The organism is Hydrogenispora ethanolica, from assembly GCF_004340685.1.
GTDB lineage: Bacteria > Bacillota > UBA4882 > UBA8346 > UBA8346 > Hydrogenispora > Hydrogenispora ethanolica.
Window position 1 is genome coordinate 56,692 of the sequence record NZ_SLUN01000013.1, and the last position, 57,671, is coordinate 114,362.

Here is a 57,671-nt window from a genome sequence, read left to right on the forward strand (position 1 = left end):
TGTATGGCCGAGGCTGAGGCACCCGGGCGCCCCGATTGATTGAATCATCCGACGCAAGATTTCCCGTCATCCTTGCGAATTCAGATCCGGAGCCGTCCGGATTTTTTTATTGAGATTCCGTTTTCGCCTCTGGCTTGGCAACGCACTGAATGATGACGTGCTTTTGCCAGTTGCCCCATTGAAAGCGCCGCCAATACGCAGCGCTCCGGATCAGCCAATCCAGGTACATCCCGCTCCAGACCCCCAAAACGCCCCACTGCCACTGGACGCATAGCACATAGCCCAGACTGATCCGGAACAGCCACATGCTGAGGGCCGAAACCAGCAGAGTATAGCCGACGTCGCCGGCTCCTTTCATCCCCGCCGGCAGGATAAAGGAATGGGGCCAGAGGATCAGGAAGAAGGCGGTTATCCGTAACAACTGCGCGGTCAGGCGGACCACCTCGTGATGAGGGTTGAAAAGGGAAGCCAGGAATGGAAACAAGGGAATCATGGCGATATTCAGTCCCACCAGACAGAGCACGGCCAATTTCGTCAGATAGGCCAGGGACTTTTTGGCTTCGGCGCATTCGCCCCGGCCCATGTATTGGCCGACCAGCGTGGTGGCGGCGACGCTCAGGGCGCTGCCGGGAATGACCATCAGCGCGTGCAGCGTGCCCGCCACGTAATTGGCGACGATCGGCACGGTGCCAAGGGGCACGATGAAAGTCTGGGTGATCAGTTTTCCGGCATTGAAGAGCAGCGACTCCAGGCTTGCCGGAACGCCGATATTCAGGATGGAGCGGATCAGGCCCCAATCCGGCTTGTAGCGCCAGAAACGGGTGATCATCAGATTTCCCGAGCCCCGCGCCAAGATGTAGATCAAAAGCAGGGCGCCGCAAAGCCGGGCGAGCCCGATCCCCAGCGCCGCTCCGCGCACGCCGAATCCGGACAGCTGCAGCGGGGGCAGGCCGAAGATCAGCAGATAGCTGGCGACGATATTAATGATATTCATGATAATGACCACTTTGGCGGGGGTGCGGGTATCCCCGGCACCGCGCAAGAGGCCGCAGGCGATGGAGGTCAGAGCGATCAGCGGGTAGACGGGCAACGTGTATTGCAGATAGGTATAGGCCAGCTGAAGCACCTGGCCTTCGGCGCTGCCGTAAAGGACGCCCAAGAGCTCCCGGCGGAACAGGTGAATCAACACCCCAATCAGCGCGGCCAGGATCAATCCGCTGTGCAACGCTTGTTTTGAGGTATTGCCGGCGTTTTTCAATTCGTTTCTTCCGATATAGTGGGCCACCACCACCGTTCCTCCCACGGCCAGAGAGGAAAAGGCGGCGATGAAAATATTGTTGAGGGTATCGATGAGGCCGATGGCGGCGGCGGCTTCTTTGCCGATACGCGCGGCCATCATGGCATTCACGGCTCCCATCAGGGTGATGAAAGCTTGCTCGGTGATGACGGGAAGCGTCAAGCGCCATACTTCGCCGCGGATTTGCCGGTTGTCAGGGGAAGCTTTGAACATCGAAGCGTGTCTTCCTGTATGTTTTCAACAGCTGCCAAACCTAATTGTATTATACCACCTTCCGCCCGGGCCGGATTGAAATATCTTTTTACCCAATCGTAATTTACATATTGTTAAACCCGCCGGATTTGCCGATTATTAAAAAATAAGGTTACATGGAAACGATTTCATCGCCAAGCCCAATTTTCAAACATTCAGGGTGGGAGCGGCGGAAAGGCCTCCGGGGGTTTTGACAATATGGATGACCTGAACAGGACGAAGCAAGATTTGCTGCAAGAACTAGTCGCATTGCGCCAGGAAAACGAGGCGCTACAAAAAGAAAGGTCGCAACTCCGCGATTTGCAGGAACGGTTCCACTTCTTGCAAGTCCTGCTCGATACCATACCCAGCCCCTTTTTTTATAAGGACCGCGCCGGCCGCTATTTGGGGTGCAACGTCGGTCTGGAAAAATATCTGGGCCGCTCCCGCGATCAGATCATCGGCAAAACCTCCGCTGAAATCTATCCCCCGGAAAATGCCGCGCAATACCGCCGCCATGACCTGGAACTGCTTCAAACCGGCGGGACGCGGACCGATGAGGACCGGGTCGGCTTTCTGCCGGACGGCCGCGAACACCACGTCCTGATCAAGAAAGCCTGCTACCGCGGGAAGAATGGCGAGATCGGCGGGGTAGTCGGAGTGATCGCCGAGGTTAACGGCTACCCGAAGGCGACGGACGCCGCAGAAAACCTTGGCCGCGCCGGGAGCCAATTCCTCGCCAATATCAGCCAGGAGATCCGGGCTCCGCTGACTGGGATCGTCAGCCTGACCGATTTGCTGCTGCGGACCGATCTCAGCGGCGCGCAGCGCGAGTATCTGACGCTGATTCAGCAAGCCGCGCTCACCCTGCGCCAGTTGATCCACGATATTCTCGATCTGAACAAGCCGGAGAAAGACGCGGCCGATTTGGAGATCGCGCCGTTTGATCTCTATGTGACCATCATGAATGGGATCAAGATCGCCGATATGGCGGCCGGCAATAAAGGACTGCATCTGCTGTACAGCATCGATTCATCCATCCCGCAACGGGTCCGGGGGGATAAACTCCGTTTGCAACAAATTCTGAGCAATATTCTGAATCACGCCATCCAATGCACCGAGCGGGGTTCGATCTCGGTCACCGTCACCCGCCAGGGCGAGTCGAAGGGAATCACCGCCGTTCGCTTCCGGATCGCCGATACCGGGAGCGGCATTCCCCCGGAGAAGCTGGCGGCGCTCTTTGAATCTTCCCGGCGAGCGGAGGAACCCGACGATGAGGGCACCGGATTGGGCCTGGCCATCGCCAAGCATTTCATCGAACGGATGGGAGGCGACCTTCAGGTCCAAAGCGAGGTCGACAAAGGCAGCTGCTTTGTGTTCACGATTGCCTTTCCCGGGGCCGGCGTTCCGCCGGAAACCGGCGAGCGGGAATCCTCCATAGCTCAGGGAATGGCCAGACCGCGGGAGGCTTTCCGGATCCTCGTGGCTGAAGATTATGAAGCCAACCAGATCGTGATGGGTGAGATTTTAAAGTTCAAAGGCTACCAGTATACGGTGGTCGCGAACGGAATCGAAGCTCTGAAGGAGTTGGAGCGGAACCGCTACGATCTGGTGCTGATGGACGTTCAAATGCCGGGGATGAGCGGTTTGGAAGCCACCGCGCGGCTGCGGCTGGGCGAGCAAGGGACCGGCCGGCGTCTGCCGGTCATCGGCCTGACGGGCTACGCCATGACCGAAGACGAAGAACGCTGTCGGGCCGCAGGGATGGACGGCTATCTGGCTAAGCCCATCTCCGTCAAGGAACTCTACGATCTCCTGGACCATTTTTTAAAATAACTTGAGCCCGCCGAATGGGACGGTTTCCGGAGCGAGTAGCCCCGGGCCTTCTCAATCCGGAAGCGGTCCGGCGGGCGACGTACCGTGAGGTTGGGAAACCCGAGCTGGAACCCAGGAATGCTCTTCCCGGGACCGGGTGGACCTGTCCTTGCCATCGGCTAACGCTGTCAAGCCACGGGGGAGTTGTTCCGGGAGCCGGGCGACTTCGTCCGCGCCACGGGACAACTGTCCCGGATCAGGGGAGAACACGGCCGGGGAGCGGGCGAGTTTTCCCCTGATCCGGCTCACTTGTTCCGGGATGCGGGAGAGTTCTCCCGAAGGCCGGACCACCTCGTCCCAGCCCCGGGATCACCCGGCCGAAGCTGTGGCAGAGTCCGCCGGGGCTCGGGAGAGCATTTCCGGCGCCCGGGAAGGGATATCTCCGCCGCGGGGAGACTCCGCCACCCGGTGGGACGGCCGGAGCGCGACGCGGAGACTCTGCGGCGGGTCGGAACTTTTCCGGCCTGAGCTAGCGCTGTTTCGTCCGGAGGATTCAAAGGTCTCCGGTCGGACGGGAACCTCTTTTAAGGGCGGGAGCGGTGGGTTTATAATGGTGACTTGGATAGGAAAGAAAGACGGAATGCACATGCCGGAGGAGAATTTTTGGCGGAAGGGACGCACGAGCGCGTCCCTTTTTTTATTGAGATTTCCGGCTGGAAATGCGGGCCTAAACGGAGATGGTTTTTCAGAATCAAGATTAACGAAAGCCCCAGCCGAGGACACGAGAGATCCCTCCCGACGCTCCGTTTCCGATGGCATGCCGGAAAAGCGCAGGGCATACAATTAAAATTGACGACCCGATAAGACGAAGGGAATTCGAATCAAGATTCGCATCCGAAAAAAGCCGGGTGCGATGGCAAACCAACGACAAGGAAAATATGCCGCATCTCATCCGGGCGTCAAGGGACGGGTTGCGGCGTACCGATGATGCGCTTTTGGGAGGTCGATCATGTCCTGCTGGTTCAATCGTGAGACTCATGAAACCGTTCAGGCTTTTTCCAGCCATGCCGAGCGGGGGTTAACGACCGGCGAGGCCGGGAAGCGTTTGGCAGAAGCCGGCCCCAACCAACTGGAAGAACACCGGAAGATCGCGCCATTCCGAATCTTCTTGGAGCAATTCTCCGATTTTATGGTACTGGTCCTGATCGGCGCGGCTATCGTCTCGGGCTTGCTCGGCGAAAAGGCCGATGCGATCACGATCGTCGCGATCGTGGTGCTCAATGCGGTGCTCGGCTTTGTGCAGGAGTTCCGGGCCGAAAAATCCCTGGCTGCGCTGCGGGAGCTGACGGCGCCCCTGGCCCATGTGCTGCGGGATTCCAAGGTGCAGCGCATTCCGGCCAAAAATTTGGTCCCCGGGGATATTCTCATTTTGGAAAGCGGCGATAAAGTCGCCGCCGACGGGAGGATCATCGCCGCGGTCGATCTGGAATTGAATGAAGCGACGCTCACCGGAGAATCACTGCCGGTCGTCAAAACCATGGCGGTCTTGCGCCAGGACCGGCTGTCACTGGGCGATCAACGGAATATGGTCTTCGCCGGGACCGTGGTCTGCGGCGGCCGGGGCCGGGCAGTGGTCACCGCCACCGGCATGAAGACGGAGATCGGCAAAATCGCCGGGATGATCGGCTCCGCCCAGGACGACGAGACGCCGCTGCAGAAGCGACTGGAGCAGCTCGGCCGCTGGCTGGTGGTGCTCTGTCTCGGCATCTGCGCCGCGGTCGGAACCATGGGCATAGTCCGGGGCGAACCGCCGCGCCAGATGTTTCTCTCCGCGGTCAGCCTGGCGGTGGCGGCCATTCCGGAAGGGCTGCCGGCCATCGTCACCATCGCGCTGGCCATCGGGGTGCAAAAGATGATCAAGCGCAACGCGATCATCCGCAAGCTCCCGGCCGTGGAGACCCTGGGCTGCGCTACGGTGATTTGTTCCGATAAGACCGGCACCCTGACCCAGAACGAACTGACCGTCACCAAAGTCTGGACGGGGGTCAAAGAATATTCCCTCGAAACCGAGGCGGCTGTCGCTCCGGCCCCCGACCTCCGGCAGGTGCTGGAGATCGGCGCGCTGTGCAATAATGCCCAATTGGAGCAGGCTCCGGGTTCGAAGCGGCCGGTCAGCCTCGGCGATCCTACCGAAGGCGCCTTGCTGGTGGCGGCCCAGCGCTGCGGCATGGAGCCGCTCCGTTTGGCCCGCCAAACCGCGCGCCTCGGCGAATTGGCCTTCTCCTCCGACCGCAAGCGGATGAGTGTCCTGATCCAGGATCCCCAGGGGCAACGGCGGTTATTGACGAAAGGAGCCGCCGACGTGCTCCTGGGGCGTTGCGGGCAGGTGGTGACCAGCGCCGGAATTGTTCCGCTGACGCCGTCCCTGCAAGCGGCGGTCCGCGCCCGGGTCGACCAGTGGAGCGCCGAGGCGCTCCGGGTCCTGGCCTTCGCCTATCGGCCGGCCGACCCCCGGGAACGGCTGGCCAAGGACGGCCCCGATCCCGAAGTGGGCCTGGTCTTTGCCGGGCTGGTGGGGATGAACGATCCGCCCCGGCCGGAGTCGCGGCTGGCGGTGGAACGGTCCAAGCGGGCCGGGATCAAGGTTAAAATGATCACCGGCGATTATCCGCGCACCGCCGCGGCCATCGGCAAACAAATCGGCCTGCTGCGGCCGGCGGGGAAGATCATCACCGGCGCGGAACTCGATGAGTTGTCCGATGCCGCGCTGGCTAAGGTGATCGGGGAGATCGACATCTTCGCCCGGGTCTCGCCCCATCACAAGCTGCGGGTGGTCCGGGCGCTCAAGCAGAACGGCGAGATCGTGGCCATGACCGGCGACGGCGTGAATGACGCCCCGGCGGTCAAAGAGGCCGATATCGGCGTGGCCATGGGGGAGAGTGGCACCGATGTCACCAAGGAAGCGGCGGCGATGGTGATTGCCGATGACAATTTCGCGACGATCGTGGCCGCGGTGGAAGAGGGGCGGACCATCTACGAGAATATCCGCAAGTTCATCCGCTACCTGCTCAGCTGCAATATGGGCGAGATCCTGACGATGTTCGGCGGGATCGCCATGGGGCTCCCGGTCCCGTTATTGCCGATTCAGATCTTGTGGGTGAATCTGGTCACCGACGGGTTGCCAGCCATCGCTCTGGGCTTGGAGCAAGGAGAGCGGGATACGATGTGCCGTCCGCCGCGTTCGCCGCGGGAAGGGATCTTCAGCCGCGGCTTAAGCCGGAAGATCGTCTTCCAGGGGCTGATGATCGGCGCCGCCACGTTGCTGGTCTACATCATGAAGCTCCGGGACGGCGGCGACCTGGCGACCGCGCGGACCATGGCCTTTGCCGCATTGGTCTTTGCCCAGCTGTTTTTCGTATTCCAGTGCCGGTCCGAGGAGCATTCGATGTTGGAGATCGGTTTATGGGAGAACCCATACCTGGTGGGCGCGGCGCTCTTGTCCTTTCTCATGCAGGTCGGAGCCATGACCCTGCCTTGGCTGCAAAGGGTTTTTTACACCACCAGCCTGACCTGGAATGAGTGGTTGTTTGTCCTGGCGGTCACGGCGCTCTCGGCCTACCTGAGCGATCTGCTGTTTCAATTCCGTAATGTCATTAAAAAACATTTGGGCATCTTTCGCTGGAAAACGCATAGGGTTCAAAGTTAAGAGGGAAAATAGCCACAGACTGGAAACCGGGGTGGGTCTGTGGTCGAACTGGTATTGTTTATCGGCAGCATCTGTCTCTTCTTTTTCGTACCGGTCCAATTTCGGGTCTACTACCGGAAAATCGGCCCGGATGATCATCTCCTTTACGAGATGGTGTTTCTCGGCGGATTGCTCAAACGCAGGAAAGAGGTCACGCTGCTCCAGCCCACCCCGGCGGGGATCAAGCAAAAGACCGAGCAATCAGGCCACTGGCTTTGGTTCCGGAGGGCTCAGGTAACAGAAACCATATCGCCATTTCAAGGAAATTCCCGCGGCCTGCGGGAATTTTTACACCGTTACCAGGAATACGGTTTGGGGATTACCTTATTAAGTTACTTCCTGCCCGCCAAGTACCAGCACTGGTTGCTGGTGGCTGAGGATCTGGAGAGAAGGGGGCGTTTTGAAAGGTTCCGCTGGTATACCCGGTTCGGTACCGGCGAAGCGGCCAGCACCGCGATTGTTTATGGCTTATTGTGGGGGCTTAAGGCGACGCTCGCCGGGGTGGTGGGCCAAAGGAGCCGCTTCGCCCGGCCGCCCGAGATCCGGATCATCCCCGACTATCAGGCCCTGCGCCTCGACATGCTTTTTGACTGCATATTCAAGGTAAAACTGGGCTATATTATGATTGCTGCCTTCATCGTTAGAGTGCGTTATCGACTGAAAGGGGGTGTCGGATTTGAACGAGCATCCAATTGAAGGCCTCATGAAAACAGCCATGCAAAACATCAAAGAGATGGTTGATGTCAATACCATCTTGGGCGATCCGGTGGAAACGCCGGATGGCAATGTCATTGTTCCCATCTCCAAGGTGACTTTTGGGTTCGCTGCCGGGGGCAGTGAATTTGATACCAATCAGCCGAAACCCAAGGAGAAAGAGAAAGATCGCGCCACCCAGGAAGCGGAAGCCAATGCTTTCCCATTCGGCGGAGGAAGCGGCGCGGGGATCACCATTCACCCGGTCGCGTTTTTAGTGGTCGGGAAGGACCAGACCAAGCTGCTGCCGGTGGAGAGCAACGTGTTGATCGACCGGCTCTTGGATACCGCCCCGCAGCTGTTGGACAAGATTCAGTCCATGTTGAACAGTTCCAGAAATCAGCCTGAAGTCCATTGAAACCGCGTTCAACGCGGTTTTTTTCTGAAATACCGGCTCGACAGTTGAATTCAACTTATCTATCAAAGGAATTCCTGGAAACGGATTGAATTATTTTTGGAAAAACAGAAACTTGCCGTGTATCCTATACGTTTCAAATTGAAGGAATGGCCATGATGGTTCCGGATGGATTTTACTTTTAATGGATTCTAATCTCGAATTTATTTCCAATAATAACCGGTTTCGAAACGCAGGTTTTCCGTCTCGGCTTTACGAATAGTAGTTGGGATCAATCTGTTGAACAAATCCATGAAGGAGTCCTATCTTTCGTATGAAAAAAGTCCTCTTCCTCCTCTGTCTGGCCTTTTTGCCTTGTTTCAACGCTGCCCCGGCCCTAGCGCTCCGCTCCGGCGATCTGGCCGCATCGGCCGCGGTATTAATGGATTATACCACCGGAGAGATTTTATTCGCCAAAAACTCCGATGAACGCCGTCCGCCCGCGAGCACCACTAAGATTATGACCGCCGTCGTCGCGCTGGAACGGGGCGACTTGCGGCAAAAGATCACGGTCGGCGCCAATGCCGAAGGGACCGAGGGCTCTTCCATTTGGTTGAAGGCGGGGGAAGTTCACGAACTCAATGATTTGTTGTACGGGGTTTTACTGAGTTCCGGCAATGATGCTTCGGTCGCTGTCGCCGAGGCCCTGGCAGGGTCGGAGCAGAAGTTCGCCGCATGGATGACCGCCAAAGCGCATGCCCTGGGGGCAGAGTCGACCCGTTTCGAGAATTGCAACGGCCTGCCGGCGCCGAACCATTACACCACCGCCCGGGATCTGGCGCTGATTACCCGGTACGCCTTGCATAATCCGGTTTTTGACGAAATCGTCAAAACGAAGCGCAAGACCATCTCCTGGCCGGGCCATCCCTATGACCGGCTGATGATTAACCATAATAAGCTGCTGTGGCGCTATCCCCTGGCCGACGGCGTGAAAACCGGGTATACGAGGGAAGCCGGCAACTGTTTGGTCTCTTCCGCCACTAAGGATGGCCACCGCCTGATCAGCGTGGTGCTGAACAGCCGGCAGACCTATGCCGACGCCGAAGCTTTATTCCAATACGGGTTTGCCAATTACCAACTGCTCACGGTGGTCAGTCCCAAGGAAAAAATGGGCGCCGTCCGGGTCCGCGACGGGATCCGGCAGCGTGTTCCGGTGCTGGCGAACCGTCCGGTGACTTTGGTAATTCCCAGAGGCGCCGCTCAGCAAGTCCAGGTCAATGTGGCGCTTCCGCCGGCGGTGAAGGCGCCGGTCGAAAAAATGCAGCAGATCGGGGAATTGCAAGTCCGCTTCGGCGATCGACTGCTGCGCAAGGTGCCATTGGTGAGCGCGGCTCCGGTCCGCAAAGAGGGCCTCTTCCACAGGCTGTTCCGCTGGGTGCGGCTATTCTCCTACCAGACCGTGACCCTGTTGAAGTCCCTTGGGACCAAGGTGTTTTCTTGAAAACGGGTCCGGATTGGCAGTGACTCGCTATTGACGGCCCGGATGCCGGGTGCTATAATCTTTATGCAATCGCGCGAGAGTGGCGGAATGGCAGACGCGCTAGACTTAGGATCTAGTGGGCAACCGTGCGGGTTCAAGTCCCGCCTCTCGCACCAAGTCATGCTTGTTTCCGTTTTCAATTGAAGTTGCGCAACCACGGTGACTAAAAGCGATTTTTAGATCAACCGGGGTTATTTTTATTATCAAAAACGCCAATCCTGATCGTGGGATTTTAACGTTCGGTCTTTTGCCGATAAAACGAAGGCATATTTCAGCCAAAAAAGCCATAAATCAATAGGAATGCCATCGTTTACTAAATAGTTAACCAAATGAAGAGGAGTTTTAGCGGCCATTGTCGAAATGCAGATCGAAAGCAATAAAAGGGGAAACCGGACATATATTATTAGTACAGATTCAGGAGGAGCATAAATGCAGTTTCAACGGGAAATGATAGACAAGAATTTCGTCACTTTGGGAGTCACCGCGGATACCGAGGAGATCAAGGAGGCGCTTGCCGAAAGCTATAAAAAGGTGGTCAACAAGGTCAACCTTCCGGGCTTCCGTAAGGGACACATTCCCCGGTCGGTGCTGGAGGCCCACTTCGGAAAGTCCGTTCTGTATGAAGAAGCCATGGAAATCCTGGTTACCAAAGGCTATTTGCAGGCATTGAATGAGATGGATTTGAATCCGATCGATCAGCCGAAACTGGAGATGACGGAGGCTTTCGTCGAGGATCAACCCTTCCAATTCAAGCTGGTCATGGAAGTGCTGCCTGAGGTCGAACTGGGTCAATATAAAGGTTTGGAGATTGAGAAAGCTCCGGTCGAAATCGGCGACGAACAGGTCGAGGAACGGCTGAAAAGCTTACAGGAGCGCCATGCCGAACTGGTATTGAGCGACAAGACGGTTTTGGAAAACGGACAATTCGCAGTGATCGACTTTGAGGGCTATATTGACGGCAAACCGTTTGCCGGTGGAGCGGCCCAGGCCTACACCCTGGAGATCGGCTCCGAAAGCTTCATCCCCGGTTTTGAGGAGCAATTGGTCGGAATGAAGGTCGGGGAGGAGAAAGAGCTTCAGGTAACATTCCCCAATGATTACCCCCGTGAGGAGTTCGCCGGGAAAGAAGCTACTTTTAAAGTGGTCTTGAAAGAGATCAAGGTCAAGGAAGTTCCGGCGATCGATGATGAATTCGCCAAAAGCATCGGTGACTTTGAGGATGTCGCCGCGTTGAAAGCGGATTTGAAAGCCAAAATGACAACCTCCGCCGAGCAGGAGGCGGAAGTCCGCTTCCAGCAGGCGGCGATCGACAAGGCGGTCGAAAACGCCCAGGTTGAAGTCCCCGAAACCCTGATCAAACGGGAAATGGAAGATCTGTTGCACCGTTTCGAGCATAACTTGACCTACCAGGGTCTGACACTTGAAAAATATCAGGAATACTCCAATAAAGGCAAGGAAGAGATTATGGAGGATTTCCGGCCGGAAGCAGTCAAGCGGGTCAAGACCGATCTGGTTTTAAACAGCGTGGCCAAGGCGGAAAAACTGGAAGTGACCGAGGAGGAGCTCACTGAGAAGCTGCAAGAGCTTGCAACCAGGTATCAGCAGAAAGATGCCGCCAAGTTGCGCAAGGACCTGGAGAAAAACGGCCGGATCGCCGATATCCGCCAGGCCGTCTTGCTGGAAAAAACCTCGGATTTAATTACCAGCGCGGCCACGGCGGCGTCCGCTCAATAAGTCGCTCCAGCGTTTCTTTTAGGATGGCTGGTCTTACTAATCAGAACCGCGACGGAGCGACAAGCGTCGAAGGATTTTCTGAATCGATTGGAGGGTAATCTATCATGAATTTGGTTCCGATTGTCGTTGAACAAACGAACCGCGGTGAACGGTCGTACGATATTTTTTCCCGTTTGCTCAAAGATAGAATCGTATTTATCGGGGGCCCGATCGACGACACCATGGCCAATCTGGTCATTGCTCAGTTGTTGTTTTTGCAGAGCGAAGATCCGGATAAGGACATTTCGGTCTACATCAACAGTCCCGGCGGAGTCGTCTATTCCGGGTTGGCAATCTATGATACAATGCAGTTTATCCGTCCCCAGGTAGCCACCGTATGTATTGGAATCGCCGCTAGCATGGCAGCGCTCCTGTTGGCTGCCGGCGCCAAGGGCAAACGGTTCGCCCTGCCCAATTCGCGGGTGATGATTCATCAACCGCATGGCGGCGCCGAAGGTCAGGCGGTGGACATCGATATTCAGGCCCGGGAAATTTTGCGTTTGAAGGAGATCGGCAACCATATCCTGGTGAACCACACCGGCCAGCCGATGGAGAAGATCGAACGCGACATCGACCGCAATTACTGGATGTCGGCCCACGAAGCCAAAGAGTATGGTATTATCGACGAAATTTATTATAAAAATAAGTAGGGGCCCAATGAGAACCTTCTTTGAGGAACCGCCTAGATTCCGAAACGAGGTGAAGGCATGCTGAAATTTGGAGATGAAAAAGGCCAGTTGAAATGTTCATTTTGTGGTAAGGCCCAAGAGCAAGTCAAGAAATTGATCGCAGGCCCCGGAGTCTATATCTGTGACGAATGCATCGAATTGTGCAATGAGATTATTGATGAGGAATTGAGCGAAGAAGGAAGCTTGGACCTTGTCAACAATCCGAAACCCAAGGAGATCAAGGAGATTTTAGACCAGTACGTGATCGGCCAAGATGATGCCAAAAAAACTTTGGCGGTGGCGGTCTATAATCACTATAAGCGGATTAACTCCGAAGAGCGGTTTGAAGATATCGAATTACAAAAAAGCAATATTTTGCTGCTGGGACCGACGGGTTGCGGCAAAACGCTGTTGGCCCAGACGTTGGCCAAGATTTTGAATGTGCCCTTTGCGATCGCCGACGCGACTTCGTTGACCGAAGCGGGTTATGTCGGAGAAGACGTCGAGAATATTCTGCTGAAGCTGATTCAGGCGGCCGATTACGATGTCGAGCGGGCTGAGAAAGGGATCATCTATATCGACGAGGTCGACAAGATAGCCCGAAAATCCGAAAACCCCTCGATTACCCGGGATGTTTCCGGCGAAGGCGTTCAACAGGCGCTACTGAAGATCCTGGAGGGAACCACCGCCTCCGTCCCGCCTCAGGGTGGCCGGAAGCACCCGCATCAAGAATTTATCCAGATCGATACCACGAACATCTTGTTCATCTGCGGCGGGGCTTTTGACGGCATCGACCGGATCATCGAGACCCGTACCGGTAAAAAGACGCTCGGCTTTGGCGCGGAGATCAAGTCCAAGGTCGAAAAGCCGGTGGGCGAGATTTTGCGCCAGATTCTGCCCGAGGATCTCCTGAAATACGGCTTGATCCCCGAATTCGTGGGCAGGCTGCCGATTGTGGTGGCGCTGGATGCCTTAGACGAAGCGGCTCTGGTGCAGATTCTGACCGAACCCAAGAATGCCCTGGTCAAACAGTTCCAGAAAATCTTCGAGCTCGACAGCATCGAGCTAAGTTTTGAATCCGAGGCGCTGGAGCTCATCGCCAAGCTGGCGATCAAACGGAATACCGGAGCGCGCGGCTTGCGGGCGATTATTGAGAAACTGTTGTTGGAATTGATGTATGAGCTGCCGTCGCGGAGCGACGTTAAACGCTGCGTCATTACCAAGAATATGGTGGAAGAGAAAGGCGAGGCCATTTTGATGATGGCCGAGTCGCGCAAGAAAAAGAAGGAAGAGACAGCCTAGTTTCCCAACCGGCGGCGAACCCGCCGGTTTTTTCGTATCCTTTTCCGATGCCCATTCGGGCCATCCGGGGGTTTGTCACAATCTGGACAGAAAGTTAGCGATTCGGGTTTATTTCGCAGCGATCGAGCAGATACTATGGGTGATTTCCTTAGGAAAGGAGTCATCGCAATGGAAGTTGTGGCAAATGTCATCGGGCTGATTAATCTGTTTTTTGCGATTGTCATCGGGTTATACTTCTGGAATTTGCTCCGTTCGCAGCAGGGCAATAAAACCGCGGTGGACCGGGAGTCCCGGAAAGAGATGGAGAAATTACAGCGATTGCGCAGGATCTCGCTGACCGAACCGCTTTCCGAGAAGACCCGGCCCGCCAGTTTCGAAGAGATCATCGGACAAGACGACGGATTAAAAGCGCTCCGGGCCTCGTTATGCGGGCCCAATCCCCAGCATGTGCTGCTTTACGGACCGCCCGGCATCGGCAAAACCGCCGCCGCCCGGGTCATTTTGGAGGAAGCCAAAAAGCAGCCGCTATCTCCGTTCAAAGAAAACGCTAAATTTGTGGAGATGGATGCGACGACCGCCCGTTTCGACGACCGCGGCATCGCCGATCCGCTCATCGGATCGGTCCATGATCCGATCTATCAAGGCGCCGGACCTTTGGGAATCGCGGGTATTCCGCAGCCCAAGCCGGGCGCGGTCACCAAAGCCCACGGCGGCATCCTTTTTATCGATGAGATCGGAGAGCTGCACCCGATTCAGATGAACAAACTGTTGAAGGTGCTGGAAGACAGAAAGGTGTTTCTGGAGAGCGCCTACTACAGCTCCGAGGACGCCAATATTCCCCATCATATCCATGATATCTTCCAGAATGGCTTGCCGGCGGATTTCCGATTGGTCGGAGCGACCACCCGGACCCCGGAAGAGATTCCTCCGGCCATTCGTTCCCGGTGCGTGGAGATCTTTTTCCAACCCCTCGCTCCGGCGGATGTGGAGCGGATCGCCGGGAACGCCGCCAAGAAGATCAGCTTTGAGCTGGAAGCCGGGGTGATGTCGATCATCACCAAATACGCGACCAATGGCCGGGACGCGGTGAATCTGATTCAGATCACCGCGGGATTGGCCATCACCGAGGGCCGCAAAAAAATCATGGTGAAAGATGTGGAATGGGTCATTCACAGCGGCCAGTATTCGCCGCGGCCCAATATCAAGGTTCCTCCGCAGCCACAGGTCGGATACGTGAATGGGCTGGCCGTTTTCGGTCCGAATATGGGTTCCGTGATCCAGGTGGAGGTTTCGGCCATTCCCGCTCAGCCCGGCCAAGGCAAGGTCACCACCACGGGCGTGGTGGACGAGGAAGAGATGGGGCAGGCCGGCCGGAAGATCCGCCGCAAAAGCATGGCGCTGGGATCGGTGGAGAATGTGCTCACCGTAATCCGCAAGTTTCTGGGAGTCAATCCGGCCGATTTTGACATTCATATCAATTTCCCGGGCGGGGTCCCCATTGACGGGCCGTCGGCCGGGATCACGCTGGCGACTGCCATCTATTCCGCCATCACCGGCCGGGAGATCGACAATGAAGTGGCGATGACCGGGGAGATATCCATCCGCGGCGGAGTCATGCCCATCGGCGGGGTGGTCCCCAAGATCGCCGCCGCCAAGGAAGCCGGAGCCAAACGGGTGATCATTCCCAAAGAAAACTGGCAGGAGATGTTTGAATCCGAAACGGGAATTCAGATCGTCCCGGTGGAGCGGATCGAGGAAGTGATTCAGCTGGCGGTCTATCGTTCCAACCTAGAGGTGCCGCCGGTGCGGATCCTGAATAACGAAAAACTGCTCAACAACGAACAATTGATAACCGCGTAAGACAGGGGGCCGAAGCCCCCATTTTTTTATTGATCTTCGGCGGATGTCCGGAAGGGAATTTGACGAAGGACTCGAAATAACTTAGAACGTCCATACCGTGAGCCGCTTTGATACCAACGTTTTTTCCGGAACCTCCGGTAACAATCCCAAGCCATGGTGTACAATAGAGTCGGGAGAATGTCGCCGCGTTGAAATGATGATCCGGGCTGCCTTTTGATTCGTAGAAAGGAAGGGGTTCACCCGTGAATACGAATTCTGCATATCCCAAAATCGTCCTGGCGTTGGGCGGCGGCGGCGCGCGCGGCTTCGCCCATATCGGAGTTTTGCAGGTGCTAAAGGAATCGGGGATTCGGCTCGCGGGGATCGTGGGGACCAGCATGGGGGCCTTGATCGGCGGCACCTATGCCGTGGGGACGGACCTTTACTATCTCGGTCAGTTGGTCGAGTATCTTGGTTGGGAGGATCTGATTGATCTGCGCCTGCCCAGGCTGGGGCTGATCGATGGCGTCAAAGTGCAGACGCTGATCGATCTGTTGACCAAGAAGAAATGTTTTGGCGATACGTTCTTGCCCTATTGGGCGGTGGCGACCGATCTATTCAGCGGCGAGGCGGTCATCTTCAAGGAGGGCCCGTTGGCTCCGGCCATCCGGGCCAGTATCTCCATACCGGGGGTCTTCAACCCGGTGGAAGTGAACGGCAGAATTCTGGTGGACGGCGGAGTGGTGGCCGGCGTTCCGGTGACGGTGGCCAAGGAGATGGAGGGGGACCTCGTGATCGCGGTGAATGTCGGCTTCGATCATACCCAGCACCAGATCAATTCGGTCTTTGACGTATTGTCCAAAGTATTGGACATCATGGGGAACCGGCTGGACGAGAGCCAGCTGGGCCTGGCGGATCTGACCATCGCTCCGCAACTGGGAAACATCGGGACCCTCCATTTTCAACGGGCCAAGGAATGCATCGGCATCGGCCGGGCGGCCGCGGAACGGGTCATCCCCGAGCTCCAGCAACGGATCCTTGAGTTCCAAAAGAAAGGTTTGGTAAGCTACACATCATGAATACCGAGATTGTTGTCGTTGGAGCGGGAGCGGCCGGGACGATCGCGGCGCTGACCGCCGCCAAAGCCGGCGCCCGGGTCGTCCTGATCGAGCGGAACCGTTCGATCGGCCGGAAGCTGGCGATCACCGGCGGCGGCCGCTGTAATTTGACCAACCAGTCGGAATTGGCCGAGCTGGTGGCGAATACCCCCGGAAACGGCCGCTTTTTATACAGCGCCTTTCAGAACTTCGATGCCCAGGCGGTGATGGATCTCTTCCAGAATGAGCTGGGAGTCCGCCTCAAGGTGGAACGGGGTAAACGGGTCTTTCCCGAATCCGATCAGGCCCGGGAAGTGGTCGACGCCTTGGCCCAGGCGCTGCGCCGCCATGGCGTGACGCTGGTCTGCGAAGCGCAAGTGTCGGAACTGTTGATCGCGGACGGGCAGATCGCCGGGGTGCGTTGTGCCGATGGCCGGGAGTTCGGCGCCCGGGCGGTGATCATCGCCACCGGCGGCGCATCCTATCCGGGCACCGGCAGCACCGGGGACGGGTATCGTCTCGCCGCCCAGGCCGGCCATACGCTGACTCCGATCCGGCCTTCCCTGATCCCCTTGGAGACCCGGGAGGAGTGGGTAAAAGACCTGGAGGGACTGGCCCTGACCAATGTGCGGGTCAGCGGCTATTATCAGGGAAAGGTCCTGGAAGCCGAGTTCGGCGAGATGCTGTTTACCAGTTTTGGAGTATCCGGACCGGTCATCTTGAGCCTCAGCCGCAGCATCGCCGGCCGGGTGTTGGAGCAGCCGCTCTCGGTGGTGTTGGCGATCGATTTGAAACCCGCCTTGAGCGAGGCCGAGCTGGATCAGCGGATTCAGCGCGATTTCGCCAAGTATGTCAATAAGTTCTTCCGGAATGCCCTGGATGACTTATTGCCGCAAAAACTGATTCCGGTAGTGGTCAAGCTGTCGGAGATTCCGCCCGAAAAGCCGGTGCACCAGATCACCCGGGAGGAACGGCTGGAGCTGGTGCGGCTATTGAAAGGATTGCAGCTGACGATCAGCCGGCCGCGGCCGCTGAAAGAGGCGATCGTGACCGCCGGCGGGGTGAATGTGAAAGAGATTCATCCCAAGACCATGGCCTCCAAACGTACCGCCGGCCTGTTCTTCGCCGGGGAGGTCATGGATGTGGACGCCTACACCGGCGGCTTCAATTTGCAGATCGCTTTTTCTTCGGGAGTGGCGGCGGGATTGGCCGCCGCGGAGCGGGCGCATGAAGCGGAGCAAAGCCGGGCAAACTGAGTCCGGAGGTGGGTACGCGTGCCGGGACGGTATCGTTGGTATGAGCGGCTCTTTTATCATTTGGTGTTGCGGGAAAAACTCTGTTTGCGGCTGGTTTTTATCCTGGTTGCGCTGCTAATAGCCGTCCAGGCGTTATTGTTTGATCCGAAGCTGCGCCGGGCCATGGTCCTGGCGGAACGGCTGGAAGGGAGCGAGCCCCGTTACTACCATTCCGGGCGGCGCAGCCAACCCTAGCTAAAGTCAAATTTTAACCCCGGAGTCGCAACAAGTGACTTGTAAGCGCCGCAAAAGTATGGTAGATTTAATTATAAATATTGGAACGATCGAGCACTCCATGGGGTGCTTTTTTACTAGGCGGACCCGGGTTGTTTCAGGCCATGCCGGGGGAGCGACTTCCTATCTATACCGTCCCCGGCGGGGATCCGGGAGCTTCGGCAGCCTGTTGGCTTGATGGATCGCTAAATCTCCGGCCGGGAGTTTTCGAGGAGGCTTTACCATGCTGGAATCGGGCAGCCGTGAAGTGGCGAAGGCGGCTTTGACCATGGCCATGACTTCTTCCCGCGAGGAAGAGAAGTCGATGAAGGAATATTACCGCAACCACGAGATCCGGGCGGCGGCGGTGGATTACGGCGGCGAGGCGATCGCCGCCATGAAGGCCATTGTCGAACGGGCGGTGGTGGCGGCCAAACGGGAGTTATTGATCAAGGACTGCCACGCCGAGGAGGGCGCGATCGCCGGCGCCACCCGCGAAGCAATGTCGCAGATTCTGATCAAGGCGATCGGTCTGAATATCGGCGGCAAGATCGGGATTGCCCGGAAGGGCGACCATGTCAGCGTCGCGGTTTTTTTCAGCATCGGTCTGGTGCATTTGGACGAGATTGCGGTGGGAATGAGCCACCGGGCGGTGGAGTGAACAACATGAGTGCAAGGATATGGGCGGTGCGGGGCGCCACCACGATTGAACGGGATCAGCCGGCGCAGGTGCTGGCGGCGACGCGGGAATTATTGCAGGAACTTTTTACGGCCAATGGGATACGGCCGGCGGATATTATCAGCATTTTCTTTACGGTGACTCCCGACATCCGCAGCGAATTTCCGGCGGTGGCAGCCCGGGAGCTGGGACTGGCGGATACGCCGTTGATGTGCGCCCAAGAGATCGCCAAAGACGGCGCTTTGCCGCTCTGTATCCGGGTGATGCTCCATTTCCATACCGAATTGGACAAGGGCGCTTTACGCCCGGTCTATCTGAATGACGCGGTAAAGCTCCGGCCCGACCTCGTGTCGGGGTAAGGCCGTTTTGGATTTCCAGCATCGCGACGCTGACGACAAGGAGCGATTCCAATGAAACGTAGCGGAATGTTTCGAGAATGTATTGATCGGATCCCCCCCTATGTACCGGGCAAACCCATCGAAGAGGTCGAACGGGAGCTGGGCTTAAACGGAGTCATCAAAATGGCCTCCAATGAAAACCCGCTGGGACCGTCCCAGGAGGTCCGCCAGGCGGTTATTTACGCGCTGGACCGGGTGGCCCAGTATCCGGATGCCAACAACTTCTATCTGCGGGACGCGCTGGTCGCCGAGTTGAAGGTGGATCCCGGCCAACTGCTGATCGGCAACGGCTTGGACGACGTCAACCGGATCCTGGCGGAGGCTCTGTTCAATCCCGATGATGAAGTGATCATTCCGCAGCCGACCTTCAGCCAATATGAGATCGTGACCCGCCTGATGGGGGCGAAGCCGGTCTTTGTCAAGGGCGACGGCTACCGCCACGACCTCGACGCCATGCTGGCCGCGATCACTGACCGCACCAAGATGATCTTCATCTGCAATCCCAATAATCCGACTGGCACGATCATCACCGAAACGGAGCTGGTCCGGTTCTTGCGGCGGGTCCCCGCTTCGGTCCTGGTAGTCGTCGATGAGGCCTATGCCGAATTCGCCGATGACCCGGCGCTCCCCAATGGAATCCGCCTGTTGCAGGAGGGTTTCGCCAACCTCGTGGTCTATCATACCTTCTCCAAGATTCACGGCATGGCCGGTTTGCGGCTGGGCTATGCGGTGGCCGCGCCGGAGTTGATCCGCGAGACCCTGCGGATCAAGGACCCGTTCAATGTGAACCTGATCGCCCAAGCGGCGGGCGTCGCCGCGCTGAACAGCAAGATTCACATGAAGCTCAGCAAAGAACTGGTGCAGTCGGGCAAACGCCAGTTTTACGAGGAACTGGACCGGTTGGGCATCGGCTATCTGCCGACCCAGGCCAATTTCATCCTGATCGACTGCGGCCAGGACAGCCGGGCCATTTACGATTTCTTGCTGCACAACGGGATCATCGTGCGGGCCACGCATTCTTTCGGCCTGCCCCATTGCATCCGGGTTACCTTCGGCACCGCCGAACAGAACGACCGCTTCTTCCGGGCCTTCCGCGAAGGAATGAAACGTTTGGAAATCACCGCTTAGGAAGTCTGTGCGGGTATCGTCACCACCACCACAACGTCGGGTAGCCGGTGCCTTGGCGGTGCGCATTCGCTTGTACTCTATCATCCTCAGAGGAAATAACCGCAGAAGTTTCTGGGCGGAATCATCCGGCTTCGCTAGCATCTATGGCGCAATCTGTGAAATATGGATTGCGCCTTTTTGATGCGGCGTTAATTTCCCAAATTTAGTTTACAATAATTATAATGAACATGAATGATAATAGTTTCTTTTTCAGTATACAATTGACTTAATTTGGATACAGTGATAAAATCGAAATGAAAAAAATTCTCATTTTCGAGAGGGGTGTCCGAATGAAACGTTATCATCTGCTCATTTCCCTGGTCTTGGCCGCACTGTTTGTCATCGGCCCGGGTTGCGGGGTGCTGCAAGGAGCAACGGGAAAATTGAAAGTCGTGACGACGCTGTTTCCCCAGTATGATTTCGTGCAAGAGATCGGGAAGGATAAGGTCGCTGCCACATTGCTGTTGCCGCCGGGAGTGGAACCCCATTCTTTCGAGCCTTCGCCTCAGGATATCGTGGGTATCCGCAAAGCCGATGTCTTCGTTTACACCGGGGAGTATATGGAACCCTGGGCCCACAAAGTCATCGAGGGCGTCAAAGGGAAGAAGATCGTCATTGTCGATACCAGCCGGGGCATTGAGCTGATGAAAGAGGAAGAGGAACATGAAGACCATGACGAGCATGAAGGGGAGGAGGAGCACCATCATCATGGCGGCAAAGATCCGCATATCTGGCTGGATCCGGTCCTCGCCCGGCAAATGGTGAGCAACATCGTCGCCGGCCTGGCCAAGGCAGATCCGCAGCATGCCGCTTTTTATAAGCAAAACGGCGCCGCCTACCAGAAGAGGCTCCAGAAACTGGACCGGGAATTCGCGGCGGCCTTTGCCAAAGCCAGGACCAAAACGATCATTTACGGCGGGCATTTCGCCTTCGGCTATTTCGCCAAGCGTTACGGATTGAAGTACATCTCCCCCTATAGCGGGTTCGCACCGGATGCCGAGCCGACGCCGCAGCGGATCGCGGAACTCATCAAGACCATCAAAAAGACGGGGACCAAAGTGATCTACTACGAAGAACTGATCGACCCTAAAGTCGCCAAGGTCATCGCCGATCAGACCGGCGCCAAGATGCTGCTGCTCCACGGCCTCCACAATATTTCCAAAGCGGAGTTGAAAGCCAAGGTCAGCTATGTTACACTCATGGAAGGCAATCTTGAACGACTCAAACAAGGGTTGGGGTATGGTGGATAGTATATTAGCGGTTCAAAACCTGACCGTGCGCTACGGCAAACACGAGGTTTTGAGCAAGATCAGTTTTACGGTGGAAGCAGGAGATTATATCGGCGTGGTCGGGCCCAACGGTTCGGGAAAGACGACGCTTATGAAGGCCGTTCTCGGCCTGCTGCCGCTCTACGAAGGGAAAATCACCTTCCACCCGCAGTTGGCGGAGGGGCACTTCATCGGCTACCTTCCCCAAAAAGCCGTCTCGAGCGACCGGCTTTTTCCGGCCAAGGTCAAGGAGATCGTATCCATCGGGCTGCTCGCCAACAAAAAGGAGCCCAAATTCTTTTCGGCCCGGGATTACGAGCGGATCGACGCCATCCTGGAACGGCTGAAGATCGCCGACTTGAAAGACAAAAAGATCGGCAATCTCTCCGGCGGCCAGCAGCAGCGGGTGTTGTTGGCCCGGGCGATGGTGAATTCGCCGCAGATGCTGATCCTCGATGAACCGACCAGCGCCCTGGATCCGCAGATCCGGGAGGAGTTTTACGAACTGATCGAGGGGCTGAACCGGGACGACGGCGTGGTGGTGATGGTGGTCTCTCATGACGTGGGCTCGGTCGGAAAGTATACCAAAAAGATGCTCTACTTGGACCGGCGGCTGGTTTTCTACGGCGGCTACGACGAGTTCTGCCATTCCCAAGAGATGACCGAGTATTTCGGTTTCTTGGCGCAACATCAATTTTGCTGGGGGCACGCGGATGGAAAGCACGATCAGCTTGATCGTTGAAGCGTTACAATATGATTTTATCCTAAAGGCGTTGCTGGTGGGCTCGTTGATCGCGGTCTGCTGCTCGTATCTGGGATTGTTTCTGGTGTTAAAGAAATATTCGATGATCGGCGACGGTCTGGCGCACGTCAGTTTCGCCACCATCGCGCTGGCGCTGCTGTTGTCAGCCTCGCCGCTGCTGGTCTCGATCCCGCTGGTCATCCTATCGTCGTTTTTGATCCTGAAGCTGAATGAAAAAGCCGACCTGCACGGCGACGCCGCCATCGGGCTCATCTCTTCCTTCGCGGTGGCCGCCGGGGTGCTCATCTCCAGCGTGGCCGGGGGTTTCAACATCGACCTTTTCAGCTACCTTTTCGGCAGCATTCTGGTCATCAGCAATCTGGACGTCATTCTGTCGCTGGTCCTTTCGGCGGTGGTGATCTTCACGATCTTCTTTTTTTACAACAATTTGTTCGCCATTACCTACGACGAAGAGTTCGCCCGGGTGATCGGCCTCCGGACCCGGACCATGAATTATCTGATCTCCATCCTGACGTCGATCACGATCGTGCTGGGCATCCGGGTGGTGGGGACGATGCTCATCTCCAGCCTGATTGTTTTTCCGACCGTCACCGCCCTGCAGGTTTCGAAAGGTTTCAAGAGCACCATCTTCATTTCGACGCTGATCTCGGTATCCTGCGTGATCCTGGGGGTGTTTCTCTCCTTCATTCTGAACTTCCCCACCGGAGCCACGATTGTATTCCTGAATGCCGTCTGCTTCGTGCTTTGCTTCGGGCTCAAGAAGCTGAACCTGGCCTAGTCCGCGAATGAAATTTGGGCCCTAGGGTGGATTTGACTTCAAAAGCAGAGCGGCTTATAATGAAAAAGTACCTCCCTCTGTTTGGCGGCCTCGGCTGCGCCCGGGGAGGAAGCCGGCGGGGAGTCCGGTTTTGCCGGAGCGAACCGTATCCGCGGCGGAATAAAAGTCAAAAGAGGTTAGACCGATGGATCGCCAATGGGAAAAGCTGAAGGAGAGCGGTTACCGTCTCACCAAAAAGCGGTCTGAGATCCTGGAAGCATTCGAAGAGGGCTCCGCCCTCAGCGCCGACGATATTTATCAGAAAGTGAACCGGCATTGTAAAGTCAACCGCGGCACCGTCTACCGCAATCTCAATTGCCTGCTCAAGATGAACCTGGTGCGCAAGGTCAACAGCCTCGATCAGGCGGACCGTTACGAGCTGGTGAGCCATCATTGCCAGCACGTTTTGGAATGCGTCCAGTGCGGCGCCACCGTCATGTTTTCGGAGTGCATCTTCGACCAGATGGAGGAGGAGATCGCCTCCAAAACCGGTTATGAGATCAAGCAGCACCACATCGAGATGTACGGCATGTGTCCGGCGTGCCGGCACAAGACCTGACACGCGCTCCGGCCCTACGGGGTGACGCTGCGTTGCCGGGAAAGAAAAGTGGGCGGCCATTTTCTTAGTCATTCGCAAAGATGCCAAAGCAGGCATCTTTTTTTTGATGCCCGGCCGGCCGCTCCGGCTTCTCCGGCTAGAACGGAATGAGCATCCCGGGCCGTCGCGAATGCTCCTCGAACAACCGGGCATGCCCGCGCAGTCACCGCGCCAGCCGCCACAGCAATGGGGCATGATCGCCTACCAACTGCGCATCCTCGCACGCCAACCGGGGATCCTTGCACAGTTACTGTGCAAGTTGGCACAGTAGCTACGCATGTTCCCACACAAACCGCGCCAGCCTGCACAGCAACTGGGCCTGCCCACACCGTCACGGAGCAAGCAGCCGCAGCCGCCGGGCGGGCTTCCAGGGCGGCTGCGGCTGCTTATGGGGCGACCGAAACGGTTGACCCGAGACCCCAATCTCCTCATGGACCTGCCAATCTTCGTCATGTGGGATTTACCTCCTCTCTGCCCGTTGTCTTCGATGCCGCCGCCGCAAAGTTCCTGGCGTTGAATATTGCTACTTTTTCATGTTTTTGGATGGCTTGGGAAGGTGTTGGAAGAAATGTAGCGAAATTGATCCATCCGGATTGTACCGCACCCGAAAGCAGGCGGAGCTGCCACAGCCCGGAACATCCCGGCGGGCGCGGCGCGGCGGCGTGGGGGTCTTCGGACGCTGGTTGGCGGGGCGGGTTGGAGCAGGGGGGCAGCCATGTTAACGATGTTGATCGTGGATGACGAGTACTGGGTGCGCATGGGCATTCGGGAGACCATCCACTGGGAGAGCCATGGTTTTCAGATCATCGGCGAGGCCGGCAACGGCAGGGAGGGCTTGGCGGCGGCCGCCGCCCTGACGCCCGATATCATCATTACCGATATCCGGATGCCGTTGATGGACGGCGTGGAATTCATGGCCGAGCTGCGCGCCGTGGGGATCGACTCCAGGATTATCGTCTTGAGCGGGTATGAGGAGTTTGATTACGCCCGGTCGGCGATCCGTTTCGGGGCCTCGGCCTATCTCCTGAAGCCTATTGAGAACCAGCAGCTGGTCGAGACGGTTTTGAGCGTCGGCGGGAGCATCCAGGAGGCCCGGAAGGCAAAACAGCATTATGACGAGCTCAAAGAGGAGCTCCCGGCTATTCAGAAGCAGTTCATCCTCGATCTGCTCGCCGGGTCCGGCGGCGCCGAAACGGCCTTGCGGGCCAAGTGGAACCGCCTGGAATTGCCGCTCTCCTTTGAGAATCCGATGGTGCTGGTCCTGAAGCCGCTTGATCTCCGGCTGTTGACCCGGCAGTTCTCCCGGGAGCAGTTGGAAGCGTTCGGCGCGACGCTGCAGGAACGGTTCGCCGCGGTCTTCTTCGGCCCTTGGGGTTTCCGCGGCATGGTGCTGGACAAGAATAACGAGGAGATCATCGGCATCATCCAGGCGGACCATTACGAGGAAATGCCCATCGCCACGGTCAAAGCCGCCTGCCGGGAGCTGTTGGCCCAACTCTCACAGTCCTTGGGCAGGGAATATCCGCTGACGATCGGCATCGGCGGACCGGCTCCCGCTCTGACCGGCCTGAGCGGGGCCTATCAGGAGGCCCTGACGGCTTGCGAACACCGGGGGCTGCCCGGCCTCAGCCGGGTTTACTGGGCCAAGGACGACGGGGTGGGAGATTGCCATCCGCTGGTCAAGGCGGCCGTGGCCTATCTGCGGCAGCATTTGGAGCGGGAGATCACCGTGGAACTGGTGGCCAGGGAGTTGTTTGTCAGTCCGTCCCACCTGATGCATTTGTTCAAGGCAGAGCTGGGCAAGACCTTCAATGATTGCCTGGTGGAGTACAGGATCGAACGGGCCAAGGAATTGCTGAGGGAGAACAGCTACAAGATCTACGAGGTCTGCGCCAAAGTCGGCTACAACGACACCAAGTACTTCAGTCAGCTCTTTAAGAAAGTCACCGGTTTCAGCCCCAGCGAATACGGAAAAATTACCTCCTGAACGGAGCCCGGATGATGTGGACGCTCTTCAGCGCTTTACGCCAATTCAAGATCCGGAACCGGCTGGTCATCCTGCTGCTGGTGGCGCTGCTCGTCTCCACCGGGTCGGTCATCGTCATCTCCCGGATGGTGGCTCAATCGCTCCTCCAAAACTATCTGGCCGATTATGTGGAGTCGACTCAGAACGAGATCGCCGCCAGTGTGGGAATGATCGTGGACGAGATCCATCTTCTGGCGGCCCGGCTCACGGTGAATAACGGCATTTACCACCTTTTCAACCGGGAGCGTCAGCTCTCCTTCGCCGCCCGGAGCCGGCGGCTGCGGCAGCTCCTCGACGGCTTGCTGGTGCATAAGGAGATCGTCGGCGCCATTTATATCGTCAACCGGGAGAACCGGATCTACGAGTATGTCCCGGCCGGCCCGATGATTCAAAGGCCCGATCTGCTCGATATCCATCAGGTCCGCTCCTCGGCCCTGCCGATCTGGGGCAGCGTCAAGAAAGATACCGCCGGGGACGCCTATATCGTCTTCGGCCGCAAGTTCGATAATTTCTACACCGGCGAGGCCCTGGGCGAGCTGTTCATCTACATCCGGCAGTCCGCCTTCCACGAGATGTACCGCAAGATGGTTCCGGAAGGCGGTTTCTCCTTCATCATCGCCGACGACCAACGGGTGATCTCCCATCCCGATCCGGCCCAGATCGGCAAGGTCTACTTCGACACCTCGCTCTTCCACACCGACCGGCCTTTCAGCTACAAGAACTCCCGCTACCGCGGCGAGCGGGTCATCGTGGCCATCCGCCAGTTTGACGACCATCTGAAACGGCTGGGGATCCATTGGAAGATCGTCAGCGTCATCTCCGAGCGCCGCCTTTTCCGGGCGATCGCCCGGATCAACCGGCTGGTGCTGTTGATCGGCTCGGCCATTCTGCTGGCCGCCATTCTCGCGGCGGTTTATTTCGCCTTCCAGATCACCCGTTCGGTGGCGCGGCTCCGCGACAAGCTGGAGGCCTTCGGCAAGGGCGGCCCGCCGCCCGCCGCCGGTGGTGGCCCGGCCCGGGACGAGATCGCGGTGCTGGAAGAGAGTTACGACAAGATGGTGCTGCGGATTCAGGATTTGATTCACAAAAACAACCTGGAGAAGGAGAAACAGCGGGAACTGGAGCTGACCGCGCTGCAAGCCCAGATCAATCCCCACTTCATCTACAACACGCTGGATGCGATCGGCTGGATCGCCAAGCTGAAGCGGCAGCCGGAGATCGAGAAGCTGGTGATCGCGCTGGCCACCTTTTTCCGGATTAGCCTCCACAAAGGCGACAAATTCATCACGGTGGAGGAAGAGATCCAGCTGGTGCAGAGCTTTGTCACCATCGAGCAGATGCGTTTCCCCGGGAAGCTGGCCGCGGATTACCGGATCGACCCGGCCATTCGCTCCCTGCCGATCCTGAAGATCATTCTGCAGCCGCTGGTGGAAAATGCGATCAAGCACGGCATCCATCCCAAAGACGGCCCGGGGCGGATCGAGGTCAAAGGCTACCGGGACGGGGACGCGATCGTTTTCGAGGTGACCGATGACGGCGTGGGTTTCACCGCGGACTTCCATTCCCGGTCGGCGGCGGCCCGGAATAAGTACGGCGGTTATGGGCTGCGCAATGTCAACGAGCGGATCAGGCTGGAGTACGGGCCGGGGTACGGAGTGTCGCTTCAGAGCGAGCCGGGCCGGGGCACGACCGTTACCGTGAGAGTCGGCGCGCCGCAAGATCCGGCGCGGGAGGAAGAAACCGCCGGATCATAGCGGCGCGGTTTTCTGCATCTTCAGCAGCAATTCGTTCAAAGGGCGGGTGATGCTGGCGGAGATGATGCGGCTGACCCAGACGGAGCCGCCGATGAAGGCCAGGTTGGACAGGAGCAGCAGCAGGAGGAAGCCGAACAACTGCCGCCGGACGCCGGCCAGGGGCAGCACTTTGACGATGGTATCGGAGGAGTAGGAGATGGGAAAGCCGATATAGAGGAAGCGTCCGAAACGGTCCATGAAGAATTTGGCGGGGCCGTTTTTCTTTGGCCGGCTGCGGAGGGGTTCAACGGGCAGGCCGCGATGGTAGGGGGCCCGGAACAACTCCCGGGAACCGGCCATGATATAGGCGCCGCTCCCCTTCCTGGGGTCGGCGAAGAACTGAAAGAAGGACGGGGTGCGCATATCCAGAAGCACATAACCGAGGCGTTTCCCGGCGGGATTGACGATCTTCAGCGCCAGCGTCAGAATGGCGTTCTGCCCGGAGCGGCCCCGCGCCTCCGGAGCATGAGTCCACCACAAGCGTTGTTGAGCGGAGGTTGCAAAGCAACGGAACGCGCTGTTTTGCATCAGCTGTTCCAGCGTGGGCCGGTGGTTCGGCGCCAGATCGATCGAGTCCGACGAGTAATAGGCGCGGTTGAGACCGTAGATCGTCATTCCGGTCAAGGATACGCTCGAGGTCTGGATGCCGTTCAGCTTGTCAATGGCTTTGTTCACGATCGAGCTGTTGAAGTTGGGGTTTTGCAACGCCCGGATGATGTCTTCGTCATTGAGCAGCAGTTTGGCGGTCTCTTCCATCAGCGACAAGAAGAGCTGGGCGTTCCGGTTCTGTTGCTCGGCGTACTGGACGGCCAGCCGGACCGAATGGCCGATGATATTCTGGCGCAAGGCGCAGTATAGAAAGACGCTGGTGATCAAAGCGCTGGTGGAGATGACCGTCACGATCAGGGCCCGGATCTTGAATTCAAGCCGGTTAAACAAAGAGACCACCTCGCCGGTCGGGCTGGATTGGGTGATTCCGGGTTGCGGAGCTTACATCAAAGCGGATTTGATCCTATTGTAACACTGATTTTACCAAAATTGTAGCGGGCCGTCGCCCCCGGATGGGGGCGACATCGCAGTTTTCCCGACCATTTTTGCAGGTTTACTGCCTTAAAATTTCCAGGAGCTTCGTTTACAATAGATTTACGATACCGTGAGGAGAGATGCGGATGTCGCGCAAAATCGGGCTGTTCGGTTGTGGCGTGATCCTGTTGGCATGCGTTGCGCTGCTTGTCGCGGGCTACCGGGATAAGGAACCGCCGTCCCAACCGGTGACCATTACCGTGGGCGACTGGCCCAGGGAGGATGACCCGCGCCGGAGCGCCTGGAACAAGTATGTCAAAATCATGCGCGATCAGTATCGGGTCACCGTGGTGCCGGATGAATGGTCCTATTCGACCACCTCGTTTCTGCCGCGCGCCGCCGCCGGAAAACTGCCGACCATCTTCAACACCTGGTTCACCGAGCCTCAAAAGATCATCGAAGCCGGATACGCGGCCGATATCACGCCGGTGTTGCAAAAACGCGGCTGGGACCGGGAGTTTGAGCCGGAGATTCTGCGGCTGGTCCAAAAGGACGGCAGAATATACGGGGTGCCGAAAGAAAGCTATCTGATGGGACTGATGTGCAACCTCAAGCTGTTCCGGGCCGCGGGCCTGGTCGGTCCGGACGGCCTGCCGCAGATCCCCCGGACCTATGAGGAACTGGCGCAGACCGCCCGGCGGATCAGGGAGAAGACCGGCCGGCCCGGATTTCTCCTCGAAACCAGCGGCAAGGGCGGCGGCTGGCATTTCATGAATATCGCCTGGAGCTATGGCGCGGAATTTGAGCGAAAAGTGGCCGGCAAATGGCGGGCGGTCTTCAACTCTCCCGCAGCGACGGCGGCCCTGCAATATGTGAAGGATCTCAAGTGGCGCTACGACGTGCTGCCGGATCAGACCTTCATCGACTGGTCCAAGGGCCAGGAGCTGATCGCCACCGGCCAGTGCGCGATGAAGTTCGATGTCGGCTTTGATCATGACGGCTTTTACTATGTCATCGACAATTACGGGATGAAAAAAGCGGATATCGCCATGGGCGCCATCCCCGCCGGACCCCGGGGCCGGGTGGGGCTGCAGGGCGGGGACATGTACATGTTCGCGCCGGACGCCAGCCCCGAGCAGATCGACGCGGCGCTGCAATGGCTGCAGCTGTTGGGCTTCGGGCCCACGCTGTCGAAGCGGGATCTGCGGTACAAGGCCCTGGCCTACCGGCGGGACAATGCCTCCGGCTATGTGGTCGGCAATTCGGGCGTCCCGGTCTGGCTGCGCCAGCAGGCGACCAACCGCCGGATCCGTTCTAAGTACGTCAATGTGAATCTGGCGCTTTTTCAGGAGTATCTGAATTTTGACCGGGTGCGGATGCATCCCGAGGAACCCATCAATTGCCAGGAATTGTACAAAATTCTGGATCGCGTCATTCAGACGGTGCTGACGGATCCCCGGGCCGACCCGGGAGCGCTGCTCGATCGGGCGGCGGCCGAATTTCAAACGGAGTATCTGGACAAATCCAAGCGCTGACCCCATCCCCGGATGACGGCGGCGCGACAACGGAGCTGAGGGAGTCAACCGATGCCGAAAGTAGCGAACCGTTATCTGGAAGTCGATCCCTGGCGGATCATTGAAAAATCGTTCCACCCGGAACAGAGCCTGGTCTCAGAGTCCATCTTCGCACTGGCCAATGAATACCTGGGCGTCCGGGGTTATTTTGAGGAAGGTTACAGCGGCCAACGGCTGGTGGGCAGCTATTGCAATGGTTTTTACGAAGAAGCTCCCGTGGCGCAGGCGGCCTCGTATAAAGGGTTCATCCATAAAACCCGGTTTATGGTCAATACCGTCGATTGGCTGTGGCTCAAGATCCGGCTGGCCGGAGAAACGCTCGATCTGGCGCGGAGCGCGGTCAGCGATTTCCAGCGGGTGCTCGATCTGCGGACCGGCCTCCTGGAGCGGGAATTCATCTGGCGGGCCCGGAACGGCCAGGCGCTCCGGATCTCCTTGCAGCGTTTGGTCAGCATGACCCATCCCCACTTGGGCTGGCAGCGGATCCGCCTGACGCCGCTGAACTTTTCCGGTCCGGTGGAGCTGGAGGCGGGATTAGACTTCGCTCCGGTTCACGAGGAAAAGGGCGAGAATTTCTGGAGCTGCCCGCGCCGGGAGTTGCGCGACGACGGTGTAGCCGTGCTCGGCCAGACGATCCACCTGGGGCGGCGGCTCTTCGCCGCCTTCAAGCTGCACCTGCCGCCCGCCGTGACGACCCAGCCGGTGGAACGGGAGAAATATAGCGGCCTGGGGTTCGCGCTGCAGCTGCGCCTGGGCGAAACCTCGACCGTGGATAAGGCGGTCACTTATTTTGCAGCCAAGGAGCCCGGCGGCGATCCGGACGCGGTCTGGCGGGCCGGCATAGCCGTGGCCGAGGTTCATTCGCGCTTGACCTTTGATGAAGTCTTCGCCCAACAGCAAGCCTACTGGGCCGGGGTGTGGGAGCGCTCCGACATCGCCATCGAAGGCGATCCCCAGAACCAGCAGGGGATCCGTTTTTGCATCTTTCAGCTGTATCAGACGCTGCGCGGGGCCGATCCGGGCGCCAATATCGGGGCCAAGGGATTGACGGGCGAGGCTTATAATGGGCACACCTTCTGGGACACCGAAACGTATTGCTTGCCGTTCTATCTGTTCAACAACCCGGCGGCCGCCAGGAGCCTGCTGGAGTTCCGCCACCGCACGCTGCCGCAGGCGCTGGAACGCGCCAAGGAACTGGACTGCGACGGCGCCTTTTATCCCATCGCCACCATCGACGGCACGGAGAGCTGCGGGCTGTGGCAGCACGCCAGCCTGCAACTGCAGGTCGGTTCGGCGGTCGCCTACGGCATCCGCCATTACGTGAAGATCAGCGAAGACCGGGAATTCCTCTACCGGCAAGGCGTTGAGATGCTGATCCAGATCAGCCGTTGTTACGCCAGCCGGGGACAGTGGAGCCCCCGTAGCGGCGAGTTCGGCTTTTACGGCGTGATGGGGCCCGATGAATTTCAGCTGATGGTCAACCATAACTGTTACCTGAATTTCATGGCCCGAAAGACCTTCGAGTATACCCTGGCGACGTTGCAAACGATGCAAAGCGCCTGCCCGGACCGGCTGGCCGATGTCGCGGCCAGGACGGGATTGCGCCCGGAGGAGCTGGCCGACTGGGAAGCGAAAGCCGCCAGGATGCGGTTGCCGCAGGACCGGGAGAGCGGCATTTATGAAGAGCACGACGGCTTTTTCGATCTGCCGCATCTGGACATCCGGGAGATTCCGGTGACGGATTTCCCCCTCTACCATCATTGGTCCTATGACCGGCTCTACCGCTACGATATGATCAAACAGCCCGATGTGCTGATGTTCATCTTCCTTTACAATCAAGAATTCAGCCCGGCCGTCAAGCGCGCCAATTACGATTATTACGAGCCGCGTTGCATTCACGAGTCGTCCCTCTCGCCGTCGATCCACTCGATCCTTGCCACCGAGCTCGGCTACCACGGCCAGGCGTTTGAGCTCTGCCGTTTCGCCACCCGCCTGGATCTGGACAATTATAACCGCAACACCGGCCAGGGATTGCATACCACTTCGCTGGCGGCGGCCTGGATGAATATTGTCTATGGTTTCGGCGGGATGCGCTCCGACGGAGAGCGGCTGCTCTTCCGACCGGTGCTGCCGCGGCCGTGGCAAGCCTATCGTTTCCGGATCCGCTACCGTGGTTCGACCATCGCGGTCGCCGTCGGGAAAGAGAACGCCGAATTCCAAGTGGTCGACGGTCCCCCGGTCCGGATCGGCATCTACGATGAAGAATATTCCATCGACGCCGCCGGACGGACTGTCGCCATCCCCGAGACCCACCGGGTCTAGCCCAAACCGGCAAGTCCCGTCATTCTTGCTGACAGCGGGAAGAAAATAGTTTTTTAACAAGAGCGCGAAAGGGGGAATCGAGAGCGAACTGCAGTTGGGTCCCGACGTTAGTGAAAAAATGGAGGAGGTAGATGATTTTGCGGTCTGGAAGGAAAATTACAGTGTTTTTGCTCATCGCGTCTTTGCTGGCGTTCACCTTTGCCACAATCGTCACGGTCAGCGCGGCGGAGAACACCATCGAGCTAAAAGTGGTGATCGACCCGGATACCCCCGACAATAAGGCCCGGATCGAGGCGACGCTGGAGCGGATCAAACGCTTTGAAGCAGCTAATCCCGGTATCAAGTGCAAAACCATTCCGTACACCTACACGACCCGCCAGAATTTCTTTGTGATGCAAGCGGCGCATAATGCTCCCGACGTCATCGACGTCTGGGCCACCGAATGCCCGATGCTGGTCGCCAAGGGCTGGGCCGTTCCGCTGGACAATTACCTGAAGAAATGGGACAAATACAGCTGGTACAGCCCGAATTCCTTTGACCCCTTCCGCCTGAACGGTAAAATCTGGGGAGTTCCCTGGACCGGATATGTCAAGCATGTGATTTACAATAAACGGATGTTCAAAGAGAAGGGCGTCCCCGAGCCCAACCTCCGCTGGACCTGGAAAGATTTTGTCGCGGCTGCCGTGAAGCTGACCGACAAGGAAAAAGGGATCGCCGGTTTCGCGCCGATGACGCGCGGCAGTGAAGCGGGCTGGGCGCTGAGCGATCTCATTTACCAGGCCGGCGGGGAGATCGAGACCTACCGGAACGGCAAGTATACCGCCGCCTTCGGCTCGCCCGAAGCCATCCGGGCGCTGCAATTCCTGAAAGATCTGAAGTGGAAATATGACGTGCTCCCCGCCAACTGGAGCAACGGCTGGACCGACGTATTCAACGTCTTTGGCTCCGGCAAAGCGGCCATCGTCTGGGACGGCGACTGGGGCCGCAACGTGGCCATCAACGGCCAGAAGATGAATCCCAGGGACGTCGGCGTGGCGCTGATGCCCAAGGGCGACGGACCCAAAGGCCGCCAAGCCGGCGTGCAGGGCGGACGCTTCTTTGTCATCAATGCCTTGTGCCCGCCCAGGAACCGGGACGCCGCCTGGAAATGGCTGACCTTCGAACTGTGGGGCGAAGGGAACATCACCCGCCTGGAGAGCGAAGCGACCGAAGCCCGGCAGAACAAGCAATACCGCGCCCAGTTTGAGTATTTCCCGCTCAAACCCACCAGCCCCTTTTATAAGCAATGGGAAGCGACCTTCGCCAAGCATTCCGATGTTCTGTTATCCTGGGGCGACGAAGCTTTCTTGAACGCCCTGCCGAAGACCGCCCACACCGAACCGCCGATCGAGGCGCAAGTGGTCTACGGCCAGGTATTGGCGCCCATCGTTCAGGCGGTATTGAGCGATAAAAACGCCGCTCCGGCCAAACTCCTGAAAGAGGCCGCCGCCAAGTTCCAGAAGGAATATCTGGATAACGTGAAGGAATAACGTTCCGGGCCGGCGCCCGGGTCCGTGCCTATTCATCCGGTGGTTAAAACGGAGAAATCACAATTTTGGAAAACGCGTTCAAGCATCGTGATTTTCCAAAATTTCTTTCGATGTATTTACCCACCGGAGTAGCGCCATGAAACCATCGCTGCCTAGGCCTGCTCAGGCCATTAGGCGGCGATGTGTTATGAAAGTGAGTTGACTGCTTTTGAATCCGACAATGATCAAGCCGGCCGGGGAACGGCCGGAGAGTCTGCCGCAGGGCTCGAGGCTCCGCCAGTTTTTCCGGGTCAACGGGATCGGGCTGGCGTTTCTCCTCCCGGCGCTCTGCTTTTATACGCTGTTTCAATGGGGCCCGATCCTCTACAATTTTTTGCTGGCGTTTCAGAACTATACGCCGGGCCTGCCGCCGGTATGGGTGGGCCTCCAGAACTTCCAGCGGGTCTTGAGCGACTCGGTGCTGCCCCAAGCGATCGCCAACACTTTCGCCTTCGCCGGTTGGGCGCTGCTCATCGGCTATGCGGTGCCGATCGTCGCCGCCATCGTCATCACCGAGCTCCGCCGGGGACGGGCCTTTTTCCGGCTGGCGATCTATCTTCCCAATATCATCCCGGCCATTGCCCTGTATATCATGTGGATTTATATGTTCCATCCCACGGTGGGGCTGCTCAATCAGATATTGCAATTTTTCGGGCTGCCGGGTCTCGAATGGCTGCTCGCGCCGAAGCTGGCGCTGGTGTCCCTGGTGATCATGAGCACCTGGGCCAATTTCGGCAGCACCGCCGTGCTCTATATGGCCAGCATCACCGCGATCCAGGCCGAATTGTACGAGGCGGCCGAGATCGACGGCGCCGGAATCGGGGCGCGGATCCGCCATATCACCCTGCCCGCGCTGCAGCCGACCATGGTCTTGCTGCTGTTGCTGCAGCTCCTGGCGACCTTGCAGGTCTTGCAGGAACCTTTTGTGATGACCGGGGGCGGCCCCAACAACGCCACCATGACGCTGATGTATCTGGCCTACAATTACGCGTTTGTCAACGCGGAGTTCGGCAAGGCCGGCGCCTTGGGCATGCTGCTTTTCCTGCTGCTGATGGTGTTATCCCTGATCTATGTGAAACTCACCAAAGTGGTGGGCCAAAAGTAAAAGGAGGCTTGCGCGATGAAGGGCACGAATCGCAGTGTCATCTCGGTTTTCGATCTGAAAAAACCTGGCGTGAAGCTGGGCTATAGCTGTTGTTATGCGCTGGCGGCCGGTCTGGCGGTGCTGATGATCTATCCGCTGTTGTGGGTCCTCTTCGGTTCGCTGAAAGAAGCGAACGAGATCTTTTTGGTTCCGCCGACCTTGCTGCCGAAGACTTTTTTATTCCAAAACTATCGGGAAGCGTGGCAGATCTATGAGATTCCCAAGGTGGTCGCCAACACCTTCATCGCCTTCGGCGGGTTTCTGTTGGTGCGGTTCGTGGTGATCAGCGCCGCCGCCTATGCGCTGTCCCACCTGAAGATCCCCTTCCGGACCGGGTTTTATATGATCTTCCTGGCCACCTTGATGCTGCCGTTCTTCGCCTATATCATCCCGGCCTATCTGGTGGTGTTCCAGTTGGGGCTGCTGAATACCTTCTGGGCGGTCTGGCTGCCGGCCGGGGCCGACTCCTTCACCTTATTGCTGTTGAAGGGGTTCTTCGACGGCATCCCCGGCGAGCTGTTCGAGGCGGCCCGGATCGACGGCGCCTCGGAATTGAAGATCCTGCGGGTGATCGTGCTGCCCCTGGCCAAACCGATCCTGGCGGCGCTGACCATCTTCGCCTTCATGGCGGTCTGGAACAACTTTCTCTGGCAGCAGATCGTGCTCTCCTCCGGCGACAAGTGGACCATCTCGGTGGCGCTCTGGTTCCGGTCGCTGGGCAATGTCGGCGCCACGGTGGCCCAGAACATTCAGCTGGCGGCGATGCTGATCAGCACCATTCCGCCGATGATCGTCTTCCTGTTCTTCCAGAAGTACATCATCGAGGGGGTCACCTTCTCGGGGATCAAGGGGTGAGGAATCTCGGGAGCTGCCCGTAAAGCCCACGATCTGGGGAGCGTTTTTTGATTGCCTCGAGGGAGCCTCCATTTCTCCTCCGGGTCAAAGGAGAACTACCGGAGGAATATTCTGCGTAATTTTCGAATAAGGAGCGACAGCATGAGCACGATGCAAGCGGCGATTTTCGATCTTGACGGCGTGATCGTCGATACCGCCAAATATCATTACCTGGCCTGGAAGCGGCTGGCCGGGGAGTTGGGCTTTGATTTCGCGCCGGAGGACAACGAGCGGCTGAAAGGGGTCAGCCGGATGCGGTCGCTGGCGATCATTCTGGAGATCGGCGGGATCCGGCTCTCCGAGGCGGAGCAGGCGGAGTGGGCCGCCCGGAAAAACGCATGGTACCTGGAGTATATCGGGGCCATGACGCCGGCGGAGATCCTGCCGGGGGTGGTGCCTTTTCTGAACAGGCTGCGGCAGCGGGGGATCAAGACCGCGCTGGCCTCGGCCAGCAAGAATGCCGGGCTGATCCTGGAGAAGCTGGGGATCGGCCCGCTCTTCGACGCGGTGGTCGACGGCAATGCGGTGGCCAAGGCCAAGCCGGACCCGGAGGTTTTCGTGACCGCCGCCGCGCGGCTGGGAGTGCCGGCCGGGGAGTGCGTGGTATTCGAGGATGCGGTGGCCGGGATCGCGGCGGCCCGCGGCGCCGGAATGGCGGTGATCGGCATCGGCGATCCGCGGATCCTGACCGAGGCCGATCTGGTCATCGCCGACTTCACCCGGCTCAACGAAGCGTTGCTCACCGGCGAGCCCAGCGACGCCGCGCTGCTGATCCGGGAGGAGGGCTTCCGGCCGGAGCGGATCGAGCTCAATGGGAGCAAGTTCGTGTTGGGCAACGGTTATGCCGGCTACCGGGGAACGCTGGAGGAGGACGGTGCCGCCGAACAGGCGGCCTGCACGCTGGCGGGGCTCTACGACCGCCGGGGCGAGGCGTGGCGGGAACCGGTCAACGCGCCCAACGGCTTTTACACCGTCCTGCATTACGAGGGCCAAAGGCTGGCGGCGACGGCCCTGCCGCCGCGCGAACATTGCCAGGAGATGGATATGCGCCGCGGGTTGCACCGGCGGGCGACGCGTTTCGCGGTGGAAGATGCCACAGTGACGATCGCGGCGGAGCGTTTCCTGAGTCTGGCCGATCCCCATCTCTTGGCCCTAGAGTACCGCTTCCGGGCCGATCGCAGCGGCCAGGTCCTGCTGGAGACGGGGATCGACGCCGCGGTCTGGGACATCAACGGTCCGCACCTGGCGCAGCTGGCGTTGGACCAGCGCGACGGGCAACTGCTGGCGGAGGCCGTGACCAACGAAGGCGAGGGGCTGGCGGTGGCCGAGGCCTGGGATTGGGACGGACCCTGCACGGAGGTGGAAGGGGAGCGGAATATCCTGCGCCGGGTGGCGCTGACGGTCGAAGCGGGCCGGGAATACTGTTTCCACAAGTATGTCTCGATCTTCACCGCCAAGGACGGGGTCCCGGACCCGGCCGGAGCGGCGCTGGCCCACAACCGGGAGGCGCGCGGCCTGGGTTATCAGCGTTTGCGACTGCGCCACGCCCAGCTTTGGCATGAGCGCTGGCTCCGGGCGGATGTGCGGATCGACGGTGATCCCGTCGCCCAACTGGCGTTACGCTACAGTATCTATCTGCTGCTTTCGGCCGCGCCGGCGCATAGCGGGCAGGTCTCTATTCCGGGGCGGGGGCTCTCGGGCCAGACTTATAAGGGGGCCATCTTCTGGGACACCGAGCTGTTCATGCTGCCCTTCTTCGATTACACCCATCCGGAATTGGCGCGCAATCTGGTGCTGTACCGCTGCCATACCCTGGCGGGAGCCCGGCGCAAGGCTGCGGAGTACGGTTATGAGGGCGCGTTTTACGCCTGGGAGAGCCAGGAGCGCGGCGACGACGCCTGCACCTTGTTTAATGTGACCGATGTCTTCACCGGCCGGCCCATGCGCACTTATTTCCGGGATAAACAGATCCACATCAGCGCCGCGGTGGCCCACGCCATCTGGCAGTACTGCCGGATCAGCGGCGACCGGACCGTGCTCTTGGCGGGCGGGGCCGAGGCCATCCTGGAATGCGCCCGGTTCTTCCATTCGCACGCCTATTTCAAGCCGGCCCAAAACCGTTATGAGCTGCTGGAGGTGACCGGGCCGGACGAGTACCACGAGCGGGTGGCGAATAACGCCTATACCAACGCCATGGCCCGCCGGACGTTCCGGATCGCGCGGGAACTCCTGGAGTGGCTGCAAACGGAGGAGGAGGAATACGGCCGGGCGCTCCTGGCCAAGCTGAGGATCGCGGACGGAGCCGCCTTCATCGCGGATATGGCCGAGCGGCTGTACGTCCCGGCGCCGGACCCCGGGACGCTGCTCATCGAGCAGTTCGACGGCTACTTTCGCCTGGAGGATGTGACGCTGGCCGAGCTGAAGGGCAGGATGAAGCATCCCCACGAGTACTTGGGCGGCGGTAACGGGTTGGCCACGACCACCCGGATCCTGAAACAAGCCGACGTGGTGGCGCTGCTGAACCTCTTCAAGGAGGAATATTCGCAGGATGTCAAGCGCGCCAACTGGGAGTACTATGAGCCCCGGACCGAGCACGGCTCCAGCCTGAGCCCCTGCGTCTATGCGATGCTGGCGGCGGACATCGGCAAGCCCGATTGGGCTTATCCCTATTTCATGAAGACCGCCACGCTCGACCTGAACGGCGATTATAAACGGTTCGTCGGAACGCTGTACATCGGCGGCACTCATCCGGCGGCCAACGGCGGCGCCTGGATGGCGGCGGTCCTGGGTTTCGGCGGGCTGCATTGCGACGGGGAAACCATCCGCTTCAAGCCGGCGCTGCCTTCACACTGGCAGGGGTTGAGTTTCCATTTTCAGATGAAGGGAGACTGGTTCGCGGCGGAAATCACGCCGCAAGCGGTGCAAGTCACCGCCGCTGCCGCCAACCGCGCCACTGTCCGCGTAACCATCGCCGGGCAGACGCTGGATTGCGCGCCGGGACAGACGGTTACCGTCCATGGAGAATTCGGCCGCGGCGGTGCTGAACCCGGAGGAGAAGCGGCGGCCGGATAAGAAACAGCAGCCGGACGGAGCGGGATGAAGTGATATTTTTTTGAAAGACGAGCATGTTCGGTGACGGAGGGGATAACCCGCGTGACGGAACATGCTTTTTTATTGGCCGGATCAGTGGCGCGAGCGGTTCGCGGAAGGCATTCAGTTACTGAATGAGCATGCGCGGTAACTGTGAAAGCATATTCAGTTAGTGAACGAGGATGATCAGTAACTGAACAACCATATTCCGTAACTGAACGAACATGTTTAGTAACAGAATGAACATCTTCAGTTACTGAATGAGCATGTTCAGTAACTGAATGAGCTTGCACAGTTACTGAGTAAGGATATTCCGTAACGGAACGAAAATGTTTCGTAACAAAATGAAAATCTTCCGTAAGGGAACGGCAATGTTTGGCAACTGAATGAAGACGCGCAGTAACTTTGGGAACTGATTTCGTAACAAGAAAACCCCTAAAGACCGCTCTACTGGCAAAGGATTTTTTCTACTATTTTTTGGCAAGCTTTCAGGATATAATAAAGTAGATTAATTTAGCACCAATGGAGGAACGGAAACAAAAAAATCGAAACTTAAATTGGTAAGGGTTATAGGGCCAATCAGAGAGATACGAGAGTCCTGGAAACTTGTGTTAATAAGCTTTCATAGAGAAAAGAATGGGTAGTGTTGACTTAACTCTTAAGAAGACAAACGTTTCGATAGGGGTGATCGAATGATCTATATTCAGGATTTAACCATTAAAGTTTTTCGGGGCATAAATGAATTAAAATTGAAAAATTTGGCTGAGATCAACATCATTACTGGGATCAATAACTCGGGTAAAACTTCAATTTTAGAAGCGATTCGTTTAATAGAAAATCCGTTGGATATCATTAATGCAGTCAGAATATCTCGACAAAGGGAAAACTTATTTCCACCATTGATGGGGAGAGGAAGACTTGGAAGTTTTGATTCGTTCATAAACATGTTTGGCAGGGATGGTAATATAAACCGAATAGTGCTCTCTGGAAATTTTAATAGCATAACATTTGATTTAAAGATTGAAGGTACTATAGAAAAAAGATTGCTTGATATTGATGAGTTTAAGAAAAATTCAAAGAATCGATATGGAGTAGTCGATCAGGATATAATTAATGGAGAAATTGATTGTTTTGTCGGAATAATTGGTTATACGAAAAATGGAAAACACACTGAGGAGAATGTGCTACTTTCACGCTATGATAAGTTTATATCCAATAACAGAAACGCGACAATCAATATAGAGTATCTATCCCCGATTGACCATATTATTAAAAATACTCACATCAATCAATTGATTAAAAGTGGCCTTAAGAGTGAGGTTATTGATGTTTTAAGAATTTTTGATCCTCAAATCAAAGGACTGGAGATGATTGGTGAGGGTTTTAATATTGTGCCTTATATTGATCATGAAAACCTTGGCCTTATGCCATTATCTACATATGGTGATGGTTTAAAAAAGGTTTTATTATTAGCATCTTCTATTGTAAAGGCCAAAAATGGTATTTTACTAATTGATGAGATCGAAACAGCCATCCATGTTAGCGCACTAGAAGAGATCTTTAAATGGTTTGTTGTGGCTTGTCAAAAGTTTCAGGTTCAAGTTTTTGCAACCACTCATAGCCTCGAAGTGATCGATGCAATTTTAAAAGGTGTTGCAGTTAGTTATGAGAAAAATAATATAAATGCGGAAAATGATCCACTCCGAGTAATTACTTTGAAAAAGCAAAACCAAAAAACTTTAGCGCGCTCACTTCCAGGTAAAGAAGCATTGAATTCCAGAGAAGAATTTGACATGGAGTTGAGACAATGAACAGCATTATATTTTGCGAAGGAAGAGTGGACGCTGTTTTGATTGGACAGTATTTGGTTGCTAATAGGGAATGGGCATATTCAAGAGAGTTCAAAGAAAATTTAAAATTAAATCCAGAAGATAAAAAACAGCTAATAAATGCATATAAAAGAGACAATGACTGGGTTTATATTTGGGCGGTCGGTGGGAGAAACAGGTTCCAAACCCCTATACAAAAAGTTTTGACCTTGAATCAAAAGGCAGATAATGAATCAGGTTTTAGAAATTACATTATTTTGGTTGATAATGACGGTGGAGAACAATCTGAAATTCAAACGGAATTTTGTAATTGTTTTCATATCACCCGACTTAGAAATAATGAATGGGAAGATTTTCATTATGTAAATGGTTTCGGAGAGGATAGTACAGCAAGAATATTACTAACGATTATTCCGTTTGATGAACCAGGTGCTCTAGAAACGGTTATGATCAATTCATTGGCTGAAAAGGATGATGAGAATATTGTACCTAGGTGTCTAGAGTTCGTTGATGGTATACAAACAAGAAAATATTTGCTTAATCGACGTGAAAAATTGAAGGCAAAGCTATCAACGATTGTTTCAATTATATCTCCAGATCGGGCTGTAGATAGTCTAGTGGAAATCATCGAGGGTATTGAATGGAACAAGTATAACTCAGTTAACCGCGCGTTCAACAAATTATTGGAATTATAGACCGAATGGTGTTATTTAAGTAATGAATTATGAATCAGGAAATCTATAGCCCTTGAGATTCAAAAAGGACCAAATCAGATCATTAAGAATTCTTCTAATGTTTTTTATTGAGTGTCCGGCTCATAAACCATCAAATCTCCCGGCTGGCAATGGAGAGCATTACATATGCGGTTGATTACTGATAAATCCACCCTGGTGCAGGTATTGTTATAGATTGCATACAAGGTGTTTTTATTGACCCCGCTTTTTTCTTGGAGTTCGGGGACTTTCATCCGATTGTTTTCAAACATCAATCTGTCGAGCGTGAACCGAATCATTGTAAAACCTCTCTTTGGCTAATTAACTATGTATATTATACCTTTTTCTAGTGAAAGCAGCAAATTAAGTAGTGAAAAAATCCAATGATTGATTGACAAAGAATGTTGTCTGTTATAAAATGAATAATGTACAAATTGCATATTAACGGGCAATAATTACAATGAAGTATGTACAAAATTTTTATTGAATCAGTACGTTATGCAAAGCTTTATATGTGCTTTTGTTACGCAGGAAAACTGCAAAAGATTCTTTACCTCCAGGAGGTCCTCCCATGCTTACCAGCGACAGCAAAGGCATTTACGAATTCATCTTCGACCGGATTTATAAGATCAACGAGGAACTCCTGCCGCACGATGCGGAATACCGGGAATGGGGCCGGAAACAGCGGGAGGTTCTGGATCGACTCTGGGCCGGGCTTGCGCCGGAAGAACGGAAAATGCTCGATGATTTTGACGTCAACCGGACCATGCAGATGAACCGGAGGGATGAATTGTTTTACAGCCGGGGGTTAATGGATGGGATTATCCTCGCCGCTTGGATCGAGCGGATAAAACGGGGCGGAGAGCTTTCAGTCCCGTGAACCATGGCAATCAGTTCTGAAGAAAGCGTTGCCATAGAACGAGTGTTCGTGGTATCCTTTAGAATAAGGTGCAAGTTTGGATAGCATCCCTCGAATGACTTTACTGGATAGTCATTGTGAGCAGCAGAAGAAAAGTCTGGGCATAGAGCAACACAAATTAATAGTGACAGGCACTTCAAATTATGACGGTTGTTTATTTTTAGAAATGGAAATAATATTTTCCTGTAAAGACGATAATAGCCTCTTTGATGCTGACTTGAATATTAGACACTGCTTTATCGATAATTGGGTCGTAAACGATGTTTAAATTCTTAAAAAAGGTTTTTTTAGTTGATTTGGATGATTCGTTGACTTATCCGTCTGCCCAGACAATCTGTAACGCCATTGAAAAATATTGCAGGAGTTCCAAAGAAAAGTGCCAGTTCGTCAGCACCAAAAAACCGGTTACATTCTATTTGGAAGACAAATTATTTGCTGCGGAAATCACTATGGCTCGGGGCGGATATATCATTAAGTGCATTGAAAAATAATAAACAGGGTGATGAGCATAGGTCATGATTGTTGTTTTTTGCCATACTTGTGTAAAATATAATTTTTGACCTCGTCGAACTCTTTCAGAGCTTCCTCCGGCAAACCATTGCCAATGTTGAACCTGGTCAGTATTATTTCCGCTGATTCACGTACCTCGGAACGCCCAAGTAAAAAATCGGCCGAAACATGAAAGAAATCGGCCAATTTATTAATAGTATCGGGAGAGGGAGTCCGTTCTCCGCTTTCATACTTGCCAATGGAGGAAACGGATACACTCAACAAATCGCCAATTTCTTTTTGACCGAAGTTTTGTTCTTCACGCAATAAGCGAAGTCGTTCTCCAAACGATACCATTTTAAACACCTCACAGCGATTCTTTTTCATTCATTTTCCCTACTGCAAGACTATTTGTCTATATTGTTTGAAAACATTATACATATAGTATAAATTTCGATTGACATCAACACATAAAGTCTATAAAATGGATGTTGATGATACAAATAGTGTTAATGTTCTCACCGAAAGGCAATTCCACAAGCCCACACTGAAAGCATTTTTGAACATCTTGAGTAACATTTTATAGTTATTCTCGGAGGAATGATTATGCTTACCAGCGACAGCAAAGGCATTTACGAATTCATCTTCGACCGGATTTATAAGATCAACGAGGAACTCCTGCCGCACGATGCGGAATACCGGGAATGGGGCCGGAAACAGCGGGAGGTTCTGGATTAACTCTGGGCCGGGCTCGCGCCAGAAGAACGGAAAATGCTTGATGATTTTGACATCAACCGGACCATGCAGATGAACCGGAGGGATGAATTGTTTTACAGCCGGGGGTTAATGGATGGGATTATCCTCGCCGCTTGGATCGAGCGGATAAAACGGGGCGGAGAGCTTTCCATCCCGTGAACCATGGCAATCAGTTCTGAAGAAAGCGTTGCCATAGAACGAGTGTTCGTGGTATCCTTTAGAATAAGGTGCAAGTTTGGATAGCATCCCTCGAATGACTTTACTGGATAGTCATTGTGAGCAGCAGAAGAAAAGTCTAGGCATAGAGCAACACAAATTAATAGTGACAGGCACTTCAAATTATGACGGTTGTTTATTTTTAGAAATGGAAATAATATTTTCCTGTAAAGACGATAATAGCCTCTTTGATGCTGACTTGAATATTAGACACTGCTTTATCGATAATTGGGTCGTAAACGATGTTTAAATTCTTAAAAAAGGTTTTTTTCGTTGATTTGGATGATTCGTTGACTTATCCGTCTACCCAGACAATCTGTAACGCCATTGAAAAATATTGCGTGAGTTCCAAAGAAAAGTGCCAGTTCGTCAGCACCAAAAAACCGGTTACATTCTATTTGGAAGACAAATTATTTACTGCTGAAATCACTATGGCTCGGGGCGGATATATCATTAAGTGCATTGAAAAATAATAAACAGGGTTTATGAGCATAGGACATTGTTGAACCTGGCTAGTATTTTTTCCGCTGATTCACGTACCTCGGAGCGCCCAAGCAAATAGATACCCTAAAGTTGACCATTGTAAAATCTTTTGTTATACTAACGCTATCAATCGATAGGATAAATCGTTTTATAGGGTTCCGCAGTTCCTTTCGGAACTGGCCTGGTCCGAGATAAAACGTACAGTTGACTGTGTACACGGAAGGATAAAAGCCTGGGAGATATTTGAGATATCGCCCCAGGCTTTTTTATTTTTTGATTTTAAAGGAGGTGTAACATTTGGATATAAAGGAATTTTGGACCATAATCAAATTTGAATATTAACCTGGATAGGAGTGAAAGTTATGCAATGGCTTTTTTTAGTGATAGCGGGAGTCTTTGAAGTGTGGTGGGCTGTCGGTTTAAAGTATTCGCATGGCTTTACTAAATTCATGCCGAGCGTGTTTACAATCTTTGGGATGATCGCGAGCTTTTATTTTCTGTCATTCGCCTTAAAAAGTCTTCCATTGGGGACTGCATACGCCATTTGGACCGGAATTGGTACAGTCGGTACGGTCATTTTGGGAATCGTTTTATTTAAAGAACCCATCGACATCATTCGATTGATTTGCATTGGATTGATCGTCGTTGGAATCATTGGATTGAAATTAGGATCAGTTCATTAAAAGCCATGTGATAAAGTCTTTCGAAATGGAGATCAGCATGCAAAAAGGTTAAAAACGACTTTATCACTTGCTTCTCTGAGCTTTTGTGTTCAACCTGACCTGCGGCCAGGGTTTATCACAACGCTTTTAAGTGAAGTTTTGTATGATACAGCTGCGGATAAAACAGGGCGGAGAGCTTTCAGTCCCGTAAGCAATGGCGATCCGTTTCGAAGAAAACGTTGCCACAGAACGAATGTTCGTGGTATTATTTGGAATATAAGAGCAAGTTAGGGTACTACCCTCGAATGACTTTACTGGATAGCATCGGATACAGAATTGCCCCGGGAGGAGATATTAGCTAATGTCACAGCAAAGAAACAGCGCGGTCTGTGACCGTCTCAGGGAAGAAGCTGCGGACGGGGAGCTTTTTGAACAGGCCAAGGAATACGCAGTGAGCTATATGTGCCAGATTCTCGATCAGCCCGTTTTTCCGGGTCCGGGTGCAATCGATGGTCTGGATGTTTTCAGAGAGCCGCTGCCGGTCCATTCCGGGGATCCTTACGAAATCCTCGGAAGGCTGCATCATTATGGCTCACCGGCAACGGTGGCGCAAACCGGCGGACGTTACTTCGGATTTGTCAATGGCGGCATCATCCCGGTTTCCCTGGCTGCCAAATGGTTATCGGATGCGTGGGATCAAAATGCCGCGCTGTCCATCATGTCTCCGGTGGTTTCCGTGCTGGAGGAAGTCTGTGAAAACTGGCTGGTCGATTTGTTCCATTTGCCGAAAGGGACAGCCGCGGGCTTTGTGGGAGGGAGTTCGACTGCAATGCTCTGCGGTCTGACTGCGGGAAGAAACCATCTGCTCGAACAATTAGGCTATGACGTCAGTAAAAAGGGACTCTTCGGCGCACCTGAAATCCGGGTCATAGTCGGAGCAGGCGCGCATTCATCCGTGTTCAAAGCGCTGGCAATTCTGGGTCTTGGCAGCGAGCGGATTGTGAAGATTCCGGAGGACGATCAGGGGAGAATGGTCGCCGCTGCCCTTCCGGAGCTGGATAGCAGGACTTTGCTGATTGTGCAGGCCGGGAATGTGAATACCGGTTCATTTGATGATTTTCAGACGATCTGCCCCAAAGCCCGCGCCGCCGGGGCCTGGGTCCATGTGGATGGCGCCTTCGGGTTATGGGCGGCCGCCTCCGCCCGATTAAACTGCTTGACGAAAGGGGTGGAGAGTGCCAGCTCGTGGTCTTTGGACGCGCATAAAACCCTGAATGCTCCGTATGACAATGGAATTATCATGTGCTCCAACCGGGAGACACTGACCAAGGCTTTGCATATGGCAGGTTCCTACATCATTTACAGCGACCACCGTGATGGCATGCTCTACACTCCGGATATGTCCAGGCGCGCCAGAGCGGTTGAGCTTTGGGCGGCATTGAAATCGCTCGGAAGAAACGGCGTTTCGGAGCTGGTCGATGATTTGCATGACAAAGCGGTTTACTTCGGGGAACAACTGAAACAGCATCATTTTGTGATCCATAATGAGATCGCATTCAATCAGGTCCTTGTTTCAACAGGAAACCCCGATATCACCGCAAAGACGCTAAAGAATATTCAAGCCTCCGGCATCTGCTGGGGTGGCGGCGCGACATGGCGAAACGACCCGGTCATCCGCATCAGCGTCTGTTCCTATCGAACAACCTATGAAGACATCGACCGCTCCGTGGCAGCATTCGTCCTGGCGAGAAAAATCGCAACGGACCGCCGGTGAAGTTACGTGGATGAAAAGTCATGGGGGGAGGCGTTTTCGGTGAGTTATTATTTCGTGGCCCAGATCCAAATCCGGGATGAGGCGGAATATCAAAAGTATTTGAACGAGGTGGATGAGGTATTCAGCAAGTTTGAAGGAGAATATCTTGCGGTCGATCCCAATCCCGCAGTCATCGAGGGAGAATGGAAGTACAGCCGGTTCGTCATGATACAGTTCCCCGATGAAACGGCATTTCAACGTTGGTATCAATCGCCGGAATATCAAGCAATCCTGCGCCACCGTCTGCGAGCCGCCCAATGTGATACCGTTCTGGTGAAAGGGTTGTAATCTAATTTTGATTGCTTTTTTTGTTGGCGCGAATGAGTCCCTTCATTACAATTCATCTTATAGTCCGCCAATGTTTTTCAGAAATTCACCTGGAGTCATCACGGCGCAAAAGCGTTTTAATGGCTCCAAATCGGCGATGTTTGAGCTAACAACCACATCAGGGCGGCACTGAACTGCGGCTAAGAGCAGATGGAAGTCTCCGAGATCGGTTTGGTGGAGCGGTATCTTTAGCATATCGGATAATTCGGCATCGATGGGCCACCAATCCGCAAATTTGGATAAAACCACCCAAAGGGGTGTATCTTCAGGAAAAGTCGAAACAAATCGATAGGTCTGGCGAATGGACAGCGCCGCGCCAGGATCGAGTATTGCGGCAAAACCATTTAAAAGCCATGTGATAAAGTCTTTCGAACCGGAAATTGCCTTGCAAAAAGATATCAAACGACTTTATCACTTGCTTTTCTGAGCTTTTATGAACACCCCGACCTTCGGACGGGGTTTATCACAACGCTTTTAAAAACAGCGCGATTTCTTCCGGCATATAAATACGGCGGGCCGCTCTTTTACCGATCCCATCCGAACAAGCCTTATGAATGAATTCAGCAATCACCGCCTGAGAAATAACGGGCTGGTATAGCGGAGTAGCCCCCAACTTTAATAGCCGCATGTTCCATCCGTCCGGCTTAACCAAAGCCCCGCAAAAAACGGTGGTATCCAAAAGAGCGGTGGGCCGAGGGCTCATCGCTCAAACTCGTCGATGCCGGGTGAGTTCGAAAAACGTGAATTAATTTGCTCCGTTGTTTCTTGAAACGCCCGGACTTTGGAGAGATCGCCAAATTGTGCCGCCGGGATGCGCCAAGCGCCGCCCGGAGTTTGGATGGCTTGAATTTTGCCTTGTTCACACCATTTTCTGACCATTCGGTCGGATACTTGAAAGGCTGTCGCGATCTCGGCGGTCTTGTAGTAGGCTTTCGCCGTTACCGGATAGATATCGATCTGAAGTTCTTCAGCGGCAGAAACAGTTAGTTCATCGGCATATTGGAGGAACCGGGCAGCGATTTTTTTCCTGGTTTCGGCTTTTTGAAGATCCTTTTTGACGACAATCATACTCATTTTTCCCACCGTCCCATCTCCATTCTACAGCGATTCCGGAAATTCCGCAAGTTCCGCTATATAGTATGGCCGATTCATGGGAATATTTCCAAATTCGCCGGAGAAAAGGCGGGCATAGAATCGGGGGCGAAAAAAATTTCGCTTGAAAATGAAGTTTAAAAGCATTTCATCGAAGATCGAGGGAAAGTCAGCTCCTTGTCACACCCGTTTCTTATACTGCCCCGGCGCGATGCCGGTGGTTTTCTTGAACATCCGGATGAAGTTGGAATAGTCGCGGAATCCCGACATCTGGCAGGCCTCGGTCACATTATGCCCCTCCGCCAGCAGCTTTTTGGCCCGGGCGATCCGCTTGTAGATGATATACTCGTGGAGCGTGCTGCCGGCGTATTGCTTGAATAACCGGCTGAGATGAAAGCGGTTGACGTAGAGGCGGCGTTCCAGGGCTTCCAGGGAGAGATCCTCCTCCAGATTGGCCTCGATATAATCGAGCACCGGCATCAGCTGTTCCGGCGGATCGAAGCGCTCGGCGACGGGCCGGATATCCAGGAAGAGCTGTTCGATATAGACCAGGAGTTCGATGAGATAGGTCAGGCGCAATAGCGCCGCGCCATCCCCCGCCCGGTCGCAAACCTCCTCGATCTGCGCGAACAGCCGCCGCGCCGTCAGGATCTGCTCCGGCCCCAGGTTCAGCTTATTTCCCTCGCCTTTGGGCCGGTCCGTAAAGCACTGCAGCATGTCGAAGCCGGGACCGCTAAAGAGTCCCAGCAGTTCGGGGCTGAAATGAACCGTAATCCGTTCGTAAACAGCGGGCGTCACGAAGGTCGGCCGGTGAATCTCATGATTATTGATCAACAATAAATCGCCCGGCTTCAACTGGTAGATCTGCTTCTCGATGAAATAGCGGACATCGCCGGAGATGAAGAAGTAAATCTCGAAAAAGTTGTGCAGGTGGAAGTCGAACGTCTCCGGGTAGCGGTCCTTTTTGTGACTGTAGCTGATAAAGCTTTCGCGATCCTGGTAATAACGCTCCAGCAACATCCGAACCTCCTTCGCAATATGTCAAGAAAAGCAATATTGAACGCAAAATTAGCCAAGAATATGGGTTTAATCAATATTATACTATATCCATCAGCATTACAGGGAGGAGTTTCAATGAAATTCGCAGTATTTACCGTCAGTACGCCGGAGTATGACCCGCGCCAGACCGTCCGGCGGTTGCGGGAGATCGGCTACGACGGCGTGGAGTGGCGGATCGCCGCGGCGCCGCCGGCGGAGAAACCGGCCGATTATACCTATGAGCGGCGTTACTGGTGTTATAATCAGAGCACGTTGGATCTGGAGACGCTGCCGGAGCGGGCGGCGGAGGTCCGGGCTTTTACCAGCGAGGCCGGGCTGGAGATCTGTTCGCTCACCACCTATCTGCTGCCGGACCAGCTTGCGGCGGTGGAGCGGGTGCTGCAGGCCGCCCGCCAAATGGACTGTCCGAATATTCGGGTCAACGCCCCGAATTTCAAGGACGGCGATCATTACCCGACGCTCTTTGAGCGGACCGTCGGCCAACTGCGACAGCTCGAACCGCTGGCTGCCCGGTACGGCGTGCGGATCAATCTCGAGATCCACATGGGCAACATCATTCCCAGCGCCAGCGCCGCCTATCGCCTGGTCTCCGGCTTCGACCCCCGGCACATCGGGATCATCTTCGACCCCGGCAATATGGTTTATGAAGGCTTCGAAAACTACCGGCTCGGCGTGGAACTGCTCGGGCCGTACCTGGCCCACGTCCATGTGAAGAATGCCATTTGGCAACAGACCGAAACCACGCCCGACGGGGTCCAGGTCTGGCAGCCAACCTGGGCGCCGGTGAAATCCGGTTTCGCCGACCTGCGCCGCCTGGCCCGGGTGCTCAAGGAAGCGGGCTATCAAGGCTACCTGTCGCTGGAGGATTTCTCCAATGAAGAGGATACCGAGAGCAAACTCCGGAACAACCTGGCTTTCATGAAGGAGATCACCGCTTAAGCTCCCGGACCCTGAGGAGGGGAGAAGGGGCGCGCCCAGAATTGCGCCGTCCCGGTGAGGGCACGGCCGGCCCTGCTCCGGCAAGGCACGGCCTCCCAAGAGATGATGAAGAACGGAGAGAAACTACTGATGAGTCAATTTATCCTAAGCGCCTTTGCGGATGAGATCGCCGACGACCTTCAGACCCAGATGGACGTCCTGGAGGAGCATGACATTCATTTCATCGAGATGCGCGGCGTGAACGGCAGGCCCTTGGTCCAGCACAGCCTGGACGAGGTCCGGGCGATCAAGGCGCAACTGGACGCCCGGGGTTTCCGGATCTCCGCCGTCGGCTCGCCCATCGGCAAGATCAAGATCAGCGACCCTTTTGAACCCCATCTGGAGCTCTTCCGGCATACGCTGGAGATCGCCAAGATCCTGGAGACCGGGTACATCCGGATGTTCAGCTTCTTCCTGCCGCCGGGCGAGGACCCCCGGCATTACCGAGCAGAGGTCCTGCGCCGCTGGGAAGCGCTGCTTCAGGCCGCCGACGGCACGGGATTGGTGCTGCTCCATGAGAATGAGAAGGAAATATACGGCGATACGCCCGAACGCTGCCTCGATCTGCTGACGTCGTTTCCCGGCGATGGGCTGAGGGCGGTCTTCGATCCGGCCAATTTCGTCCAGTGCGATGTCGAAACCTTCCCCGGGGCCTACCGGCTCCTGGAGGATTACGTGGTCTATATGCATATCAAGGACGCGGTCGCCAGCGACCATCATGTCGTCCCCGCCGGATACGGCGACGGGAAGGTCCCGGCGATCCTCGCCGCGCTGCAGCGCCGGGGTTATGAGGGTTTCCTGTCGCTCGAGCCCCACCTCGGCAGCTTCAAAGGCTTCGCCGCTCTGGAGCCCAACTCGCCAGCCAACCAGCTGCCCGAGGGCGGTCCGAAGCAATTCGCCATCGCCGTGGCGGCCTTGAAAAAGATCCTGGCGGAGCTCCCGCAATAAGTCTCCGGGACGCCCGGAGCGCTTGCGGAGGCGAATCACTGAATAGAGGAGGAGACTATGGACAAGGTACGAATCGGAATCATCGGCATCGGCAACATGGGCAGCGCCCATGCCCGGTACCTCTTTCAAGGCGATATTCCCGGAGCGGAACTCACCGCGGTGTGCGATACTAATCCCGCCCGGCTGCAATGGGCGTCGGAGACCTTTGGCGATAAAGTATTGACCTTCGCCGGCGCCGAGCAGCTGTTCGCCGCGGGGGTGGTCGATGCGGTAATGGTGGCCACGCCGCACTACGACCATCCGCCCCTGGCCATTCAGGCTTTCAACCACGGCTGCCATGTGCTCTGCGAGAAGCCGGCCGGGGTCTACACTAAGCAAGTGCGGGAGATGAACGAGGCCGCCGCCAAGAGCGGCAAAGTCTTCAGCATGATGTACAACCAGCGGACCAATCCTCTCTACCAGAAACTGCGGGATCTGGTCCAATCGGGCGAGCTGGGTCCGATCAAGCGGACCAATTGGATCATCACTTCCTGGTACCGCTCGCAGAGCTATTACGATTCCGGCGGCTGGCGGGCCACCTGGGCGGGAGAAGGCGGCGGGGTGCTCCTGAATCAAGACCCGCACCAGTTGGATCTCTGGCAATGGATCTGCGGCATGCCGGTGCGGGTCCGGGCTTTCTGCCAGTTCGGCAAGTTCCATGAGATCGAGGTGGAGGATGACGTCACCGCCTACGTGGAGTATGAGAACGGCGCCACCGGCCTTTTCGTCACCTCCACCGGCGAGTCGCCCGGCACCAACCGTTTCGAGATCAGCGCCGACCGCGGCAAGGTCGTGGTCGAAGACGGCAAGCTCACCTTCTGGCGGCTGCGGGTTCCGGAGCGCCAGTTCAACCGGGAGTATAAGGGCGGATTCGGCCAGCCGGAATGTTGGGAATGCCAGATTCCGATCACCGGCAAAGCCACCGACCATCCCGGAATCACCGCCAACTGGGTCGAGGCCATCCTCAAAGGAGCGCCGCTGTTGGCGCCGGGCCCCGAAGGAATCCGCGGCCTGGAACTCTCCAACGCGATGCACTTGTCGGCCTGGCTCGACAATTGGGTGGATCTGCCCATCGACGAGGAATTGTTCCATCAGAAATTGCAAGAGCGGATCGCCACCTCGACCGCAAAGAAGCAGAGCGGTCCCGACCGCGTGCTGAGCGTCGGCGGAACGCATTGAGCGGTGTCATCGGTACTTTATCCCATGGCTAAACAGCCGGAGAATTCATTCCATGCTTTGGGCGTCAACGCCCAAAGCATGGAATTTTTTATGCGGAAGTCGTTTTTCGGGAGCGTAACCATAGGTTCGGCAAAATCATGTGCCGGATGGATAGTTGGCTTTTAACGAAGCCGGTAGGTTGAACCTGCCGCCGTAGGATGCTTCGGGCTATTTTTTGATCGAGAGCTCCTGTACCTAAACGCTTGGGTAAAGGCAAAGGGACACATTGCCTGGGGAAAGCCCTCGGCCTAACGAATACCCGTTACGGATTAAGGTCCTATTTTGGCGCTTATCTCCCAGGTTGGGCCGCTAGCGCCCCCCGGATAATGGCCTGCTCCAGTACTACCGCTGCGGCTGTGCCCACAATCGTAACGACGGCGTCTCTCGACATGTCACTGGTGTGTGAACCCAAGGCGAGGCAGAAGACCGTGTCACCATCCCACTGAGTGTGATTGGGGGAGATGGCCCGGGCCATTCCATCGTCGGCGAGTTTGGCCACCCGGTTGGCCTCCGCCTTGCTCAGCCGCTCTGTGGTCGCCACTACGGCGATCGTGGTGCTCTGGTAGTACAGTGGTGACGGCACACCGTCCAGCATCGCCCGGGTCTGATCGACGAAGGTTCCGTCGGGATTTAGCGCTCCGACGACGATCCGCCCCCGATCCCACACGTCTCCGAGGGCATTGACCACCGCCAGGGCCGCCACCACAGGGCCGCCGGGAATGTGAATGGAGGCGGTGCCCAGTCCGCCTTTCATCGGTATCCCGTAGATCTTCCCCACCGTCGCTCCCGCCCCGGCGCCTACATTTCCTTCGGCTACGGGACCTGAATTTGCAGCCTGGCAGGCAGCGTAGGCCAGGGCCGCATCAGGCGGAGGTGAGCCCATGGCGAAGGGAAGGTCAAAGATAACCGCCGCGGGTACGAGCGGTACCTCGGCGATCCTTTGTTCAACAAGCCAGCGCATTACCCCTCCCGTCGCCGGCAACCCGAAGAAACTGCCGCCGGTGAGAAGGAGGCCGTATACAGGATACTCCGCAGCGCCAGGGCGGATGATATCGGTATTTTGGGTACCGGGGCTACCTCCGCTTACGTCTACACCTGGAACTGCCCCATCCGGGCAGAGAATCACCGTGCATCCCGTGCGTCCGCTTTCTTCCTCGGCGTTTCCCACCAGGATGCCGGGAACATCAGTGAGTCCTCCCGGGGGTTTTGTTTTATTCATTGATCTCACCCTTATCTGAAAGATTTAACTTTTTCCAATGTCGCATGCGTATTGATGCTCTTTCAAGCAGGCGGAATGCTCTGCGGGAACCGGAAGACGTTTTCCGGGTCGTATTTGGCCTTCACCCGGGTCAACCGGCCAAAGTTGCCGCCGTAGTATGCCTCGGGCCAATTCTTGATTGAGAGGTCCGGGGTATTAACGTAAACGCCCCGAGTAAAGGGGAGCATCGCCCGACGGAAGTCCTCTACCCAACGAATCCCTGGAGCAATTCCTTCCTGGGCGCTCCAGGTGGCAAAGAGGGACATGTTCGATAGCGCCTCACGGTAGAAGTATGCCGTGGCCGTATTCGGAACTCTGGCTACCGCCCCGCCTAGACCGTGGAAAAAGACGGTAACTGTGGAAGCCTGAGGTGGTTCGTTGATGAAGCGCCGGATCGTGGCAATACCCTCCTCCGGCAGCAGGTGATCGACGAAGGGACCTACACTTTTGAAAGGCAAGGGAGACGTAGGCTGGGTGGCTGCTATCAGGGATACAGCCTTAAGCCAGGGTATCTCTTCAATGGTTACTTGCTGCGGCGAGCCGGCCCGAAGCAAAGGTTCCAGCAGGCGACGCAGTTTTTCAGCCGAACCGAGAAAAACTCCTTGCATAAGCAGCAAGGACTGTTCTCCCGAAGTTATCGTGAGGAGTGGAGTGAGCCGCTCGTCGGCGTCAGGAGTGGTATAGTTCTGCCAGGTTCGCAATACCGGCTCTAGATCCTGAAGCTTCCAATTAATGCTGGCATAGGCAACCGTGTCAATTTGATGCGTGCGGAAGCGGAAAGAGGTACAGATACCAAAATTACCGCCACCGCCACCGCGCGAAGCCCAGAATAGATCGGGATGTTGATCGGCATTGGCGTAAAGCACATTGCCGTTGGCGTCGACCATCTCCAATTCAAGTAGGTTATCAATTATCAGACCCCACGGCCGAGATAGACTGCTCTGACCGCCGCCCAGGGTAAACCCGGCGATACCCGTGGTGGGGCAGAGACCGGCCGGCACCACCAATCCCTCGGCCCCCAGTGTCTCGTATAATTCGATGTCCCGCAGGCCGGTCTGTACCGTAACGGTACCACGCTGGTGGTCCACCTTCACCTGTTTCATCTCACTGACGTCAATCACAATGCCGGCATCAACGACCGATAAGCCTTCATAGTTGTGACGGCCGGAGCGCATACGGAGCGGCACGGCCCGATAATGCGCCCAGCGTATGGCGTTGACTACGTCCTGAGTCTCCTGGGCAAATACAATGACCAACGGGAATCGATTAAAGAAGGTGTTGAACTCCAGGCGGGCCGCATGATATTGCGGATCTCCCGGTAAGACGATGCGCCCGGTGAGGTCGGGCTCCTTATTATGGGACATTCAAACATCACTCCCTATCATAAATTAGCGGATTGGATATTCAATAATATGTCACTCATTACACAAACTGTATCAATCAAAGAAAAAATGTACGATTAGAACAGAATTTACAGTTGCTCCAGGTCATTATATCAATCCAACGATTCGCCTTATAGACGGGATGAGCGGGAACGCCAATATCGGTGAATCGGCAGGGGTCGACTAACTTCGGGGCCGCTGGATTCCAAGCTTCTGGAGAGGTTTCCGTGTTTCGGCGGTCGTTCGATTAGCCCGTGCTAACAGTCTGATTGGACAAAATGGATGTCGGTGAAGTTGATGTGGGGAGATGCTGCGCAAGGTGTAGTCCATGCTGGAAATCAACTGAAGAGATTTGGAAAGGACAGGTTATCATTGTCACCAAGTTACCAAAGACGATGGGGTATCTGAATGCAGCATTATATGAATATGCAAAAAGTCAAGAGTCTATGCTGGGAAAAGGATATTTGGACCAAGACAAAAGGTGCGGAGGATGGTCGGATGGGATTGGGGTAAAGAATCGTAGTATGGAAATGGCAGAATCCCGGTAATTTAAGTTGCTAAAAAGTGGTCGCCGTCGGATCCGATAAGGGGAAGCGCTTCACGATTCGGGAACGGTCTGGCTCCGGGGCTGGAATTGGCGGCGGTAGTCATAGGGCGTATAGCCGTAACGCGCTTTAAACTGCTTGATGAAATAAGCGGCCGCGTTGTAGCCGGCTTGAAAGCCGACCTCCTGCACGGACAGGGCCGTCTGGAGCAACAGGCCGCGCGCTTTCTCCAGCCGCTGGTCATTGATGTACGTTATAAAAGCGACCCCGGTGACCTCTTTGAATATTTTACTGAAATAGCCGGGGCTCAAGCGAATATGTTCGGCCACCGAATCCAGGGACAAATCGGCCGCGCTCAGATGTTCCGCGATATAGGCAAGGGCTTCGGCGACGATCTGATAGTTCCGGTTGGAGATGCGGGTTTGATTCCATTGAAAAACCCGCTCGGCGCAGCCGGTGATCCAGAAGGCAAAGCCGGCGATGTTGTTATTTTCCGAGAATAAGTCCTGCAAGCCGGAGATCTCTTTTTCCGACAGTTTATACTGCATTTCTTTGATATAGATCGAGAAGATCCGCGTGATCTCCAGCAATTTCTGCCGGCAGTGATCGGCGGAGTAATGGCCTTGCCGGATCCGTTCCACCAATCCCGCTAAAACCGCGTCCACCTGCTTCAGATTGCCCGTTTTCAGGTTCGCCGCGAATTCCTGGATGAATGAGTCGGGGAGCGACTCCGGGCTGGCCTCTTTTGGGAGGAACGCTTCGCCCGTCAAAACCGGAATATCGGGATAAAAATAACAATACTTGAAGAGGACGGCCGCTTCCTGGAAAGACCGGTGGATCCCAAGCAAAGAGTCGGTCCAGGTTCCGGCGGTAATGCTGACGGGCAAGCGGTAATCGGCCCAAAGGAAATCGGTAATCTTCCCGGCCAGGTTTTCGAGGTGCTCGGGATCCGGCCGGGTGGACCCGATGATGAGCGCGATCCTTTGGTCGGCCAGGCCGACTCCCACATGATAAAGCGCCGGGGAGTTGTTCGCTTCGCTCGCCCGGATCAGTCGCTCTTTGATGGTTTGACTCTCTTCGAAGGTGAAATTCTTGAAGACTTGATGATCCACTTGGATGAGGACCACGCAGAAATAGGGATAATCCAGATTGGCATGGAATAGATCGAGCTCCTTGGCGAATTCTTGCGCGGTCAAGAAACGGTTATATAGCAGCCCGGTGATGAAATGGTTCCGGATCACCGGCTCGTTGGCCTGGAGGGAAGTTACTTTCACCGCCATCTCATCGATAAAATGGTTGATGAAGCCGTACTCGTTTTCCGCCGCCAGGTTCGGATCCTTGCTGCCGGTCAGCGCGCGCACCTTTTGGATGATCACCGCCAGGGGGTTGTAAATCCGGCGGGTCAGGATGAACGAAGCCGCCAGGCCGATGCCGATGGCCAGCAGACAGATGACCATCAATAATTGCTGAACGAAAATGGTGCTTTGATAAAAGCGGTGAATGGGCGTGATGTTGACGATCTTCCAGTCGGAATACGGCAGCGAGGCAAAGGCGATCATCGAAGCGACCCGGCCCACTTTGCCGCCGAAGCTGTCATAGTTCCGGCGCGAAGCCAGGATCCGCCGCACGTATTTTTCCTGGTTCAATGACTGATAGAGTAGCTTTTTCCGGGGGTGGGAAATAATCTGGCCGCGCTGGTTGATGATGAAGGTATGCTGATATTCGGCGGGAATGATCTTCTGAATGATCCGGCTGACGGTGCTTTCGGCAACGTCGATGGCGATGACGCCCTGATAATCGGTTCCGGAGGAGATCATCGGAAAGGTTCTGACAAAGGTAAAATAATTGGTTTTTCGGTCCATGGTTTCCGGAGCGATATCGCGCAGCACCTTCCGGGATTCGATCCAGCGGAAGCTGTC

General features: G+C 55.7%; 51 protein-coding genes, 1 tRNA gene and 1 riboswitch (1 of these 53 running past the window's edge). Of the genes, 41 read left to right on the forward strand and 11 right to left on the reverse strand.

Going from position 1 to position 57,671, the window contains the following annotated elements; genetic code table 11:
• Positions 1 to 106: 106 nt before the first annotated feature.
• Entirely contained in the window at positions 107 to 1,510 is a 1,404-nt protein-coding gene (locus tag EDC14_RS11820) for an MATE family efflux transporter (RefSeq protein ID WP_132014506.1), read from the reverse strand.
• Between the two features lie 237 nt (positions 1,511 to 1,747).
• Between EDC14_RS11820 and EDC14_RS11825 the strand changes: the two genes are divergently transcribed.
• From EDC14_RS11825 to EDC14_RS11930, 22 genes are all read left to right on the forward strand, one after another.
• Positions 1,748 to 3,364: an ATP-binding protein gene (locus tag EDC14_RS11825; protein WP_132014507.1), complete on the forward strand. Its 1,617-nt coding sequence runs from the start codon at positions 1,748 to 1,750 to the stop codon at positions 3,362 to 3,364.
• A 988-nt stretch (positions 3,365 to 4,352) separates the two neighbouring features.
• The gene (locus tag EDC14_RS11830; RefSeq protein ID WP_132014508.1) at positions 4,353 to 7,049 is read left to right on the forward strand and encodes a calcium-translocating P-type ATPase, SERCA-type; all 2,697 of its coding nucleotides are present in this window, start codon (positions 4,353 to 4,355) and stop codon (positions 7,047 to 7,049) included.
• A gap of 39 nt (positions 7,050 to 7,088) precedes the next feature.
• Positions 7,089 to 7,784: a DUF2953 domain-containing protein gene (locus tag EDC14_RS11835; protein ID WP_132014509.1), complete on the forward strand. Its 696-nt coding sequence runs from the start codon at positions 7,089 to 7,091 to the stop codon at positions 7,782 to 7,784.
• Positions 7,765 to 8,199: a GerW family sporulation protein gene (ytfJ, locus tag EDC14_RS11840; RefSeq protein ID WP_132014510.1), complete on the forward strand. Its 435-nt coding sequence runs from the start codon at positions 7,765 to 7,767 to the stop codon at positions 8,197 to 8,199. Before EDC14_RS11835 ends, ytfJ begins: the two co-directional genes overlap by 20 nt.
• A gap of 310 nt (positions 8,200 to 8,509) precedes the next feature.
• Entirely contained in the window at positions 8,510 to 9,676 is a 1,167-nt protein-coding gene (locus tag EDC14_RS11845; protein WP_132014511.1) for a D-alanyl-D-alanine carboxypeptidase family protein, read from the forward strand.
• A gap of 73 nt (positions 9,677 to 9,749) precedes the next feature.
• A tRNA-Leu gene (locus EDC14_RS11850) sits at positions 9,750 to 9,831 on the forward strand.
• A 313-nt stretch (positions 9,832 to 10,144) separates the two neighbouring features.
• Positions 10,145 to 11,449 (forward strand): trigger factor, encoded by a 1,305-nt coding sequence (gene tig, locus EDC14_RS11855; RefSeq protein WP_132014512.1) that lies wholly within the window; start codon positions 10,145 to 10,147, stop codon positions 11,447 to 11,449.
• A 104-nt stretch (positions 11,450 to 11,553) separates the two neighbouring features.
• A complete protein-coding gene (gene clpP, locus EDC14_RS11860) occupies positions 11,554 to 12,138 on the forward strand; it encodes an ATP-dependent Clp endopeptidase proteolytic subunit ClpP (RefSeq protein ID WP_132014513.1) in 585 nt (194 codons plus the stop codon).
• A 57-nt stretch (positions 12,139 to 12,195) separates the two neighbouring features.
• Positions 12,196 to 13,458: an ATP-dependent Clp protease ATP-binding subunit ClpX gene (gene clpX, locus EDC14_RS11865; RefSeq protein WP_132014514.1), complete on the forward strand. Its 1,263-nt coding sequence runs from the start codon at positions 12,196 to 12,198 to the stop codon at positions 13,456 to 13,458.
• A 168-nt stretch (positions 13,459 to 13,626) separates the two neighbouring features.
• A complete protein-coding gene (gene lonB, locus EDC14_RS11870; protein ID WP_132014515.1) occupies positions 13,627 to 15,318 on the forward strand; it encodes an ATP-dependent protease LonB in 1,692 nt (563 codons plus the stop codon).
• Positions 15,319 to 15,560: 242 nt separating this feature from the next.
• Positions 15,561 to 16,376: a patatin-like phospholipase family protein gene (locus EDC14_RS11875; protein WP_132014516.1), complete on the forward strand. Its 816-nt coding sequence runs from the start codon at positions 15,561 to 15,563 to the stop codon at positions 16,374 to 16,376.
• On the forward strand, positions 16,373 to 17,650 hold the full coding sequence (locus EDC14_RS11880; RefSeq protein ID WP_132014517.1) for a BaiN/RdsA family NAD(P)/FAD-dependent oxidoreductase: 1,278 nt from the start codon (positions 16,373 to 16,375) through the stop codon (positions 17,648 to 17,650). The genes EDC14_RS11875 and EDC14_RS11880 overlap by 4 nt, the downstream gene beginning before the upstream one ends.
• Before the next feature lie 18 nt (positions 17,651 to 17,668).
• Positions 17,669 to 17,884 carry a hypothetical protein gene (locus EDC14_RS11885; RefSeq protein WP_132014518.1) on the forward strand — a complete coding sequence of 72 codons (216 nt, stop codon included), beginning with the start codon at positions 17,669 to 17,671 and terminating at the stop codon, positions 17,882 to 17,884.
• A gap of 262 nt (positions 17,885 to 18,146) precedes the next feature.
• Positions 18,147 to 18,563 (forward strand): HutP family protein, encoded by a 417-nt coding sequence (locus EDC14_RS11890; RefSeq protein ID WP_132014519.1) that lies wholly within the window; start codon positions 18,147 to 18,149, stop codon positions 18,561 to 18,563.
• Positions 18,564 to 18,568: 5 nt separating this feature from the next.
• The gene (aroH, locus tag EDC14_RS11895) at positions 18,569 to 18,940 is read left to right on the forward strand and encodes a chorismate mutase (protein WP_132014520.1); all 372 of its coding nucleotides are present in this window, start codon (positions 18,569 to 18,571) and stop codon (positions 18,938 to 18,940) included.
• Between the two features lie 51 nt (positions 18,941 to 18,991).
• Positions 18,992 to 20,107, forward strand: coding sequence for a histidinol-phosphate transaminase (gene hisC, locus EDC14_RS11900; RefSeq protein ID WP_132014521.1), 1,116 nt, complete (start codon positions 18,992 to 18,994; stop codon positions 20,105 to 20,107).
• Between the two features lie 329 nt (positions 20,108 to 20,436).
• A complete protein-coding gene (locus EDC14_RS11905; RefSeq protein ID WP_132014522.1) occupies positions 20,437 to 21,396 on the forward strand; it encodes a metal ABC transporter substrate-binding protein in 960 nt (319 codons plus the stop codon).
• A complete protein-coding gene (locus tag EDC14_RS11910; protein ID WP_165907975.1) occupies positions 21,386 to 22,156 on the forward strand; it encodes a metal ABC transporter ATP-binding protein in 771 nt (256 codons plus the stop codon). Before EDC14_RS11905 ends, EDC14_RS11910 begins: the two co-directional genes overlap by 11 nt.
• A complete protein-coding gene (locus EDC14_RS11915; protein WP_132014524.1) occupies positions 22,128 to 22,955 on the forward strand; it encodes a metal ABC transporter permease in 828 nt (275 codons plus the stop codon). Before EDC14_RS11910 ends, EDC14_RS11915 begins: the two co-directional genes overlap by 29 nt.
• Positions 22,956 to 23,139: 184 nt before the next feature.
• Positions 23,140 to 23,553: a Fur family transcriptional regulator gene (locus EDC14_RS11920; RefSeq protein ID WP_132014525.1), complete on the forward strand. Its 414-nt coding sequence runs from the start codon at positions 23,140 to 23,142 to the stop codon at positions 23,551 to 23,553.
• Positions 23,554 to 24,307: 754 nt separating this feature from the next.
• Positions 24,308 to 25,579, forward strand: a complete 1,272-nt coding sequence (locus EDC14_RS11925) for a response regulator (RefSeq protein WP_132014526.1) — start codon at positions 24,308 to 24,310, stop codon at positions 25,577 to 25,579.
• Between the two features lie 14 nt (positions 25,580 to 25,593).
• Positions 25,594 to 27,372 (forward strand): cache domain-containing sensor histidine kinase, encoded by a 1,779-nt coding sequence (locus EDC14_RS11930; protein ID WP_207930743.1) that lies wholly within the window; start codon positions 25,594 to 25,596, stop codon positions 27,370 to 27,372.
• Here EDC14_RS11930 and EDC14_RS11935 read toward each other — a convergent pair.
• Positions 27,367 to 28,350 (reverse strand): cache domain-containing protein, encoded by a 984-nt coding sequence (locus EDC14_RS11935; RefSeq protein ID WP_132014528.1) that lies wholly within the window; start codon positions 28,348 to 28,350, stop codon positions 27,367 to 27,369. The two genes, EDC14_RS11930 and EDC14_RS11935, sit on opposite strands and share 6 nt — an antisense overlap.
• A gap of 230 nt (positions 28,351 to 28,580) precedes the next feature.
• On the opposite strand from EDC14_RS11935, the gene EDC14_RS11940 reads away from it, so the two are divergent.
• The 8 genes from EDC14_RS11940 (at position 28,581) to EDC14_RS11975 (ending at position 41,550) form a co-directional block, all read left to right on the forward strand.
• A complete protein-coding gene (locus EDC14_RS11940; RefSeq protein ID WP_165907976.1) occupies positions 28,581 to 29,969 on the forward strand; it encodes an ABC transporter substrate-binding protein in 1,389 nt (462 codons plus the stop codon).
• Positions 29,970 to 30,020: 51 nt separating this feature from the next.
• Positions 30,021 to 32,330 carry a glycoside hydrolase family 65 protein gene (locus tag EDC14_RS11945; protein WP_132014530.1) on the forward strand — a complete coding sequence of 770 codons (2,310 nt, stop codon included), beginning with the start codon at positions 30,021 to 30,023 and terminating at the stop codon, positions 32,328 to 32,330.
• Positions 32,331 to 32,461: 131 nt separating this feature from the next.
• On the forward strand, positions 32,462 to 33,859 hold the full coding sequence (locus EDC14_RS11950; RefSeq protein WP_132014531.1) for an ABC transporter substrate-binding protein: 1,398 nt from the start codon (positions 32,462 to 32,464) through the stop codon (positions 33,857 to 33,859).
• A 208-nt stretch (positions 33,860 to 34,067) separates the two neighbouring features.
• Positions 34,068 to 35,003, forward strand: a complete 936-nt coding sequence (locus EDC14_RS11955) for a carbohydrate ABC transporter permease (RefSeq protein ID WP_132014532.1) — start codon at positions 34,068 to 34,070, stop codon at positions 35,001 to 35,003.
• 15 nt (positions 35,004 to 35,018) lie between these two features.
• Positions 35,019 to 35,897 carry a carbohydrate ABC transporter permease gene (locus EDC14_RS11960; protein ID WP_132014533.1) on the forward strand — a complete coding sequence of 293 codons (879 nt, stop codon included), beginning with the start codon at positions 35,019 to 35,021 and terminating at the stop codon, positions 35,895 to 35,897.
• A gap of 141 nt (positions 35,898 to 36,038) precedes the next feature.
• On the forward strand, positions 36,039 to 39,008 hold the full coding sequence (gene pgmB / locus EDC14_RS11965) for a beta-phosphoglucomutase (protein WP_132014534.1): 2,970 nt from the start codon (positions 36,039 to 36,041) through the stop codon (positions 39,006 to 39,008).
• Between the two features lie 710 nt (positions 39,009 to 39,718).
• Positions 39,719 to 40,837, forward strand: a complete 1,119-nt coding sequence (locus EDC14_RS11970; RefSeq protein WP_132014535.1) for an AAA family ATPase — start codon at positions 39,719 to 39,721, stop codon at positions 40,835 to 40,837.
• Complete coding sequence (locus EDC14_RS11975) at positions 40,834 to 41,550, forward strand: DUF3226 domain-containing protein (RefSeq protein ID WP_132014536.1); 717 nt, start codon at positions 40,834 to 40,836, stop codon at positions 41,548 to 41,550. Before EDC14_RS11970 ends, EDC14_RS11975 begins: the two co-directional genes overlap by 4 nt.
• Positions 41,551 to 41,654: 104 nt before the next feature.
• Here the strand turns inward: EDC14_RS11975 and EDC14_RS11980 are convergent, their stop codons facing one another.
• Positions 41,655 to 41,867, reverse strand: coding sequence for a helix-turn-helix domain-containing protein (locus tag EDC14_RS11980; RefSeq protein WP_132014537.1), 213 nt, complete (start codon positions 41,865 to 41,867; stop codon positions 41,655 to 41,657).
• A gap of 272 nt (positions 41,868 to 42,139) precedes the next feature.
• Between EDC14_RS11980 and EDC14_RS11985 the strand changes: the two genes are divergently transcribed.
• Both EDC14_RS11985 and EDC14_RS11990 read left to right on the forward strand, forming a co-directional pair.
• The gene (locus EDC14_RS11985) at positions 42,140 to 42,448 is read left to right on the forward strand and encodes a hypothetical protein (protein WP_132014538.1); all 309 of its coding nucleotides are present in this window, start codon (positions 42,140 to 42,142) and stop codon (positions 42,446 to 42,448) included.
• A 299-nt stretch (positions 42,449 to 42,747) separates the two neighbouring features.
• Entirely contained in the window at positions 42,748 to 42,978 is a 231-nt protein-coding gene (locus tag EDC14_RS11990) for a DUF4318 domain-containing protein (RefSeq protein WP_132014539.1), read from the forward strand.
• Between the two features lie 22 nt (positions 42,979 to 43,000).
• On the opposite strand, the gene EDC14_RS11995 is transcribed toward EDC14_RS11990, so the two are convergent.
• Positions 43,001 to 43,363, reverse strand: coding sequence for a helix-turn-helix domain-containing protein (locus tag EDC14_RS11995; protein WP_132014540.1), 363 nt, complete (start codon positions 43,361 to 43,363; stop codon positions 43,001 to 43,003).
• Positions 43,364 to 43,582: 219 nt separating this feature from the next.
• Here EDC14_RS11995 and EDC14_RS27555 point away from each other — a divergent pair, with 219 nt between their 5' ends.
• From EDC14_RS27555 to EDC14_RS12015, 6 genes are all read left to right on the forward strand, one after another.
• Positions 43,583 to 43,714 carry a hypothetical protein gene (locus tag EDC14_RS27555; RefSeq protein WP_279388752.1) on the forward strand — a complete coding sequence of 44 codons (132 nt, stop codon included), beginning with the start codon at positions 43,583 to 43,585 and terminating at the stop codon, positions 43,712 to 43,714.
• Positions 43,715 to 43,747: 33 nt separating this feature from the next.
• Positions 43,748 to 43,891, forward strand: coding sequence for a hypothetical protein (locus tag EDC14_RS26795; protein WP_165907977.1), 144 nt, complete (start codon positions 43,748 to 43,750; stop codon positions 43,889 to 43,891).
• A gap of 299 nt (positions 43,892 to 44,190) precedes the next feature.
• On the forward strand, positions 44,191 to 44,421 hold the full coding sequence (locus tag EDC14_RS12000) for a DUF4318 domain-containing protein (RefSeq protein WP_132014541.1): 231 nt from the start codon (positions 44,191 to 44,193) through the stop codon (positions 44,419 to 44,421).
• A 149-nt stretch (positions 44,422 to 44,570) separates the two neighbouring features.
• Positions 44,571 to 44,672, forward strand: a riboswitch (guanidine-I (ykkC/yxkD leader).
• Between the two features lie 121 nt (positions 44,673 to 44,793).
• Positions 44,794 to 45,114: a quaternary ammonium compound efflux SMR transporter SugE gene (gene sugE / locus EDC14_RS12005; RefSeq protein ID WP_132014542.1), complete on the forward strand. Its 321-nt coding sequence runs from the start codon at positions 44,794 to 44,796 to the stop codon at positions 45,112 to 45,114.
• A 340-nt stretch (positions 45,115 to 45,454) separates the two neighbouring features.
• Positions 45,455 to 46,867 (forward strand): pyridoxal phosphate-dependent decarboxylase family protein, encoded by a 1,413-nt coding sequence (locus EDC14_RS12010; RefSeq protein WP_132014543.1) that lies wholly within the window; start codon positions 45,455 to 45,457, stop codon positions 46,865 to 46,867.
• 39 nt (positions 46,868 to 46,906) lie between these two features.
• On the forward strand, positions 46,907 to 47,194 hold the full coding sequence (locus EDC14_RS12015; RefSeq protein WP_165907978.1) for a DUF1330 domain-containing protein: 288 nt from the start codon (positions 46,907 to 46,909) through the stop codon (positions 47,192 to 47,194).
• A gap of 57 nt (positions 47,195 to 47,251) precedes the next feature.
• Here EDC14_RS12015 and EDC14_RS12020 read toward each other — a convergent pair whose 3' ends face one another.
• From EDC14_RS12020 to EDC14_RS12035, 4 genes are all read right to left on the reverse strand, one after another.
• Complete coding sequence (locus EDC14_RS12020) at positions 47,252 to 47,635, reverse strand: hypothetical protein (protein ID WP_132014545.1); 384 nt, start codon at positions 47,633 to 47,635, stop codon at positions 47,252 to 47,254.
• Positions 47,636 to 47,696: 61 nt separating this feature from the next.
• Positions 47,697 to 47,912, reverse strand: coding sequence for a hypothetical protein (locus tag EDC14_RS27070; RefSeq protein ID WP_132014546.1), 216 nt, complete (start codon positions 47,910 to 47,912; stop codon positions 47,697 to 47,699).
• A 20-nt stretch (positions 47,913 to 47,932) separates the two neighbouring features.
• Positions 47,933 to 48,301: a helix-turn-helix domain-containing protein gene (locus EDC14_RS12030; protein ID WP_165907979.1), complete on the reverse strand. Its 369-nt coding sequence runs from the start codon at positions 48,299 to 48,301 to the stop codon at positions 47,933 to 47,935.
• A gap of 204 nt (positions 48,302 to 48,505) precedes the next feature.
• Positions 48,506 to 49,345: an AraC family transcriptional regulator gene (locus EDC14_RS12035; protein ID WP_132014548.1), complete on the reverse strand. Its 840-nt coding sequence runs from the start codon at positions 49,343 to 49,345 to the stop codon at positions 48,506 to 48,508.
• A 114-nt stretch (positions 49,346 to 49,459) separates the two neighbouring features.
• On the opposite strand from EDC14_RS12035, the gene EDC14_RS12040 reads away from it, so the two are divergent.
• The 3 genes from EDC14_RS12040 to EDC14_RS12050 all read left to right on the forward strand — a co-directional run bounded on the left by EDC14_RS12040 (position 49,460) and on the right by EDC14_RS12050 (position 52,528).
• Complete coding sequence (locus tag EDC14_RS12040) at positions 49,460 to 50,323, forward strand: sugar phosphate isomerase/epimerase family protein (protein ID WP_165907980.1); 864 nt, start codon at positions 49,460 to 49,462, stop codon at positions 50,321 to 50,323.
• A gap of 129 nt (positions 50,324 to 50,452) precedes the next feature.
• Positions 50,453 to 51,310: a sugar phosphate isomerase/epimerase family protein gene (locus EDC14_RS12045; RefSeq protein ID WP_132014550.1), complete on the forward strand. Its 858-nt coding sequence runs from the start codon at positions 50,453 to 50,455 to the stop codon at positions 51,308 to 51,310.
• A gap of 57 nt (positions 51,311 to 51,367) precedes the next feature.
• On the forward strand, positions 51,368 to 52,528 hold the full coding sequence (locus tag EDC14_RS12050; RefSeq protein ID WP_132014551.1) for a Gfo/Idh/MocA family protein: 1,161 nt from the start codon (positions 51,368 to 51,370) through the stop codon (positions 52,526 to 52,528).
• Between the two features lie 328 nt (positions 52,529 to 52,856).
• Here EDC14_RS12050 and EDC14_RS12055 read toward each other — a convergent pair whose 3' ends face one another.
• From EDC14_RS12055 to EDC14_RS12065, 3 genes are all read right to left on the reverse strand, one after another.
• On the reverse strand, positions 52,857 to 53,786 hold the full coding sequence (locus EDC14_RS12055) for a P1 family peptidase (RefSeq protein ID WP_132014575.1): 930 nt from the start codon (positions 53,784 to 53,786) through the stop codon (positions 52,857 to 52,859).
• Between the two features lie 62 nt (positions 53,787 to 53,848).
• Complete coding sequence (locus EDC14_RS12060) at positions 53,849 to 55,189, reverse strand: FAD-binding oxidoreductase (protein WP_132014552.1); 1,341 nt, start codon at positions 55,187 to 55,189, stop codon at positions 53,849 to 53,851.
• Between the two features lie 616 nt (positions 55,190 to 55,805).
• Positions 55,806 to 57,671: the 3' portion of a helix-turn-helix domain-containing protein gene (locus EDC14_RS12065; RefSeq protein ID WP_132014553.1), read on the reverse strand. 510 nt of this gene lie beyond the right edge of the window; the window shows 1,866 of its 2,376 coding nt (coding positions 511–2,376); its start codon lies off the right edge, out of view; it ends in the stop codon at positions 55,806 to 55,808.

Coding starts and splice junctions, on each gene's coding strand:
- EDC14_RS11905 (WP_132014522.1), top strand. CDS start 20,437: ATGAAACGTTATCATCTGCTCATTTCCCTGGTCTTGGCCGCACTGTTT.
- lonB (WP_132014515.1), top strand. CDS start 13,627: ATGGAAGTTGTGGCAAATGTCATCGGGCTGATTAATCTGTTTTTTGCG.
- clpP (WP_132014513.1), top strand. CDS start 11,554: ATGAATTTGGTTCCGATTGTCGTTGAACAAACGAACCGCGGTGAACGG.
- EDC14_RS11890 (WP_132014519.1), top strand. CDS start 18,147: ATGCTGGAATCGGGCAGCCGTGAAGTGGCGAAGGCGGCTTTGACCATG.
- tig (WP_132014512.1), top strand. CDS start 10,145: ATGCAGTTTCAACGGGAAATGATAGACAAGAATTTCGTCACTTTGGGA.
- aroH (WP_132014520.1), top strand. CDS start 18,569: ATGAGTGCAAGGATATGGGCGGTGCGGGGCGCCACCACGATTGAACGG.
- pgmB (WP_132014534.1), top strand. CDS start 36,039: ATGAGCACGATGCAAGCGGCGATTTTCGATCTTGACGGCGTGATCGTC.
- EDC14_RS12055 (WP_132014575.1), bottom strand. CDS start 53,786: ATGAATAAAACAAAACCCCCGGGAGGACTCACTGATGTTCCCGGCATC.
- EDC14_RS11960 (WP_132014533.1), top strand. CDS start 35,019: ATGAAGGGCACGAATCGCAGTGTCATCTCGGTTTTCGATCTGAAAAAA.
- EDC14_RS12050 (WP_132014551.1), top strand. CDS start 51,368: ATGGACAAGGTACGAATCGGAATCATCGGCATCGGCAACATGGGCAGC.
- EDC14_RS11985 (WP_132014538.1), top strand. CDS start 42,140: ATGCTTACCAGCGACAGCAAAGGCATTTACGAATTCATCTTCGACCGG.
- EDC14_RS26795 (WP_165907977.1), top strand. CDS start 43,748: ATGCTTGATGATTTTGACATCAACCGGACCATGCAGATGAACCGGAGG.
- EDC14_RS11910 (WP_165907975.1), top strand. CDS start 21,386: ATGGTGGATAGTATATTAGCGGTTCAAAACCTGACCGTGCGCTACGGC.
- EDC14_RS11845 (WP_132014511.1), top strand. CDS start 8,510: ATGAAAAAAGTCCTCTTCCTCCTCTGTCTGGCCTTTTTGCCTTGTTTC.
- EDC14_RS11945 (WP_132014530.1), top strand. CDS start 30,021: ATGCCGAAAGTAGCGAACCGTTATCTGGAAGTCGATCCCTGGCGGATC.
- EDC14_RS11820 (WP_132014506.1), bottom strand. CDS start 1,510: ATGTTCAAAGCTTCCCCTGACAACCGGCAAATCCGCGGCGAAGTATGG.
- EDC14_RS11880 (WP_132014517.1), top strand. CDS start 16,373: ATGAATACCGAGATTGTTGTCGTTGGAGCGGGAGCGGCCGGGACGATC.
- sugE (WP_132014542.1), top strand. CDS start 44,794: ATGCAATGGCTTTTTTTAGTGATAGCGGGAGTCTTTGAAGTGTGGTGG.
- EDC14_RS12045 (WP_132014550.1), top strand. CDS start 50,453: ATGAGTCAATTTATCCTAAGCGCCTTTGCGGATGAGATCGCCGACGAC.
- EDC14_RS11940 (WP_165907976.1), top strand. CDS start 28,581: ATGTCGCGCAAAATCGGGCTGTTCGGTTGTGGCGTGATCCTGTTGGCA.
- EDC14_RS11925 (WP_132014526.1), top strand. CDS start 24,308: ATGTTAACGATGTTGATCGTGGATGACGAGTACTGGGTGCGCATGGGC.
- EDC14_RS12030 (WP_165907979.1), bottom strand. CDS start 48,301: ATGATTGTCGTCAAAAAGGATCTTCAAAAAGCCGAAACCAGGAAAAAA.
- EDC14_RS11825 (WP_132014507.1), top strand. CDS start 1,748: ATGGATGACCTGAACAGGACGAAGCAAGATTTGCTGCAAGAACTAGTC.
- clpX (WP_132014514.1), top strand. CDS start 12,196: ATGCTGAAATTTGGAGATGAAAAAGGCCAGTTGAAATGTTCATTTTGT.
- EDC14_RS12060 (WP_132014552.1), bottom strand. CDS start 55,189: ATGTCCCATAATAAGGAGCCCGACCTCACCGGGCGCATCGTCTTACCG.
- hisC (WP_132014521.1), top strand. CDS start 18,992: ATGAAACGTAGCGGAATGTTTCGAGAATGTATTGATCGGATCCCCCCC.
- EDC14_RS11975 (WP_132014536.1), top strand. CDS start 40,834: ATGAACAGCATTATATTTTGCGAAGGAAGAGTGGACGCTGTTTTGATT.
- EDC14_RS11920 (WP_132014525.1), top strand. CDS start 23,140: ATGGATCGCCAATGGGAAAAGCTGAAGGAGAGCGGTTACCGTCTCACC.
- EDC14_RS12000 (WP_132014541.1), top strand. CDS start 44,191: ATGTTTAAATTCTTAAAAAAGGTTTTTTTCGTTGATTTGGATGATTCG.
- EDC14_RS12040 (WP_165907980.1), top strand. CDS start 49,460: ATGAAATTCGCAGTATTTACCGTCAGTACGCCGGAGTATGACCCGCGC.
- EDC14_RS11990 (WP_132014539.1), top strand. CDS start 42,748: ATGTTTAAATTCTTAAAAAAGGTTTTTTTAGTTGATTTGGATGATTCG.
- EDC14_RS11995 (WP_132014540.1), bottom strand. CDS start 43,363: ATGAAAAAGAATCGCTGTGAGGTGTTTAAAATGGTATCGTTTGGAGAA.
- EDC14_RS11830 (WP_132014508.1), top strand. CDS start 4,353: ATGTCCTGCTGGTTCAATCGTGAGACTCATGAAACCGTTCAGGCTTTT.
- EDC14_RS11980 (WP_132014537.1), bottom strand. CDS start 41,867: ATGATTCGGTTCACGCTCGACAGATTGATGTTTGAAAACAATCGGATG.
- EDC14_RS11950 (WP_132014531.1), top strand. CDS start 32,462: ATGATTTTGCGGTCTGGAAGGAAAATTACAGTGTTTTTGCTCATCGCG.
- EDC14_RS11970 (WP_132014535.1), top strand. CDS start 39,719: ATGATCTATATTCAGGATTTAACCATTAAAGTTTTTCGGGGCATAAAT.
- EDC14_RS11915 (WP_132014524.1), top strand. CDS start 22,128: ATGGAAAGCACGATCAGCTTGATCGTTGAAGCGTTACAATATGATTTT.
- EDC14_RS12010 (WP_132014543.1), top strand. CDS start 45,455: ATGTCACAGCAAAGAAACAGCGCGGTCTGTGACCGTCTCAGGGAAGAA.
- EDC14_RS11930 (WP_207930743.1), top strand. CDS start 25,594: ATGTGGACGCTCTTCAGCGCTTTACGCCAATTCAAGATCCGGAACCGG.
- EDC14_RS12035 (WP_132014548.1), bottom strand. CDS start 49,345: ATGTTGCTGGAGCGTTATTACCAGGATCGCGAAAGCTTTATCAGCTAC.
- EDC14_RS27555 (WP_279388752.1), top strand. CDS start 43,583: ATGCTTACCAGCGACAGCAAAGGCATTTACGAATTCATCTTCGACCGG.